This window comes from Mycobacterium sp. RTGN4, assembly GCF_033804635.1.
GTDB lineage: Bacteria > Actinomycetota > Actinomycetes > Mycobacteriales > Mycobacteriaceae > Mycobacterium.
In genome coordinates this window covers 1-55,382 of record NZ_JAPZLB010000021.1, presented here as the reverse complement: position 1 = coordinate 55,382, position 55,382 = coordinate 1, and the positions used below count along the sequence as shown (strand labels likewise).

The 55,382-nt window shown below is 66.9% G+C and carries 65 protein-coding genes and 1 pseudogene (1 of these 66 running past the window's edge); 45 read left to right on the top strand and 21 right to left on the bottom strand.

Annotated elements, in window-relative coordinates:
- The 8 genes from SLQ30_RS30795 to SLQ30_RS30760 all read right to left on the bottom strand — a co-directional run.
- On the bottom strand, positions 1-100 hold the 5' end (the start) of the coding sequence (locus SLQ30_RS30795) for a DUF2993 domain-containing protein (RefSeq protein WP_319450856.1). Its footprint begins 869 nt before the window's first position; only the first 100 of its 969 coding nucleotides appear in the window; it begins with the start codon at positions 98-100; the stop codon falls past the left edge of the window.
- Positions 97-924, bottom strand: a complete 828-nt coding sequence (locus tag SLQ30_RS30790) for a carbon-nitrogen hydrolase family protein (RefSeq protein WP_319450857.1) — start codon at positions 922-924, stop codon at positions 97-99. The genes SLQ30_RS30795 and SLQ30_RS30790 overlap by 4 nt, the downstream gene beginning before the upstream one ends.
- Before the next feature lie 9 nt (positions 925-933).
- Positions 934-1,719, bottom strand: a complete 786-nt coding sequence (locus SLQ30_RS30785) for a class I SAM-dependent methyltransferase (protein ID WP_319450858.1) — start codon at positions 1,717-1,719, stop codon at positions 934-936.
- A gap of 85 nt (positions 1,720-1,804) precedes the next feature.
- Positions 1,805-2,998 (bottom strand): cytochrome P450, encoded by a 1,194-nt coding sequence (locus SLQ30_RS30780; protein WP_319450859.1) that lies wholly within the window; start codon positions 2,996-2,998, stop codon positions 1,805-1,807.
- Positions 2,988-3,854 (bottom strand): TIGR03619 family F420-dependent LLM class oxidoreductase, encoded by an 867-nt coding sequence (locus tag SLQ30_RS30775; protein WP_319450860.1) that lies wholly within the window; start codon positions 3,852-3,854, stop codon positions 2,988-2,990. Before SLQ30_RS30775 ends, SLQ30_RS30780 begins: the two co-directional genes overlap by 11 nt.
- A complete protein-coding gene (locus SLQ30_RS30770) occupies positions 3,851-4,681 on the bottom strand; it encodes a TauD/TfdA family dioxygenase (protein WP_319450861.1) in 831 nt (276 codons plus the stop codon). The genes SLQ30_RS30775 and SLQ30_RS30770 overlap by 4 nt, the downstream gene beginning before the upstream one ends.
- A gap of 3 nt (positions 4,682-4,684) precedes the next feature.
- Positions 4,685-5,008 carry a hypothetical protein gene (locus SLQ30_RS30765; RefSeq protein ID WP_319450862.1) on the bottom strand — a complete coding sequence of 108 codons (324 nt, stop codon included), beginning with the start codon at positions 5,006-5,008 and terminating at the stop codon, positions 4,685-4,687.
- Positions 5,005-6,306, bottom strand: coding sequence for an aromatic ring-hydroxylating dioxygenase subunit alpha (locus SLQ30_RS30760; RefSeq protein WP_319450863.1), 1,302 nt, complete (start codon positions 6,304-6,306; stop codon positions 5,005-5,007). The genes SLQ30_RS30765 and SLQ30_RS30760 overlap by 4 nt, the downstream gene beginning before the upstream one ends.
- Before the next feature lie 108 nt (positions 6,307-6,414).
- Here SLQ30_RS30760 and SLQ30_RS30755 point away from each other — a divergent pair, with 108 nt between their 5' ends.
- The gene (locus SLQ30_RS30755) at positions 6,415-7,413 is read left to right on the top strand and encodes a LysR family transcriptional regulator (protein ID WP_319450864.1); all 999 of its coding nucleotides are present in this window, start codon (positions 6,415-6,417) and stop codon (positions 7,411-7,413) included.
- Here SLQ30_RS30755 and SLQ30_RS30750 read toward each other — a convergent pair.
- Positions 7,382-7,888, bottom strand: a complete 507-nt coding sequence (locus SLQ30_RS30750) for a DUF2505 domain-containing protein (protein ID WP_319450865.1) — start codon at positions 7,886-7,888, stop codon at positions 7,382-7,384. The two genes, SLQ30_RS30755 and SLQ30_RS30750, sit on opposite strands and share 32 nt — an antisense overlap.
- Positions 7,889-7,914: 26 nt before the next feature.
- Here SLQ30_RS30750 and SLQ30_RS30745 point away from each other — a divergent pair, with 26 nt between their 5' ends.
- Positions 7,915-8,967 carry a UDP-N-acetylmuramate dehydrogenase gene (locus tag SLQ30_RS30745; RefSeq protein WP_319450866.1) on the top strand — a complete coding sequence of 351 codons (1,053 nt, stop codon included), beginning with the start codon at positions 7,915-7,917 and terminating at the stop codon, positions 8,965-8,967.
- A gap of 21 nt (positions 8,968-8,988) precedes the next feature.
- Positions 8,989-10,290: a L,D-transpeptidase gene (locus SLQ30_RS30740; protein WP_319450914.1), complete on the top strand. Its 1,302-nt coding sequence runs from the start codon at positions 8,989-8,991 to the stop codon at positions 10,288-10,290.
- Here the strand turns inward: SLQ30_RS30740 and SLQ30_RS30735 are convergent.
- Entirely contained in the window at positions 10,271-11,026 is a 756-nt protein-coding gene (locus tag SLQ30_RS30735) for an SDR family oxidoreductase (RefSeq protein ID WP_319450867.1), read from the bottom strand. The two genes, SLQ30_RS30740 and SLQ30_RS30735, sit on opposite strands and share 20 nt — an antisense overlap.
- A 185-nt stretch (positions 11,027-11,211) precedes the next feature.
- On the opposite strand from SLQ30_RS30735, the gene SLQ30_RS30730 reads away from it, so the two are divergent.
- From SLQ30_RS30730 to SLQ30_RS30700, 7 genes are all read left to right on the top strand, one after another.
- Positions 11,212-12,522 (top strand): ROK family protein, encoded by a 1,311-nt coding sequence (locus SLQ30_RS30730; RefSeq protein WP_413468225.1) that lies wholly within the window; start codon positions 11,212-11,214, stop codon positions 12,520-12,522.
- 80 nt (positions 12,523-12,602) lie between these two features.
- A complete protein-coding gene (gene mshA / locus SLQ30_RS30725) occupies positions 12,603-13,883 on the top strand; it encodes a D-inositol-3-phosphate glycosyltransferase (protein WP_413468224.1) in 1,281 nt (426 codons plus the stop codon).
- 44 nt (positions 13,884-13,927) lie between these two features.
- The gene (locus SLQ30_RS30720) at positions 13,928-14,431 is read left to right on the top strand and encodes a YbjN domain-containing protein (RefSeq protein ID WP_413468229.1); all 504 of its coding nucleotides are present in this window, start codon (positions 13,928-13,930) and stop codon (positions 14,429-14,431) included.
- A 25-nt stretch (positions 14,432-14,456) separates the two neighbouring features.
- Entirely contained in the window at positions 14,457-15,197 is a 741-nt protein-coding gene (locus SLQ30_RS30715; protein ID WP_319450869.1) for a phosphoglyceromutase, read from the top strand.
- A gap of 153 nt (positions 15,198-15,350) precedes the next feature.
- A complete protein-coding gene (locus tag SLQ30_RS30710; RefSeq protein WP_319450870.1) occupies positions 15,351-16,535 on the top strand; it encodes a sensor histidine kinase in 1,185 nt (394 codons plus the stop codon).
- A 73-nt stretch (positions 16,536-16,608) separates the two neighbouring features.
- Positions 16,609-17,295, top strand: a complete 687-nt coding sequence (gene regX / locus SLQ30_RS30705; protein ID WP_319450871.1) for a two-component sensory transduction protein RegX — start codon at positions 16,609-16,611, stop codon at positions 17,293-17,295.
- A 244-nt stretch (positions 17,296-17,539) separates the two neighbouring features.
- Positions 17,540-18,616 carry a transferase gene (locus SLQ30_RS30700; RefSeq protein ID WP_319450872.1) on the top strand — a complete coding sequence of 359 codons (1,077 nt, stop codon included), beginning with the start codon at positions 17,540-17,542 and terminating at the stop codon, positions 18,614-18,616.
- A gap of 468 nt (positions 18,617-19,084) precedes the next feature.
- On the opposite strand, the gene SLQ30_RS30695 is transcribed toward SLQ30_RS30700, so the two are convergent.
- Complete coding sequence (locus SLQ30_RS30695) at positions 19,085-19,870, bottom strand: hypothetical protein (RefSeq protein WP_319450873.1); 786 nt, start codon at positions 19,868-19,870, stop codon at positions 19,085-19,087.
- 37 nt (positions 19,871-19,907) lie between these two features.
- Between SLQ30_RS30695 and SLQ30_RS30690 the strand changes: the two genes are divergently transcribed.
- The 9 genes from SLQ30_RS30690 to SLQ30_RS30650 all read left to right on the top strand — a co-directional run bounded on the left by SLQ30_RS30690 (position 19,908) and on the right by SLQ30_RS30650 (position 27,536).
- Positions 19,908-20,909, top strand: coding sequence for a Ppx/GppA phosphatase family protein (locus tag SLQ30_RS30690; protein WP_319450917.1), 1,002 nt, complete (start codon positions 19,908-19,910; stop codon positions 20,907-20,909).
- Positions 20,906-22,009 (top strand): hypothetical protein, encoded by a 1,104-nt coding sequence (locus tag SLQ30_RS30685; protein ID WP_319450874.1) that lies wholly within the window; start codon positions 20,906-20,908, stop codon positions 22,007-22,009. Before SLQ30_RS30690 ends, SLQ30_RS30685 begins: the two co-directional genes overlap by 4 nt.
- Positions 22,010-22,029: 20 nt before the next feature.
- The gene (locus SLQ30_RS30680) at positions 22,030-22,875 is read left to right on the top strand and encodes a sugar phosphate isomerase/epimerase (protein WP_319450875.1); all 846 of its coding nucleotides are present in this window, start codon (positions 22,030-22,032) and stop codon (positions 22,873-22,875) included.
- A gap of 28 nt (positions 22,876-22,903) precedes the next feature.
- Complete coding sequence (locus SLQ30_RS30675; RefSeq protein WP_319450876.1) at positions 22,904-23,731, top strand: thioesterase family protein; 828 nt, start codon at positions 22,904-22,906, stop codon at positions 23,729-23,731.
- Positions 23,732-23,751: 20 nt separating this feature from the next.
- A complete protein-coding gene (gene proC / locus SLQ30_RS30670) occupies positions 23,752-24,624 on the top strand; it encodes a pyrroline-5-carboxylate reductase (RefSeq protein ID WP_319450877.1) in 873 nt (290 codons plus the stop codon).
- A gap of 139 nt (positions 24,625-24,763) precedes the next feature.
- Entirely contained in the window at positions 24,764-25,021 is a 258-nt protein-coding gene (locus SLQ30_RS30665; protein WP_319450878.1) for a helix-turn-helix domain-containing protein, read from the top strand.
- A 170-nt stretch (positions 25,022-25,191) separates the two neighbouring features.
- Positions 25,192-25,293, top strand: a complete 102-nt coding sequence (locus tag SLQ30_RS30660; RefSeq protein WP_003402602.1) for a 30S ribosomal protein bS22 — start codon at positions 25,192-25,194, stop codon at positions 25,291-25,293.
- Positions 25,294-25,322: 29 nt separating this feature from the next.
- Positions 25,323-26,432: an SDR family oxidoreductase gene (locus tag SLQ30_RS30655; RefSeq protein ID WP_319450879.1), complete on the top strand. Its 1,110-nt coding sequence runs from the start codon at positions 25,323-25,325 to the stop codon at positions 26,430-26,432.
- Positions 26,433-26,468: 36 nt separating this feature from the next.
- Positions 26,469-27,536, top strand: coding sequence for a lysophospholipid acyltransferase family protein (locus tag SLQ30_RS30650; RefSeq protein WP_319450880.1), 1,068 nt, complete (start codon positions 26,469-26,471; stop codon positions 27,534-27,536).
- 13 nt (positions 27,537-27,549) lie between these two features.
- Here SLQ30_RS30650 and SLQ30_RS30645 read toward each other — a convergent pair whose 3' ends face one another.
- Together SLQ30_RS30645 and SLQ30_RS30640 are read right to left on the bottom strand one after the other, a co-directional pair.
- The gene (locus tag SLQ30_RS30645; RefSeq protein ID WP_319450881.1) at positions 27,550-28,074 is read right to left on the bottom strand and encodes a MaoC family dehydratase N-terminal domain-containing protein; all 525 of its coding nucleotides are present in this window, start codon (positions 28,072-28,074) and stop codon (positions 27,550-27,552) included.
- A gap of 93 nt (positions 28,075-28,167) precedes the next feature.
- Positions 28,168-29,010, bottom strand: a complete 843-nt coding sequence (locus SLQ30_RS30640; RefSeq protein ID WP_319450882.1) for an HAD-IB family hydrolase — start codon at positions 29,008-29,010, stop codon at positions 28,168-28,170.
- A gap of 40 nt (positions 29,011-29,050) precedes the next feature.
- Between SLQ30_RS30640 and SLQ30_RS30635 the strand changes: the two genes are divergently transcribed.
- The 13 genes from SLQ30_RS30635 to SLQ30_RS30575 all read left to right on the top strand — a co-directional run bounded on the left by SLQ30_RS30635 (position 29,051) and on the right by SLQ30_RS30575 (position 38,354).
- Positions 29,051-29,356: a glutaredoxin family protein gene (locus tag SLQ30_RS30635; RefSeq protein ID WP_319450883.1), complete on the top strand. Its 306-nt coding sequence runs from the start codon at positions 29,051-29,053 to the stop codon at positions 29,354-29,356.
- 113 nt (positions 29,357-29,469) lie between these two features.
- A complete protein-coding gene (locus SLQ30_RS30630; protein WP_319450884.1) occupies positions 29,470-30,828 on the top strand; it encodes a glutamyl-tRNA reductase in 1,359 nt (452 codons plus the stop codon).
- A 4-nt stretch (positions 30,829-30,832) separates the two neighbouring features.
- Entirely contained in the window at positions 30,833-31,801 is a 969-nt protein-coding gene (gene hemC / locus SLQ30_RS30625) for a hydroxymethylbilane synthase (RefSeq protein ID WP_319450885.1), read from the top strand.
- The gene (locus SLQ30_RS30620) at positions 31,798-33,450 is read left to right on the top strand and encodes a bifunctional uroporphyrinogen-III C-methyltransferase/uroporphyrinogen-III synthase (RefSeq protein WP_319450886.1); all 1,653 of its coding nucleotides are present in this window, start codon (positions 31,798-31,800) and stop codon (positions 33,448-33,450) included. Before hemC ends, SLQ30_RS30620 begins: the two co-directional genes overlap by 4 nt.
- A gap of 15 nt (positions 33,451-33,465) precedes the next feature.
- Entirely contained in the window at positions 33,466-34,446 is a 981-nt protein-coding gene (gene hemB, locus SLQ30_RS30615) for a porphobilinogen synthase (RefSeq protein WP_319450887.1), read from the top strand.
- Positions 34,447-34,492: 46 nt separating this feature from the next.
- Positions 34,493-34,915, top strand: a complete 423-nt coding sequence (locus SLQ30_RS30610; protein ID WP_319450888.1) for a hypothetical protein — start codon at positions 34,493-34,495, stop codon at positions 34,913-34,915.
- 20 nt (positions 34,916-34,935) lie between these two features.
- Positions 34,936-35,322, top strand: a complete 387-nt coding sequence (locus tag SLQ30_RS30605) for a hypothetical protein (RefSeq protein ID WP_319450889.1) — start codon at positions 34,936-34,938, stop codon at positions 35,320-35,322.
- Entirely contained in the window at positions 35,295-35,798 is a 504-nt protein-coding gene (locus tag SLQ30_RS30600) for a DUF3093 domain-containing protein (RefSeq protein ID WP_319450890.1), read from the top strand. The genes SLQ30_RS30605 and SLQ30_RS30600 overlap by 28 nt, the downstream gene beginning before the upstream one ends.
- On the top strand, positions 35,795-36,034 hold the full coding sequence (locus SLQ30_RS30595; RefSeq protein ID WP_319450891.1) for a hypothetical protein: 240 nt from the start codon (positions 35,795-35,797) through the stop codon (positions 36,032-36,034). Before SLQ30_RS30600 ends, SLQ30_RS30595 begins: the two co-directional genes overlap by 4 nt.
- A 52-nt stretch (positions 36,035-36,086) precedes the next feature.
- Positions 36,087-36,941 (top strand): oxygenase MpaB family protein, encoded by an 855-nt coding sequence (locus SLQ30_RS30590; protein ID WP_319450892.1) that lies wholly within the window; start codon positions 36,087-36,089, stop codon positions 36,939-36,941.
- Positions 36,928-37,518, top strand: a complete 591-nt coding sequence (locus SLQ30_RS30585) for a helix-turn-helix domain-containing protein (RefSeq protein ID WP_319450893.1) — start codon at positions 36,928-36,930, stop codon at positions 37,516-37,518. The genes SLQ30_RS30590 and SLQ30_RS30585 overlap by 14 nt, the downstream gene beginning before the upstream one ends.
- Before the next feature lie 56 nt (positions 37,519-37,574).
- Positions 37,575-37,841, top strand: a complete 267-nt coding sequence (locus SLQ30_RS30580; RefSeq protein ID WP_319450894.1) for a hypothetical protein — start codon at positions 37,575-37,577, stop codon at positions 37,839-37,841.
- A gap of 18 nt (positions 37,842-37,859) precedes the next feature.
- Entirely contained in the window at positions 37,860-38,354 is a 495-nt protein-coding gene (locus SLQ30_RS30575; RefSeq protein WP_319450895.1) for a pyridoxamine 5'-phosphate oxidase family protein, read from the top strand.
- On the opposite strand, the gene SLQ30_RS30570 is transcribed toward SLQ30_RS30575, so the two are convergent.
- The 4 genes from SLQ30_RS30570 to SLQ30_RS30555 are packed head-to-tail and all read right to left on the bottom strand — an operon-like array spanning position 38,351 to position 41,183.
- Positions 38,351-38,731, bottom strand: a complete 381-nt coding sequence (locus SLQ30_RS30570; RefSeq protein WP_319450896.1) for a nitroreductase family deazaflavin-dependent oxidoreductase — start codon at positions 38,729-38,731, stop codon at positions 38,351-38,353. The two genes, SLQ30_RS30575 and SLQ30_RS30570, sit on opposite strands and share 4 nt — an antisense overlap.
- A complete protein-coding gene (locus tag SLQ30_RS30565) occupies positions 38,731-39,111 on the bottom strand; it encodes a nitroreductase family deazaflavin-dependent oxidoreductase (protein ID WP_319450897.1) in 381 nt (126 codons plus the stop codon). Before SLQ30_RS30565 ends, SLQ30_RS30570 begins: the two co-directional genes overlap by 1 nt.
- A gap of 3 nt (positions 39,112-39,114) precedes the next feature.
- On the bottom strand, positions 39,115-40,131 hold the full coding sequence (locus SLQ30_RS30560; RefSeq protein ID WP_319450918.1) for an ATP-binding cassette domain-containing protein: 1,017 nt from the start codon (positions 40,129-40,131) through the stop codon (positions 39,115-39,117).
- Positions 40,132-40,133: 2 nt separating this feature from the next.
- On the bottom strand, positions 40,134-41,183 hold the full coding sequence (locus SLQ30_RS30555) for an ABC transporter permease (RefSeq protein WP_319450919.1): 1,050 nt from the start codon (positions 41,181-41,183) through the stop codon (positions 40,134-40,136).
- Between the two features lie 96 nt (positions 41,184-41,279).
- Here SLQ30_RS30555 and SLQ30_RS30550 point away from each other — a divergent pair, with 96 nt between their 5' ends.
- From SLQ30_RS30550 to SLQ30_RS30510, 9 genes are all read left to right on the top strand, one after another.
- Positions 41,280-41,666 (top strand): nitroreductase/quinone reductase family protein, encoded by a 387-nt coding sequence (locus SLQ30_RS30550; RefSeq protein WP_319450898.1) that lies wholly within the window; start codon positions 41,280-41,282, stop codon positions 41,664-41,666.
- Positions 41,663-43,021, top strand: a complete 1,359-nt coding sequence (locus SLQ30_RS30545; RefSeq protein ID WP_319450899.1) for a cytochrome P450 — start codon at positions 41,663-41,665, stop codon at positions 43,019-43,021. The genes SLQ30_RS30550 and SLQ30_RS30545 overlap by 4 nt, the downstream gene beginning before the upstream one ends.
- A gap of 73 nt (positions 43,022-43,094) precedes the next feature.
- A complete protein-coding gene (hemL, locus tag SLQ30_RS30540; RefSeq protein WP_319450900.1) occupies positions 43,095-44,399 on the top strand; it encodes a glutamate-1-semialdehyde 2,1-aminomutase in 1,305 nt (434 codons plus the stop codon).
- Positions 44,399-45,028, top strand: coding sequence for a histidine phosphatase family protein (locus SLQ30_RS30535; RefSeq protein WP_319450901.1), 630 nt, complete (start codon positions 44,399-44,401; stop codon positions 45,026-45,028). The genes hemL and SLQ30_RS30535 overlap by 1 nt, the downstream gene beginning before the upstream one ends.
- Entirely contained in the window at positions 45,025-45,609 is a 585-nt protein-coding gene (locus SLQ30_RS30530) for a TlpA disulfide reductase family protein (RefSeq protein WP_319450902.1), read from the top strand. Before SLQ30_RS30535 ends, SLQ30_RS30530 begins: the two co-directional genes overlap by 4 nt.
- 17 nt (positions 45,610-45,626) lie before the next feature.
- On the top strand, positions 45,627-46,424 hold the full coding sequence (locus tag SLQ30_RS30525; protein ID WP_319450920.1) for a cytochrome c biogenesis CcdA family protein: 798 nt from the start codon (positions 45,627-45,629) through the stop codon (positions 46,422-46,424).
- Between the two features lie 44 nt (positions 46,425-46,468).
- Positions 46,469-47,968 (top strand): cytochrome c biogenesis protein ResB, encoded by a 1,500-nt coding sequence (locus tag SLQ30_RS30520; RefSeq protein WP_319450921.1) that lies wholly within the window; start codon positions 46,469-46,471, stop codon positions 47,966-47,968.
- The gene (ccsB, locus tag SLQ30_RS30515; protein WP_319450903.1) at positions 47,968-48,942 is read left to right on the top strand and encodes a c-type cytochrome biogenesis protein CcsB; all 975 of its coding nucleotides are present in this window, start codon (positions 47,968-47,970) and stop codon (positions 48,940-48,942) included. Before SLQ30_RS30520 ends, ccsB begins: the two co-directional genes overlap by 1 nt.
- Positions 48,943-48,944: 2 nt before the next feature.
- Positions 48,945-50,126: a MinD/ParA family protein gene (locus SLQ30_RS30510; RefSeq protein ID WP_319450904.1), complete on the top strand. Its 1,182-nt coding sequence runs from the start codon at positions 48,945-48,947 to the stop codon at positions 50,124-50,126.
- Here SLQ30_RS30510 and SLQ30_RS30505 read toward each other — a convergent pair.
- Complete coding sequence (locus SLQ30_RS30505; RefSeq protein ID WP_319450905.1) at positions 50,123-50,284, bottom strand: hypothetical protein; 162 nt, start codon at positions 50,282-50,284, stop codon at positions 50,123-50,125. The genes SLQ30_RS30510 and SLQ30_RS30505 overlap by 4 nt on opposite strands.
- Before the next feature lie 102 nt (positions 50,285-50,386).
- Between SLQ30_RS30505 and SLQ30_RS30500 the strand changes: the two genes are divergently transcribed.
- Entirely contained in the window at positions 50,387-50,671 is a 285-nt protein-coding gene (locus SLQ30_RS30500) for a DUF4229 domain-containing protein (RefSeq protein ID WP_319450922.1), read from the top strand.
- The gene (locus tag SLQ30_RS30495; protein WP_319450906.1) at positions 50,668-51,705 is read left to right on the top strand and encodes an aminotransferase class V-fold PLP-dependent enzyme; all 1,038 of its coding nucleotides are present in this window, start codon (positions 50,668-50,670) and stop codon (positions 51,703-51,705) included. The genes SLQ30_RS30500 and SLQ30_RS30495 overlap by 4 nt, the downstream gene beginning before the upstream one ends.
- 46 nt (positions 51,706-51,751) lie before the next feature.
- Here the strand turns inward: SLQ30_RS30495 and SLQ30_RS30490 are convergent, their stop codons facing one another.
- On the bottom strand, positions 51,752-52,231 hold the full coding sequence (locus SLQ30_RS30490; RefSeq protein ID WP_319450907.1) for a hypothetical protein: 480 nt from the start codon (positions 52,229-52,231) through the stop codon (positions 51,752-51,754).
- 145 nt (positions 52,232-52,376) lie between these two features.
- Positions 52,377-53,246 (bottom strand): 1,4-dihydroxy-2-naphthoate polyprenyltransferase, encoded by an 870-nt coding sequence (locus SLQ30_RS30485; protein WP_319450908.1) that lies wholly within the window; start codon positions 53,244-53,246, stop codon positions 52,377-52,379.
- 34 nt (positions 53,247-53,280) lie between these two features.
- On the opposite strand from SLQ30_RS30485, the gene SLQ30_RS30480 reads away from it, so the two are divergent.
- The gene (locus tag SLQ30_RS30480) at positions 53,281-54,057 is read left to right on the top strand and encodes an S-methyl-5'-thioadenosine phosphorylase (RefSeq protein WP_319450909.1); all 777 of its coding nucleotides are present in this window, start codon (positions 53,281-53,283) and stop codon (positions 54,055-54,057) included.
- Entirely contained in the window at positions 54,054-55,085 is a 1,032-nt protein-coding gene (locus SLQ30_RS30475) for an NAD-dependent epimerase/dehydratase family protein (protein WP_319450910.1), read from the top strand. The genes SLQ30_RS30480 and SLQ30_RS30475 overlap by 4 nt, the downstream gene beginning before the upstream one ends.
- A 41-nt stretch (positions 55,086-55,126) precedes the next feature.
- Here SLQ30_RS30475 and SLQ30_RS30470 read toward each other — a convergent pair.
- A pseudogene (locus SLQ30_RS30470) lies at positions 55,127-55,382 on the bottom strand (hypothetical protein); the annotation flags it as partial.

Genomic DNA, 55,382 nt, shown 5'->3' with positions numbered 1-55,382 from the left:
GCGCCTCGCCACGCTGGGGAATCTGCTGGGTCGGCGGTTCACCGGCCGAGGGCTCTGGCCTGTTCGGCTGATTCGGAGGCGGAGCCCAGGGATCGGTCACCCCAGCGATTGTGCCTTACTGGACGGTGTGGACGTCCGAGGGAAGTCGGTGCGGTTGCGCAGCACCGCGATGGAATCCCTGGCCGCGGCGACGGCCGGGAGGTCGAGGTCGGCCACCAACAATTGGGGATCGGAGCCTGCCGATGCCCACACCTCACCCGTCGGACCCGTCACCAGGCTGCCGCCGACGCCCGTCGGGCCGACGGCCGCGAGCTCGTCACCGGGATAGGCCTGATCGACGGCCGCGACGATGCCGGTGGTGTCTATGGCCCTGGCCCGGGCCAGCAGCGTCCACTGTTCGAGCTTGCCCGGTCCGGTACCCCACGACGCGTGCACGGTGATCAGTTGGGCTCCGCGGCGGGCCAGTTCGACGTAGAGCTCGGGGAAGCGCACGTCGTAGCACGTGGTCAGCCCGACTTCGACGCCGTCGACGGTGATCATCACGGGCTCGAAACCTGGTGCCACCGAACGTGATTCGGTGAAGCCGAACGCATCGTACATATGGATCTTGTGGTAGTGCGCGTCCACTCCTGGCCCCGTCGCGATCAGGGTGTTCGTCACGCGTCCGTCGTCGCTCGGGCAGAACATGCCCGCCACCACCACGATCCCGAAGCGGGCGGCGATGTCGCGTACCCCGGATGCCCACGGCCCATCCAAGGGTTCAGCCACGGGTGCCAGCGGCACGCCGAAGCGGCACATGGTCGCCTCGGGGAACAGCACCAGGGCCGCGCCTGCCTCAGCGGCGCGGCGCGTGAAGTCCTCGACCAGCGCGAGATTGGCTGACGGGTCGGCGCTGGATTGAAGCTGCGCGAGGGCGATACGCATGGTCCGAGCCTACGTCGGTGCCACGAATGCCCACGGGACAGACAGCACGCCGTCGCGCAGACGCCGGCGCGGCGGCTCCACGGGAATGCCCTCGGCGGCAAGTAGCTCCAGCATCGCCCGCCAACGCACCCTGGCCCCGAACACCCCGTGGCCTGCGGCGCTGGCCCACGCACGGTCGGCCGCCGTGAACAGCGTGTGGATGGGCTGGCCGGGCACGTTGTGGTGGATGAGCACCTTGGGCAGTCGCTCGGCGAGGTCAGAAGGGGATTCGATGGCGAACGGGTCGCATGCCAGGGTCAAGCTGAGCGGACCGCGCTGATCCAGCAGCACCCAGCAGCAGTGCCGACCCAGTTCGTCGCAGGTGCCGTCGACGATCAGCCCGCCGGGCGCCAGCCCCGCCTGCATCTGCGCCCACGCGCTCGCCACGTCGTCGACGTGGTACTGACGAAGCACGTTGAACGCACGCACCAGAATGGGCCGCAGCCCGGCCAATTCGAAACCGCCAAGCCCGAATTCGACGTCAGTCGCGCTCGCGACGGCGCGCGCGGTGGCGACCCGGTCCGGATGGATCTCCAGTCCCATCACGCGTACGTCCCGCCGCACCGCGCGCAGCCGTTCCGCCAACTCCAAGGTGGTGACGGGCAGCGCGCCGTAGCCGAGATCGACGACCAATGGGTCGGAAGCGGTGAGCAGGGCGGTCCGCACGCGGGCGGCGTGCACCAGCCAACGGTCGCTGCGACGCAATCGGTTGTAGCCCGTGGTGCCCCGCGTCAGCTGACCGACGGGACCGAACATCCCCCGGGTCGCTACGCTCCTGCCCGCCGGCGCCATGGGCTGCGAGTTTAGTGCCGGACCGGGCTATGTTCGCGATCCACGCCGCTCAGATCCGGGCGGGCATGCTGTCCCACCCGCGGACGGCAGACGACGACGAGAAGACGGCGTTGTCGAGGTCGACCTCCCAGTCGGGGAAACGGTTCAGGATCTCGTCGAGTGCGATGCGCCCTTCGAGCCGGGCCAGCGCGTTGCCGAGGCAGTAATGCGCGCCGACGCCGAACGTCACGTGTTGACGCGGCGCTCGGGTGACGTCGAAGTCTTCCGCGTTGGGGCCGAACCGTTGGTCGTCGCGGTTGGCCGCGCCGATCAACGTGAGCATGGCGCTGCCCTTGGGAACGGTCTGTCCGTAGTACTCGACATCGCCGGTGACGTACCGCGCGGCCTGCAGCGCAGGCGGCTCGTATCTCAGGATCTCTTCGATGGCACCGGGTAGCAGCGTTCGATCGGCAGCCAGTTGGCGGCGTTGATCGGGATGGTCGGACAGCAGCTTGCCCGACCAGCCGATGAGGCGGGTGGTCGTCTCGGCACCGGCGACGGAGACGACGTTCATCAGCATCAGGAGTTCGTCTCGATGCAGTCGCCGAGTGGTGCCGGTTTCGTCTTCGAACTCGACCGCGAGGAGTTCTGAGGTCAGGTCGTCGGACGGATTGTCCACTCGCCAGTCGATGAACTCGGCGAACACCTGTCCGTCAGTCATCCCTTCGGAGTGATCCAGCTTTTCGCCGGGCTCCGTGCGGATGTTGTCGGCTTGGTCCAGGACAAGGTTCTGGAAGTGCTCGGGGATGCCGAACAGCATGCCGACCACACGTAGCGGCATGACCGAACCGAGATGCTTGACGAAGTCGAGCTGAGCTCCGCCGACAAGCGGGTCGAGGCAGCGCGCGGTGAACTCGCGGATCAAGGGTTCGATGGCATTCATCTTGCGTGGCGTGAACGCACGGGAGAGCAGATTACGGCGAATGTCGTGGATCGGGGGATCCTCGAAGATCAGGGTGCCGGGCGGAATCTCGATGTCGGCCTTCAAGATCTCGAGCACCACACCCCTTGCGGAGCTGAAGGTTTGGTGATCGACCAGCGCGCGATTGACGTCGTCGAACCGGCTCAGCGCGTAGAAGTCGTGCTCGGAGTTGTAGTAGAGCGGGGCGGTGTCGCGCAGCCGCTTGAACATCGGATACGGGTCGGCGTTGAGGTCGACGTCCCACGGATCGTAGTAAACCTCGTTCGCGGTGCTAGTCGTCATTGCTGGTTCCTTTGTGAAGTTCAATCAATGCATGAAGTTGGTCCAGGTAGTGCTCGAGCGAGTGATGGACGAACCGGGCAGACAGAATGGTGGTCCCGCCCGCGGCGAGCGATTCCAGTGTTTCCCTCGTTCTTTCCGGTTCCCCGACCGGGTCGAGCGCGTGATCGGCAGGCATGACCACCTCGAAACCCGTTGGCAGTTCGAAGGATTGCAGCCACTCGGCCGCAGTCTCGATCGAGACGTAGTACGGGCACCAGCCGTCGGCGAGCGTAACCGCCCGCCGCAACGAGCGTTTGGTACGGCCACCGATCCAGATCGGCAGGTGCGGTTGCAGTGCACAGGGGTCGACGGTCAAGCCGCCGAACGAATAGAACTCACCGTCATAGGTCGGCTCGTTGCTCGGCAGCGCGGCTCGCAGCGCCCGCAGCGCGTCGTCGCCGCGGGCACCACGATCGTCGAACGGCGCGCCGAGCAGGTCGAATTCGTCCTTGAGCGAGCCGACGCCCACCCCGAGGATCACCCGCCCGTTGCTGACGTGATCGAGTGTTCCGTAACGCTTTACGATCGCGAGCGGATGGTGATATCCAAGTACGAGAGTCATCGTGGCGAACCGGATCTGCTTCGTGCGGGCCGCGGCATAGCCGAAGGTGGCCAGCGGATCCCAGTACCTGGCGCCGCGCCGCGCGGTTTCGGTCGAGGGCAGCCCGATGTGCTCGCTGCACGTCATGTGGTGGTAGCCAAGGCGATCCGCCGTTTCGGCGACGCGGCCGATGTCTTCGATTCCAGCGTCCGCTTCCCACGCCAAGGGGGCGCCGGCGACGTTGGTGACCACCGGCGTGGCGATACCGAGTTTCACAGCAGGGGCTCTTCGCCCGCCAGGATGGTGCGGTGCATGAGCCGGCCGCTGTCGACGGCGTAGGGCAAGGCTCGATGCATGGTGCCGGTGTTGTCCCAGATGATCAGGTCGCCCGGCTGCCACTGATGCCGGTAGACGTACTGCGGCTGCGTGGCCCAATCCCGAAGGTGCGCAAGCAGTGCGCGGCTATCCTCGATCGACATCCCGACCACGTAGTCCGCGGTGGCTCCCAGCAGCAGCGACTTGCGGCCGGACTGGTGAGTCCACACGATGGGACAGGCCTTCGTCGGGGACTTCTGCCAGAACGTGATCTCCTCGTGGCTCATCTCCGGGGTCACGTAGTACTGCGAGCGCTCGGCGCTGTGGACCACCCGAAGGTCCGCGATCAGTTCTTTGTCTCCGAGCGGCAGGTCGTCGTATGCCGCATAGGTATTGCAGAACTCGGTGTCCCCGCCGGTCTCGGAGAGCGTGATCGCCCGCAGCAGGGTCGCCAGGTTCGGGAACGGCTGCAGTGATCCGTCGAAGTGCCAGAACAGCGAGCCCCGAAGGTACTTGGCGCGTTGGTTCACCGAGTCGTCGAGCGAGATCTTGTAGATGCCCTCCTCGCCTTCGTTCTGCACGAGGTTGCCGAGGGTCTTGGCAATGGCGACTTGGTCGTGATCGCTGATGTCCAGCCCACGGAAGAAGACCACTCCGCGCTGCTCGAGGGTCTCGCGAATGTGCTGAGCTTCGCGCCCGCTGAGCAACGTGTCGAGGTCGGTCTTGATCTCGCTGCCGATCCTCGGGGTGAGGTCGACGACGTCCATTTTTGCAGAAGTGATACCCATGGTTTAGCTCACCCTCGTGAGAATGGTTTTGGCAGAGTGCTTTACGCGCGGTTGCTTCCACAGTTCAACCGCCAGTGAGACGGTGATGAGCGAGTAGAGCAGATTGCGGAGGTTCGCGACGTCATCGGGCAGCGGTTCGGCGTAGTCGAACTTGTCGACGTAGGCAACGGCTTCCTCGGCCAGCGGAAAGACCGCGTCGTAGAACGCCTGGATCTGCTCCATCGAACTGTTCACGCGCTTCACGTAGCGCTGGTGACCGTCCTCGATGGCCCATTCGTCGACGAGGTGCTCGAGTGCCGAGAATTCAGGTGGCAGAGTCGCGTTCATCGCGCGCCAGTCTTCTGCTCTTCGCGCAAGCGCTCATCGCCAGCCTCGACGTAGTCGGCCACCACTTTGTGTAGGTGACGCAACAGGATCTCCTCGTCATTCATCGTGAAGTGGGTGAGCGCACCGCTGTTCAGCATGGCCTGCAAGCCTTCGGACGGACTGGCGTCCTCCAGGATGATGTCGTTGAGGAATGTCACCGTCAGTTCCTGACCGAGCCGTTCCCTGTGTGTCTTGGGCGGCTGGTAGTACATCTCAGTTTCGAAGATGTGCGAGTGCGGCCCGGTGGGCCAATGGGTGTGGATGGTGTAGCCGGAGGCGCCGAAGATCAGGATGAAATTGGGGAAGAACTGGTACGAGTCGAAGCCGTACTTCTCGGAGCGGGTGGGATTGAGCCCGGATGGCATCGGTTTGCGGTCGGAGCGTTTGTTCCATGGCCCGGCGGCGCTGGCTTCCATGACGCATTCGATGGGCTTGGAGTACGGGGTCTTCTGTGACGGCTCGCCGGCGAAGGAGTAGGTGCGGTGCGGACCGCTGAGCCGGTATGACAACGCATCGGTAAACGGGTTCGGCTGGTCGAACGCTTCCCTAGCTTCTGCTGTGACCGCGCCGAACGAGGAGGCGTGTAGATATGGTCCGTGGTAGCTCTCGGCGAAGCCGTCGAGGAAGATCTTCCAGTTGCACTGGAGCTCGGCGGTGAACCGATACACCTGGTGCGGCCCGTCGAAGTGATAGCCCTCGATGCCATGCGCCAGTTCGCCGAGGTAGTCACGAACCGATTCGGTGTTGTCGGGGTTGAGGTTGACGAAGATGAAGCCTTCCCAGACCTCGCATTGAATCGCCGGAACCCGGCAACTGTCGGCATCAAAGTCGAGCAACAGATCTTTACGGGTGGCCGAGTGCAGCGAGCCATCGAGCTTGTAGCGCCAGCCATGAAAACGGCAGTACAGCAACGGAGCCCGGCCCTGCACCTCCTGGAAGGGGTCGTCCTCCCATAACATCTTGTTGCCGCGATGGGGGCAGATGTTGTGCATGGCGCGGATCACGTCGTCCTTGCCGCGCACGATGATGATCGAGGTGTTCAGGAACCTCAGCTCGCGCGTGAAGTAACTACCGGAGCGCGGTACCCGCTCGACGCGTCCCATGTAGAGCCACGTCTTCTTGAAGACGTGCTCGCGTTCCTTGTCGTAGAAGTCTTCCGACACGCAGTCCTCGAGCGAGACGGGCCCGCGGCCCAGCTCCGGATAGGCGTCGCTCCAGTGTCCGCTTGCCGGCTTTTGCACCAAAGCTTCTTGAGCCACGTGGCTGTCCTTTGTCGGGCTGATGACGATAGGGCCGAACGTACAGCCGTCGAATTCGACGAAACAGTCGCAAATCCGCAACACCCTGTTGCATATTTGGAACAGCCCATGGAACAGAACCTGCCCTTCGATCTCGACGCCCTGGTCGTGTTCGGCAAGGTCGTGGAGAGTCGCAGCCTGTCGAAGGCGGCCGCATTGCTCGGAATGCCGAAGTCCACGGTCAGCCGCAAGCTGACGAAGCTGGAAGCGGACCTCGGCATCAAGCTGCTGCGGAAGAACACCCATCAACTCACCGTCACGGACCTGGGTGAGCAGGTCTACCACCACGCCGTCAAGATTCTGACGGAGGCCAACGGCGTGCGTGCGTTGGTCGAGGGCAGCAAGCAGGAGCCACATGGCGAATTACGCGTTGCAATACCCGTCTTCGTCGGAGTCGACTACGCCTCCAGGGTCGGCGCGAAGTTCCTTGCGCGGCATCCTCACTCGCGACTCGACATTCATTTGGTGGACAGCATGGTCGATCCGATCAAGGACGGTTTCGATGTCGTATTCAGCACCGGACCGCTGCAGGATTCGACGTTGATTGCTCGGCATGTGTTCGACCTCGAGCTGTTCTTATGTGCGTCACCGGATTTCGTGCGGCGACTCCCGCGACCACTCACCGATCCGGCGGACTTGAATGGGTTGCCGTTCGTCGACTTCGGCTTCTGTGGCCCGCACAAACTCGTGGTGGCCAGGCACGGCGAAGAGTTCGAGCCGATGCCGCAGGTGCGTGCGCGCGCCAACAACTTTCAGGTATGCAAGCAGTACATCCTGCAGGGCCTTGGTGTGGGTGCCATGCCGACTCGGCTCATCTGTACCGACGAACTGCGTGACGGCAGCATCGTGCCGGTGCTGCCAGGCTGGAAGCCAGCCCCGCTCGCCGTGCACATGATCTATCCCTTCGAGCTGTCCTTCTCGACGCTCATCAGCGCGTTCTACGACACTGCGTGCGAGATCATCGTGGAGAACATTGCGCGCAGCGATGGCGCGGGTTTCGGCCGCGCGTTAGGCGCGGCAGCGTCACACCCCGACGTCAGGGATTCTCCCTCAGCCACTCCGACGTGAAGCGCTGCTCGGCGATCAGCAGATCCACCAACTGGTTGCCGATGAAGTTCTCGACCTTCCCACCGACCAGCGGGATTCGGACCTCAACGGTGGCATTGAACTCCAACCGGGAACCTGTGCCGGCGGGCGCGAGCACCGCGTTACCGCTCAGCTCCGCGGGCGCACCGGGGATCGAACCCTTCACGATCGCGGTCGCCTGCCCGTCGACGATGGGGCCCCACGTCTCCTCGCGTACGAAACTTAGGTCGCCGTGGTGGAACTGGGTGACCACCCCTGGTAGCCGGTCGGCCCGCAACGTCTGCGTCGTGACGATGTCCACGCCCCGGTCGGCGGTGAGCTCCATGGCGTCCAGCGTCGTCTTGTCCGCACCTGAGCCGGCCAGCCGGGCCAACCAGTACCGCTCGTCGCTGAACGCCCGGTAGACCTGCTCGACGCTGCCGTCGTACTCGGCTGCCATGTCGAAGGAACGCGGCATAGGCGCCCACGCTACCGTTACCGCCCGTGGCCGGTTCGGATTTCGCGGGTGCGGCGGTGACCGAGTCGGTTCCGCTCGCGCCGTTCACCACGCTGCGCATCGGGCCCATCGCACGGCGGTTGATCACGTGCGACACCACCGAGAAAGTCGTTGCCGTGCTGCGCGCGTTGCCGCCGGGTGACGACGTCCTGGTGCTCGCCGGCGGGTCCAACGTCGTGCTCGCCGACGACCTGACCGATCTGACCGTCGTGCTCCTTGCCAATACCGAACTCACCGTCGAGGGAAACCTCGTCCGCGCGGAAGCCGGGGCCATGTGGGACGACGTCGTCGTCACCTCGTTGGCGTACGGGCTCGGCGGACTGGAATGCCTGTCGGGCATCCCCGGCTCTGCGGGCGCGACGCCCGTGCAGAACGTCGGTGCATACGGTGCCGAGGTGGCCGACACCCTGAGCAGGGTCAGGCTGTTCGACCGGCGCTCCGGCGAGGACCGCTGGGTGGATCCCGTCGAACTGGGCTTCGGGTACCGGCACAGCGTGCTGAAGAACTCCGACCGGGCCGTCGTGCTCGAGGTCGAGTTCGCCCTCGAGCCAGCCGGGCTCAGTGCCCCACTGCGCTACGGCGAGTTGAGCCGGGCGGTTGGGGTCGAACCCGGTGCGCGGACCGATCCCACGCGGGTGCGCGAGGCCGTGCTGGCGCTGCGGGCAGGCAAGGGCATGGTGCTCGACGAAGCCGACCACGACACGTGGAGCGTCGGCTCGTTCTTCACCAATCCGGTGGTGGCGCCTGCGGAGTTGGCGCGGTTGCAGGCCGACCACGGCGACGTGCCCAATTATCCGGCCCCCGACGGGGTCAAACTGGCCGCGGGCTGGCTCGTCGAGCGGGCGGGCTACGGCAAGGGCTTCCCCGGCGACGGGGCGCCAGCAACGCTGTCGACCAAGCATGCGCTGGCTGTGACCAATCGGGGTGAAGCCACCACCGAAGACGTATTATGCCTGGCCAGGACGGTGCGGGACGGCGTACAAACCCGCTTCGGGATAGAGCTCACACCCGAGCCATGCCTGGTTGGGTGCGCACTCTAGGTATCCTTTCTCCACGTGAGCATGAACCGGCGGCAGGCTATGACCGCGCTTGCGGTGGGCGCCTCCGGCGTGCTGGCCGCCTGCGCGGGCAAAGGTCTGCCTCAATCCGGTTCCAAAACGCAGGCGCCGACTGCCCCGGTGGCCACCTTCACCCCTGAAAACGCGGCCGCCGACGTGGACCCGACGGCGCCCATCGGCATCGACGTCGACAACGGGTGGTTCCAGCGCGTCTCGCTCACCAACCCTGATGGCAAGCCCGTCGCGGGCGTCATGAACCCCGAACGCACGTCGTTCTCGACCACCGAGCCGCTGGGCTTCGGCACCGTCTACACCTGGGCCGGGTCGATCGTCGGTCGCGACGGTAAGGCCGTCCCGGTTTCGGCGAGCTTCACCACGGTCAACCCGCAGACCCAGGTCAACGGTCAGTTCCAGCTGGGCGACGGTCAGGTGGTCGGCGTGGCGGCGCCCATCATCCTGCAGTTCGACGCCTCCATCCCGGACGACGCAAGGGCAACCGTCGAGAAGGCCCTGGTCGTCACCACCACCCCGCCCGTCGAGGGCAGCTGGGCGTGGCTGCCCGACGAGGTCGGCGGCTCCCGCGTGCACTGGCGCACCCGCGACTACTACCCGGCAGGCACCAAGGTGCACGTCGCCGCCAACACCTACGGCGTCAAGTTCGGTGACAGTGCGTACGGCGCCCAGGACTCGACACTCGACTTCGAGATCGGTCGCCGGCAGGTGGTCAAGGCCGAGGCCTCGTCGCACCGCATCCAGGTGATCACCGATGCCGGCGTCATCCTCGACCTGCCGTGCAGCTACGGCGAGGCCGACCTGCCGCGAAACATCACCCGCAGCGGTGTTCACGTCGTGAGCGAGAAGTACGAAGACTTCTACATGTCCAACCCGGCCGCCGGCTACAACAACGTGCACGAGCGGTTCGCGGTCCGGATCTCCAACAACGGCGAGTTCATCCACGCCAACCCGAACACCGTCGGGGTGCAGGGCAGCAGCAATGTCACCAACGGCTGCATCAACCTGTCGCTCGACAACGCGCAGCAGTACTTCGAAACCGCGATCTACGGCGATCCCGTCGAGGTGACCGGCACGTCGATCGAACTGTCGTATGCGGACGGCGACATCTGGGACTGGGCCGTCAGCTGGGACGACTGGACGGCGATGTCGGCCATCAGCTCTTCGGCCAAGCCGACGAACATCCCCAGCAGCGCACCCGCGACGCCCACCGACGCGCCAACGCTCTCGGGCACGCCGACGACGACCCCGCCGAGCCAGGCCAATTCGGTACCTACTGCTCCGGGCGGGTGAACTTTCTCGTCGCCGAAGCCTGATCCCGCGGTCGGATGACGATCTGGTCCAGGTTGACGTGCGGCGGACGCGACGCGACGAAACCGATGAGCTCCGCGACGTCCTCGGCGACCAGCGGCGTCATGCCCCGATACACCGCGTCGGCGCGGGACTCGTCACCGCCGAAGCGAACCAGCGAGAACTCCGTTTCGACCATGCCGGGGGCAATCTCGGTGAGCCGCACCGGCTTTCCCAACAGTTCGCCACGCAGGGTTTGGTGCAGCGCGGCCTGTGCGTGCTTGGCCGAGGTGTAGCCGGCACCGCCGTCGTAGATCTCGAACGCGGCAATCGAGGTGACGGTGACGATCAACCCGTCGCCCGAAGCGATGAGCTTGGGGAGCAACGCCCTGGTCACGCGCAGCGTGCCCATCACGTTGGTCTCCCACATCCACCGCCAGTCCTCGAGGTCGGCGTCGGCGACCGATTGCACGCCCTTGGCCCCGCCTGCGTTGTTGACCAGCACGTCGACGCTGTCGAGCCGCGCTGCCAGCGCGTCGACCGCGGAAGCGTCAGTGACGTCCGCCACAATTGCGGTCCCGCCCAGCTCGTCGGCCAGGGCCTTGATCCGGTCGGCGCGCCGTGCCACGCAGAACACGTGAAAGCCAAGTCCAGCAAGGGTTCTCGCGGTCGCCTCACCGATGCCAGAGCTGGCGCCGGTGACGACCGCTATGCGCTGATGCGCTTCTGGTGCCGTCATTCCACAGACTTTAGTTGGCGTGCTAAGTTCTCCTGGTGTCCACAGGTCAGGCTTCCCGTATCGCCACTCGGCGTTCGTGTTGTCGTTGCGCAATTCGTCGCGCCTGACTGATCACGGACGTTCTGTCCTAGAGAGTCGCCAGGCGTGGCCCGGATCCCCGCCGACCACTCTGACAAGGACATCCCGTGAGCACACCAACCACTCTTCGCAAGACCCCCACCGGACTCCTCGGCAAGCGTGCCGCCGCGTCCGAACCTCGCACTGAATCATCCCAGGCCAAGCGGCTGCTACTCGCTCGCCACCACGTGGTGGCGCCGTCGTTGCGCGTCGCCGAGGCCGCCGCCGGATCCGTCTTCGGCGCCGCCCGTCTGCGCGGGCCGATCGCCCGCGACACCATCGCGTCGGTCACCGGCCTTTCCATTGCCACGGTCAATCGCCAGGTCACCGCATTGCTCGATTCGGGCGTGCTGCGTGAGCGGGCCGATCTGGCCGTATCTGGCGCCATCGGCCGACCACGCGTCCCCGTCGAGGTCAACCACGAGCCGTTCCTGACCCTTGGCATCCACCTCGGGGCGCGTACCACCAGCATCGTCGCCACCGACCTGCTTGGCCGCACGCTCGACGTGGTGGAGACCCCCACCCCGCAGGGCCCGCAGAACGCCGCGCTGGCGTCCTTGGCCGAGAGTGCGCGCCGGTACCTGAGTCGCTGGCACCGCCGCAAGGCGTTGTGGGTTGGGGTCGCCGCCGGTGGAGTCATCGACACCGCCACCGGGTACTTCGACCACGCCAGGCTCGGATGGTCGGACGCCCCGGTCGGGCCGGTGCTCGCCGAGGCGCTCGGGCTGCCCGTGTCGGTGGCCTCCCACGTTGACGCGATGGCCGGCGCCGAACTGTTGCTCGGCGTGCGCCGCTCCAACACCCCGACGGCCACCAGCTTGTACGTCTACGCCCGCGAGACCGTCGGATACGCACTGTCGATCGGTGGTCGGGTGCACTCGCCGACCAGCGGGCCGGGAACCATAGCGGCGCTGCCCGCGCAGTCCGAATTGTTGGGCAACACAGGACAATTGGAGTCGACGGTCAGCGACGAGGCGGTGTTGAGCGCGGCCCGCAAGCTGCGCATTGTCCCGACCGACGGCCCGGCGTCGACCATCGGAGCCGTGCTGCGCGCGGCGCGTCAGGGCAACGCGAAGGCACAGGAACTGCTTGCCGAACGGGCGCAGGTGCTCGGGCACGCCGTTGCGATGCTGCGCGACATGCTCAACCCAGACGACCTCGTCGTCGGCGGGCAGGCGTTCACCGAATACCCCGAGGGCATGGAACTGGTCGAGGCCGCGTTCGCCGAGCGGTCCGTGCTCGCGCCGCGCGACATCCGGGTGACGGCCTTCGGAAACCGCGTTCAGGAGGCCGGTGCCGGGGTGGTGTCGCTCGGTGGGCTGTACGCCGACCCGGTCGGGGCCATGCGGCGCGCGCAGCGCTCCGAATCGACCGCCTGATCTGTTGGCTGCACTCGGCTGCCGACGTGGCTGACGTGGCTGTTCGCTGACCACTGTCACCGCAGTGCAAGGATGGTTGTGTGCGCGTCGCCGTGTTGTCGGTTCATACCTCGCCATTGGCTCAACCGGGTACCGGCGATGCGGGCGGGATGAACGTCTACGTGCTGCAGAGTGCGCTTGAGCTTGCCCGCAGGGGCGTCGAGGTCGAGATCTTCACGCGGGCGACGTCGTCGGCCGATCCACCGCTGGTCCACGTGGCGCCAGGCGTCCTGGTACGCAACGTCGTAGCGGGACCGTTCGAGGGGCTCGACAAGAACGATCTGCCGACACAGCTGTGTGCGTTCACCGCAGGCGTGCTGCGCGCCGAGGCCAATCACGAGCCGGGCTACTACGACATCGTCCATTCGCACTATTGGCTGTCGGGGCAGGTGGGCTGGCTCGCCAGGGACCGCTGGGCCGTACCGCTGGTGCACACGGCGCACACGCTCGCCGCGGTGAAGAACGCCACGCTGGCCATCGGCGACTCACCGGAGCCTCCGTTGCGGGCAGTCGGCGAGCAGCAGGTGGTCGACGAAGCCGACCGGCTGATCGTCAACACCGAAGATGAAGCGCGACAGCTGGTTTCGCTTCATCACGCGGATCCGACCCGCATCGACGTCGTCCACCCCGGCGTCGATCTCGCGACGTTCACCCCCGGCGACAAGCGCGCCGCGCGGGCCGCGCTCGGCATTGCACCAGACGATCAGCTGGTCGCCTTCGTCGGCCGCATCCAGCCGCTCAAGGCGCCGGACGTGCTGCTCCGGGCCGCGGCGAAGTTGCCCGATGTGCGCGTGCTCGTCGTCGGCGGCCCGTCGGGCTCAGGCCTGGCGACGCCCGACGGGCTGGTTCAGCTGGCATCGGAGCTGGGTATCACCGATCGGGTGACGTTCTTGCCGCCTCAGCCGCGGGCTCAACTTGCCAACGTGTACCGCGCCGCCGACCTGGTCGCCGTACCGAGTTACTCCGAGTCGTTCGGGCTCGTCGCGGTCGAGGCGCAGGCCTGCGGTACGCCGGTCGTGGCCGCCGCGGTGGGCGGACTGCCGGTCGCGGTGCGCGACGGCGTCAGCGGGGTGCTGGTGGACGGCCACGGCGTCGACGACTGGGCGGCCGCCATCGACGGGTTGTTGCAGCGCGGTCCGGACTCGATGCGCGCCGCTGCCATCGACCATGCGGCCACCTTCTCCTGGGCCCACACCGTCGACGCGCTGCTGGCGAGCTACGGGCGGGCGATCACCGACTACGGCGCCCGCCATCCGCGGCGGGGCGTTGGCGCGCGCCGCAACGGCCGCAGGTTCTCCCTGCGTCGCGGGGTCCGCGCGTGAGCGCATCCGTCCGCGAGGAGGCTTCCAACGACGCCCACCGCGTCATCGAGCACGCCGTCGAGGAGCAGGGACTCGACTACGCGTTGCACGACAGCGATTCCGGCGGATTGCCGGGCATCGTGGTGGCGCTGCCGGGGGAGCGCCGCCTGATCACCAACACGATCCTGTCGGTGGGCATGCACGGCGTGCGCATCGAAGCCTTCCTGTGTCGCAAGCCCGAAGAGAACTACGAGGGCGTCTACCGCTTCATGTTGAGGCGCAACCGCAAGCTGTACGGCCTCGCGTACACCTTGGACAACCTTGGCGACATCTACCTGACCGGCCGGATGTCGCTGCACGCAGTGACCCCCGACGAGCTCGACCGGCTGTTCGGCCAGGTGGTCGACGTCGTCGATCGGGACTTCAACACCTTGCTGGAATTGGGTTTTCGCACGTCCATCCAGAAGGAATGGGATTGGCGGGTCAAGCGCGGCGAGTCGTTGAAGAACCTCAAGGCCTTCGAACACCTCATCGAAGACGACGGCGGCTCGGACGACCAGGACGCCTGACGGTTGCCGGGATAGCATCGTCGGTATGGCGACTCTGGTGCTGCTCCGTCACGGCGAGAGCGAATGGAACGCGCTGAACCTGTTCACGGGTTGGGTCGACGTCGACCTCACCGACAAGGGCAGGGCCGAGGCCGTCCGCGGCGGCGAGTTGATGAAGGCCGAGGGCCTGCTGCCCGACGTGCTCTACACCTCGCTGATGCGCCGAGCCATCACCACCGCCAACCTGGCGTTGGACGCGGCCGACCGGCACTGGATCCCGGTGCACAGGGACTGGCGGCTCAACGAGCGGCACTACGGCGCGCTCCAGGGGCTGGACAAGGCCGAGACCAAGGCCAAGTACGGCGAAGAGCAGTTCATGCAGTGGCGCCGCAGCTACGACACGCCGCCGCCGCCCATCGAAAAGGGCAGTACCTATAGCCAGGACGCCGACCCGCGCTATGCCGACATCGATGGCGGCCCGCTGACCGAGTGTCTGGCCGACGTGGTCGCCCGGTTCGTGCCGTACTACGAAGCGACCATCGTGCCGGACCTGCAGGCGGGCAAGACGGTGCTGATCGCGGCGCACGGCAACTCGCTGCGTGCGCTGGTCAAGTACCTGGACGGGATGACTGACGCCGACGTGGTCGGGCTCAATATCCCGACCGGCATTCCGCTGCGCTACGACCTGGACGCCGACCTGAAACCGACCGTTACGGGCGGCGAGTACCTCGATCCGGACGCCGCGGCGGCCGGTGCGGCGGCGGTTGCGGCCCAAGGCGCGAAATAGCCAGGCGGGGGAGGCCGCCATCGGCCCCTCGCAGGCGAACACTGAGTGAACTCACGTGAACAGGGGCCAAACTCCTGTATTTGTGTATGTGACTTGTACCGAAATGGCCGCACGCTGCTGGGATGACGTTCACCGGAAACGTACGATTTGCCCGTGAGTGTGGTAACCGCACTGCTGCTAACCGCAGTCGTGGCAATTCTCGCGCTGGCGCTGGGCGCCGCGCTTGGGATCGCGCTTACCCCACGGTTGGCCGAGCGCAAGCTGCGCAAGGCCGTGGAGCAGGACGGCATCACGATTTCGCAGATGCTTCAGCGCATCGTGTCCCTTTCGCCTGTGGGCATCGTCGTGGTCGACACCTACCGTGACGTCGTCTACACCAATGACCAGGCCCGCGAGTTCGGCCTGGTGCGCGACCGCTTGCTCGACGACCGCGCCTGGGCGGCGGCGAAGCACACACTGGCCACCGGCGAGGGCGTCGAGGTCGAGCTTTCTCCCGTCAAGCGCGCGAACCCAGGGCGCTCCGGAATCTCGGTGCGTGGCCACGTACGCCTGCTGACCGAGGACGACCGCCGGTTTGCCGTGGTCTACGTCGACGACCAGTCCGAGTACGCCCGCATGGAGGCAAGCAGACGCGACTTCGTGGCCAACGTGAGCCACGAGCTCAAGACGCCGGTCGGTGCGATGGGCGTGCTGGCCGAGGCGCTGATGGCGTCGACCGACGACCCGGACACCGTCTACCGGTTCGCCGAGAAGATGGTCGCCGAATCCAAACGGCTCGCGAACATGGTCGGCGAGCTCATCGAACTGTCGCGGCTGCAAGGCGCCGAACCGCTGCCCGATCTGGAGGCCGTCGAGGTCGACACGGTGGTCGCAGAGGCGCTGTCGCGCTACAAGGTAGCCGCCGACAACGCCGACATCGCGATCACGACGGATGCGCCGACGGGCTTCTGCGTGATGGGCGATCAGCCGCTGTTGGTCACCGCACTCGCCAACCTGGTCTCCAACGCCATTGCCTACTCACCCAACGGGTCGCCCGTTTCGATCAGCAGGCGCCGCCGCGGCGACAACATCGAGATCGCAGTGACCGACCGCGGGATCGGCATTGCGCGGGCGGATCAGGAGCGAGTGTTCGAACGCTTCTTCCGCGCCGACAAGGCCCGCTCCCGGGCCACCGGCGGTACCGGATTAGGGCTGGCCATCGTCAAGCACGTTGCGGCCAATCACAACGGATCCATCCGGCTGTGGAGTCAGCCCGGCACCGGATCGACGTTCACCCTGTCGATTCCGGCCTACCCCGGCGACGACGACCTAGACAATGAAGACGAACGAGAGGACTAGCCAGACCAATGACCAGTGTGCTGATCGTGGAGGCCGCCTCGGAAGGCGCGATGACGGAAGGCACGGCGCTCTGATGACGAGTGTGTTGATCGTGGAGGATGAAGAGTCCCTGGCTGATCCCCTGGCATTTCTGCTGCGCAAGGAGGGCTTCGAGGCGACGGTAGTCGCCGACGGCCCATCGGCTCTTGCCGAGTTCGAGCGAGCCGGTGCCGACATCGTGCTGCTTGACCTGATGTTGCCGGGAATGAGCGGGACCGACGTCTGCAAGCAACTACGTTCCCGCTCGAGCGTCCCGGTCATCATGGTGACCGCGCGGGACAGTGAGATCGACAAGGTCGTGGGGCTGGAGCTCGGCGCGGACGACTACGTCACCAAGCCGTACTCGGCGCGTGAGTTGATCGCGCGCATCCGGGCGGTCTTGCGCCGCGGCGCTGACACCGATGACTCGGGTGTCGGCGACGGAGTGCTGGAGGCCGGGCCGGTGCGGATGGACGTCGAACGTCACATCGTGTCCGTCAACAGTGAACCGATTACGTTGCCGCTCAAGGAATTCGACCTGCTCGAATATTTGATGCGCAACAGCGGGCGGGTGTTGACGCGCGGTCAGCTCATCGACCGGGTGTGGGGCGCCGACTACGTGGGTGACACGAAGACGTTGGACGTTCACGTGAAGCGGCTACGGTCGAAGATCGAATCGGACCCGGCCAACCCCGTTCACCTCGTCACGGTGCGGGGATTGGGCTACAAGCTCGAAGGGTGAGCTCGGGAACCCTTCTCCCGCGGATGCGAGTTCAGCAACTTTAGCGACCTTAGCCATACCTGCTATGGTGGCTCCTCTGACGCTTGCGTAAAGGCTCCGCTGGGGCATGTGGGGCCTGCGAGTACATCGGGGGAGAGCAGCGAATATTGTGCCGAAAATGTGAGTCGGACCGCCTTGATCTGGTGGATGACTCGTTTGTCGTTGCTATCGTCAGCAACGTCGATCCGAGCGCGGTCGTGGGTTCATGACCCCGCGCCGAACCGGTTGCCGCGCATGCGGACACCGCGTACTGAGTCGGGTGCTCGACCTCGGGGCCGTGCCCGCCGGACTGCCTGGGGAGCCCGGCTTCCCACTGGCGATGCACCTGTGTGGCGATTGCGGTTTGGCGCAGCTGGCCGACGACGACACCGTCACCTCAGAACCCCGTGGCGTCGAATCTCGGGCGCTGCGGGAGCAGGCCCGCGACGCCGTAGCCAGGGTGACCGCGGCCGGGTGGCTCACCGGAGCGACGGTGCGGGAGTTCGGAAGTCCGCACGGGGGCAGCTGGCTGGAACTGTTGGAGCAGTGCGACATCGCGCCTGCGCCTGGTGCCGCGGACATCGTGCTGGACTGCTTTGGCCTCACGCACGAGCCCGACCAGCGGGCCGCGTTCGCGGAACGTGCCGCTGCGACTCTGCCGGGTGGAGTACTGCTGCTCCAATATCACGCGCTTGCCTCCATTGTGGAACACGGGCAATGGAATGCGTTGCAGCAGGGGCACTTCGCCTACTACTCCATACCGGCTCTGGTGCGCTTGCTCGCTGATGTCGGCATGCGACTGGTCTCCGCTTGGGACTTCGCGCTCCACGGTGGCACCACCTTGGTGGCCGCCGTTCACGAACACGAGGCGCACCATGCTGATTCAGTCATCCAGCACATGCAATCAGCGGAGCGACACCTCATCGATCCGGCCACGTTGAGCACCTTGCAGTCCGTCGCCGACGGCCATGCCGTGGCATTGCGGCGCTATCTTGAGCACCAACGCCTCGCGGGGCGCCGGGTGTTCGCATACGGCGCGACCCCGCAGGCCGTCGCGCTGTTCACGCGGGCAGGGTTGGACAGCGGACTCGTCGCAGCCGTTGCGGACGCCTCGCCCGCCAAGCAGGGCCGGCGAATGCCCGGCACGGACATCGCCATCATCTCGCCGGACGCCCTGGTGTCGGCGGCGGCGGACGAGGTCGTGCTCATGGATCCCGACCTGTCGCAGGAGTTGGCGACGCAGCTTCCCGAACTCGAGGGTCGATGGGTGACCGACGACTGGATCGTCACGCACGCCGGTTGATCGCGAGGCCCTCGAGTCGACGACGGCAGCACCGGTGCCGCGGTGCTGCCGTCGTCGACGTTCGGGAGCTCAATGCGGCATCAATACCGTTGAGCAAGCTTTGTCGAGGTTTGCCAAATCATGCTCTGCAAAGATATTCGTAGGTAGTGACGTCACTGCTACAGCAGGCAGGTTTGGCGTGTTCAGCGGGCTCGAGTGACCCGTGCTGAGGGGCCTCGCCGCGCACCATCGCAAGATCGTATATCACCCTCTACTGGATATTCGGTCGAGCTGGACTTCGGAATCGGGCGGCTCCGAAATCATTGGAGTCGGCTGTTGGTTCGCTGCCTACCATCGGGACAGTTCTCGAACTTTCGCATACAAATGGAGTTCTAGCAAATCATTCAAATGATGCGACATCGGGGCAACGGCCCTGCTGCAGATCTCGGCGAGCGCCCGCATGTTGGCGCTTGGGGTGAAAGGCTTAGGTCACTCGGCGGCGCGCGTCGCCGGGTGCACGGCGATGAGCCCCAACGACTTGCGCCGCGCGCACATGGCGGCCAACTCGGCGTAGGCCTTCTCGCCGAGCAGTGCGGTCAACTCCGGCCCGTAGGACTGCCACACCTGACGCGCACCGACGTGAGCATTCGGGTCGCCGGTGCAGTACCAGTGCAGATCGGACCCACCCTCGCCCCATCCGCGCCGGTCGTACTCGGTGATGGTGGTCCGCAGGATTTCCGTCCCGTCCGGCCTGGCCACCCACTCCTGGCTGCGGCGGATGGGCAGTTGCCAGCAGACGTCGGGCTTCATGGTCAGCGGCTCGACGCCCAACTTGAGCGCCTTGCTGTGCAACGCGCACCCGATGCCACCCGGGAAGCCGGGTCGGTTGAGGAAGATGCAGGCGCCCTTGTACTTTCGCGTCCGGTAGTTGGGCTTGCCGTCGTACTCGTCCATCTCGAGGTAGCCCTTGCGGCCCAGCCCCTTCTCCCGAAACTGCCAGTCCTCGTCCGTCAGGAGCTTGGCCGATTCTTCGAGCTGCGCGATGTCGTCGTCGTCGGACAGGAACGCGCCGTGGCTGCAGCATCCGTCGTCGGGCCGTCCCTCGACGGTGCCTTGACAGGCCGGCGTGCCGAAGACGCACGTCCACCGCGACAGCAGCCACGTCATGTCGGCGGCGATCAGATGTTCTGGGTTGTCGGGGTCGTAGAACTCAACCCATTCGCGGGCGAAGTCGAGTTCCACCTCTCGGGTGTTCTTCGGCGGAGGCGATCCCATCACGGAATACAACGGTAGACCCGATAACGTGGGTCTCGTGCGATTGGGCGTGCTCGACGTGGGCAGCAACACGGTTCATCTGCTGGTTGTGGATGCGCGGCGTGGCGGTCACCCCACCCCGATGAGCTCCACCAAGGCCTCGTTGAGGTTGGCGGAGTCGATCGACAACTCGGGAAAGCTGACGCGCAAGGGCGCTGACAAGCTGGTCGGCACCATCGACGAGTTCGCGAAGATCGCCGCCAGCTCGGGATGCGCCGAGTTGATGGCGTTCGCCACGTCTGCCGTGCGGGACGCGAAGAACTCCGAAGACGTGCTCGCCAGGGTCAACTCCGAAACGGGCGTGGCGCTACGGGTGCTGTCCGGGGTCGACGAGTCCCGGCTGACTTTCCTGGCGGTGCGGCGCTGGTACGGGTGGAGTGCCGGGCGCATCATCAACATCGACATCGGTGGCGGTTCGCTGGAATTGTCCAGCGGCGTCGACGAGGAGCCTGAGGTGGCGCTGTCGCTGCCGCTCGGCGCTGGCAGGTTGACGCGGGAGTGGCTGCAGGACGATCCGCCGGGTCGGCGCCGGGTGGCCATGTTGAGAGACTGGCTGGCGACGGAGCTCGCCGACGCGGGCGCCAAGGTGCTCGACGCGGGTGCGCCGGACCTGACCGTGGCGACATCGAAGACCTTCCGGTCGCTTGCGCGACTCACCGGAGCGGCGCCTTCCGGCGCAGGACCCCGAGTCAAGAGGACACTTACAGCGGCGGGACTGCGGCAACTCATAAATTTCATCTCTAGGATGACCACGGCTGACCGAGCTGAACTGGAAGGGGTGAGCGCCGAGCGGGCGCCACAGATCGTGGCGGGCGCTCTGGTTGCTGAGGCGAGTATGAAGGCCCTTGCGATCGACACAGTGGACATTTGCCCATGGGCGTTGCGGGAAGGGCTGATTTTGCGGAAACTCGACAGCGAGGCCGACGGAACCGCTTTGGTGCAGGCTTCCGCAGACTTGGCTCACGTGACAAAAGCGATGGCCAGAGGCAACACACGATGACAGAACCAGAAGACAGCCACAGCAGCACGAGGCCGATATCGGTCGCCGAGTTGCTCGCCAAGAACGGAAGCATCGGCTCGCCGCCGGTCGGAGGCCGCCGTCGCCGTCGACGCGGCAATACCGACTCGGTCACCGTCGCCGAGCTGACGGGTGAGATCCCGATCATCACCGACACCTCGCACGCCGAGGAGTTGGACCACGACGACCTGGACCACGCCGACCTGGACCACGAGCCGCCCCCGCTCCCGCCGGCGGCCAACGGTGGCTACGCCCACGCCAGGCCCCACGGCACCAGGCGCCCCGCAGAGCCCGAAGCGCGGGTCGAGGCCGCCGAGAACATCGACGACGCTTCCAACACCACGCCCAATGTCACCGAAGCTCCGGCGGTTTCAAAGGCGGAAGCCGACTACGAAGCTCACCTCGAGCAGCGCAGCGTCGAGGCAGGCCCCATCGAGTTCACCGCGCCGCCGCGCCGTCCACCGGTGGCCAGCCCGCCGGGATTCTCCGTGCCCGCGGGCGGGGCCGAGCAGATGAGCCCGGATCCGGTTGCCGACGACGATGACGACGACCTGGGCCACGAAGCCGACCTGATCGAGGCGCTCGAGTACGAGCCGCCTCTCGAGGACGCCCGCAACGGATCAGACGATCAGGCCACGCAGGTCGCGTTCGAGGTTCCGTCGTACCTGCGTTCGACCAGCGACACGTTGTTCGGCGGCGGTCAGTCCGTCGCCGACGACATCGCTCGTCGCGGCCTGCAGCCCGGACCAGAGGACATCGACCTCGGCGAGGACGCCCACCTCGAACACGACGAGGACGTCGAGGTCGACCAGCCGCACGGCGGGGTCTTCCTGCGGGGTGTGTGGGTGGTCGCGCAGTGCATCCTTGCGGTCGCATTCGGCGCCGGCCTGTTCATCGCCTTCGACCTGTTGTGGAAGTGGAACAACATCGTCGCGCTGGTGCTGTCGGTGCTCGTCATCCTCGGCCTCGTCATCGGCGTGCGGGTGGTGCGCAAGACCGAGGACATCGGCAGCACACTGATTGCAGTGGCTGTCGGCGCGTTGGTCACATTGGGCCCCCTGGCACTGCTGCAGTCGCACTAACGCGCCAAAATAAGTCCCCAGTGCGCCCTGCGATAAAGGTCGGTCTTTCGACTGCTTCGGTTTACCCATTGAGGACCGAGGCGGCCTTCGAGTACGCCGCCCGACTCGGGTACGACGGCGTCGAGCTCATGGTGTGGGCAGAAAGCGTCAGCCAGGACGTCGCAGCGATCGCCGAGTTGTCGAAGCGGTACGACGTGCCGGTGCTCAGCGTGCACGCGCCGTGCCTGCTGATCTCACAGCGGGTGTGGGGCGCCAACCCGATTCCGAAGCTGGAGCGCAGTGTGCGGGCCGCTGAAGAGCTCGGCGCCCAGACCGTCGTGGTGCATCCGCCATTCCGGTGGCAGCGTCGTTACGCGGAAGGCTTCTCGGAGCAGGTCGCCGAACTCGAGGCGTCCAGCGACGTCCTGGTCGCGGTCGAGAACATGTTTCCGTTCCGCGCCGACCGCATCTGGGGGACCGGCCAGCCGTCGATCGAGCGGATGCGCAAGCGCGGCGGAGCTCCAGGACCGGCCATCTCGGCGTTCGCACCGTCCTACGACCCGCTCGACGGCAATCACGCCCACTACACGCTGGATCTTTCGCACTCGGCCACCGCAGGCACCGACGCCATCGACATGGCCCGCAGGATGGGCGACGGACTCGTGCACCTGCATCTGTGCGACGGCAGTGGGGCATCCACCGACGAGCATCTGGTGCCCGGTCGGGGCAGTCAGCCCACCAGGGAGGTCTGCCAGGCGCTGGCGGCCAGCGACTTCTCGGGCCACGTCATCCTCGAGGTGACGACGTCACGCGCACGCAACGCCGCCGAACGCGAGGAGTTGTTGGTGGAGTCGCTCGAGTTCGCACGGGAACACTTGTTGAGGTGATGAGCGCTTGCGCGAAGAACGGACTGGCATGACGGATTCCACGCGGTTCTCCGACGCGATGACGCTCACCGCGGTGTCGGTTCAAGGCGACGTATCCGTCTTCGACGGCATGCTCAACCAGCACTGGACCATCGGCGAGAAGGTGCATGGCGGCGCGATGTTGGCGTTGTGTGCGAAGGCAGCAAGGGAGGCGCTCGAGGTACCCGGCGTTGAGCCGATCGCGGTGTCGGGCAGCTTCCTGTGGGCGCCGGACCCTGGCCCGCTGCAGTTGGTCTGCACGACGCGCAAGCGGGGCCGCCGCGTCAACCTGGTCGACGTCGAGCTCAAGCAAGGGGACAGAACAGCCGTGCGGGCCGTCATGACGTTGGCCGAGCCGGAACACCATGTCGCACCGCTGCTCTCGGTCAATCCCGTCGTCGCGCTGATGACGCCGGACCCGCCGCCCGGGCTGGAGCCGATCGGCCCTGGCCATCCGATGGCCGACATCGTGCACCTTGCGCACGGCTGCGACATCCGGCCGTCGCTGACCACGATGGCCCCACGCGCCGACGGCGGGCCACCCGTCATCGAGTACTGGGTGCGGCCGCGGGAAGGGTCGCCCGACGTGCTGTTCGCGCTGCTGTGTGGCGACGTGTCGGCGCCGGTGACCTTCGGCGTCAACCGGTTCGGTTGGGCGCCCACGGTGCAGCTGACGGCGTACCTACGTGGCAGGCCTGCGGACGGCTGGTTGCGGGTGATGTGCACCACCATGCAGATCGGCCAGGACTGGTTCGACGAGGACCACCTCGTCGTCGATTGCGAGGGCCGAATCATCGTGCAGTCCCGCCAACTCGCCTTGGTCCCGGCTGAGCAGTAACCCTGTGCAATGCTTGCCACGTGGCCAGAATTGCGATCATCGGCGGCGGAAGTATCGGCGAGGCACTGCTTTCCGGACTCTTGCGCGCAGGGCGTCAGACCAAGGACTTGGTCGTCGCCGAGAAGTTCCCGGAGCGGGCGAAATACCTTGCGGACACCTACTCGGTCTTGTTGACGTCGGTAGCCGACGCTGCCGAGAACGCCACCTTCGTTATCGTCGCGGTCAAGCCGTCTGACGTCGAGGCGGCGCTCGTCGACATCGCCGCGGCCGCCGCGCGTGCCGAGAACAACAGTGCCGAGCAGGTTTTCGTCACGGTGGTGGCGGGCGTCAGCACGGCCTTCTACGAGTCGAAGCTGCCTGCGGGCGCACCCGTCATTCGGGTCATGCCCAACGCTCCGGTGGTCGTGGGCGGCGGAGTCAGCGCCTTGGCGCGTGGTCGCTTCGCGACGGACGACCAGCTCAAGGAGGTGTCGGCGATCTTCGACGCCGTCGGCGGCGTGTTGACGGTGCCCGAAAACCAGCTCGACGCGGTCACTGCGGTGTCCGGGTCGGGGCCCGCATATTTCTTCTTGATGGTCGAGGCGCTCGTCGACGCCGGCGTTGCGGCGGGGCTGCCGCGCCCGGTGGCGACCGATCTGGTGACCCAGACGATGGCCGGATCGGCCGCGATGCTGTTGGAGCGGCTCGACGAGCAGCAGGCGGCCGGTGACGCGGCGATGGGCACGGCGATGGACACCAGCGCCGCTCAGCTGCGCGCGACCGTGACGTCTCCTGGCGGCACCACCGCCGCTGGGCTGCGCGAACTCGAGCGTGGAGGCCTGCGGGCGGCCGTCGCGGACGCCGTTGCGGCCGCAAAAACACGCTCTGAGCAGCTAGGAATTACATCAGAGTAGTTTACCAATTTCGAACTTATTACCCCACACCCGTCGCAATAACCCCATTGGCCACGCTATTGTCCTCGTTGTAAGCACGCGTTCGTGCCTGCGGTGGGGAAGCCGCGGGGCCTGGCCGTGCCTGATGGATTGGGTTGCGATGACGTCTATGAACGGGCCATCGGCCTCTGCCAACGGTAAGGCGTCGCGTGACGCCTCTGCTGGCGATGGTCAACCGCCACGAGCTCAATTTCTCACGGTCGCCGAAGTGGCGAGCCTCATGCGGGTCAGCAAGATGACGGTGTACCGATTGGTCCACAACGGTGAACTACCCGCCGTGCGCGTGGGCCGATCGTTCCGTGTGCATGCCAAGGCGGTGCACGACCTACTGGAGACGTCGTACTTCGACGCGGGTTAAGCACTGCCGCGGGACGGGCCATTTAGGTTCGGACTCCCGACTTCGGTAAGGTAGCCAGGTTCAGTCGTGTCGGAAACACGCCGAGACTGCGGTGAGATCGCGTATCTCTCTGAGATTCCGATCTCTTCGCAGTTTCAGGCAGTGCATCGGTGAAGTAGGTAGCGGAGTACATGGGTTCAGTCATCAAGAAGCGTCGCAAGCGCATGTCGAAGAAGAAGCACCGCAAGCTGCTTCGTCGCACGCGGGTGCAGCGTAGAAAACTCGGCAAGTAGCTCTTCGCTTGTGCCGTTAGGCTGACCGGATGGATGCAGAAGGCCGTTCCGGGAAGCCCCAGCAGGGCTCCGGAGGGTCTGACTCCCAAGACACCGTGCACTACCCCAAGGTGGTGCTCGTCACTGGCGCATGCCGGTTCCTGGGTGGCTACCTGACTGCCAGGCTGGCGCAGGATCCGCTCATCAATCACGTCATCGCCGTCGACGCGATCGCTCCGAGCAAGGACTTGTTGCGACGGATGGGACGCGCCGAGTTCGTTCGGGCCGACATCCGCAATCCGTTCATCGCGAAGGTCATCCGCAACGGCGACGTCGACACCGTCGTGCACGCCGCGGCGGCGTCGTATGCGCCACGTGGCGGCGGTGGGGCGGCGCTCAAGGAGCTCAACGTGATGGGCGCGATGCAGCTGTTCGCGGCCTGTCAGAAGGCGCCGTCGGTGCGTCGGGTGGTGCTCAAGTCCACCTCGGAGGTGTACGGCTCGAGTCCTCGCGACCCGGTGCTGTTCACTGAGGACGGGCTTTCCCGGCGGTCCCCTGGCGAAGGCTTCGCGCGCGACAGCATCGATATCGAGGGCTATGCCCGCGGGCTGGCCCGGCGTCGTCCCGACATCGCCGTCACCATCCTTCGGCTGGCCAACATGATCGGGCCAGCGATGGACACCGCGCTGTCTCGCTATCTCGCAGGCCCGGTTGTGCCGTCGGTGCTCGGCCACGATGCGCGACTGCAGCTGTTGCACGAGCAGGACGCGCTCGGTGCCCTCGAGCGGGCGACGGTAGCCGGCCGGGCGGGCACCTTCAACGTCGGCGCCTCTGGCATCATCATGATGTCGCAGGCGATCCGCCGGTCGGGCCGGATCCCGTTTCCGGTGCCGCGTTCTGCGCTCGCTGCTGTGGATTCGCTGAGGCGCGCAACTCGGTACACTGAGCTTGATCGTGAGCAGCTGAACTATTTGAGTTACGGCCGGGTCATGGACACCGCAAGGATGCGGAAAGACCTTGGTTATAACCCGAAGTGGACCACCGCGGATGCTTTCGACGATTACGTGCGGGGTCGAAGTTTGACGCCGATCATCGACCCGCGCTGGGTACGCTCAATGGAGAGTCGTGCGGTGTTAGCGGCACAGCGTTGGGGACGATAGTAGCTAGATTCAATCGGGTGGGGAGAAGGTAAAGACGTGGCTGGCGAGTCAAAAGCCAAAGTTATTCCGCTGCACTCGAATTCGGGACGGGGGTCGGCCCAGCGCCGCGCGGCGGCTCGGGCCGAAAGTTCGCGCCGCCATCCGTCGCTGCTGGCTGATTCGGGAGCAAGGGCGTCGGCCGATCAAATGGCTGCGGTGGTTCGTGAAATCGACCAACGGCGCTTCTCGGCGGACGGTGGCCAACAGGTCGACGAGGGGCCCAACGAGCTGTCCCAGCGGATCGCCGCGGTGGCCGAGTTCGTCCGCAAGCGGATGGCCGGCGACTACACCGTCGACGAGTTCGGCTTCGATGAGCACCTCAACGAAGCTATTCTTCTGCCTTTGCTGAGGGGCCTGTTCCGGCACTGGTTCCGGGTCGAGGTCAGCGGCATCGAGAACCTGCCCGCCGAGGGCGCTGGGCTCGTGGTCGCCAACCATGCCGGCGTGCTTCCCTTCGACGGATTGATGGCGTCGGTGGCCGTGCACGACCATCACCCCGCGCAACGCGACCTGCGACTGCTCGCGGCCGACATGGTCTTCGACATGCCCGTGATGGGGCAGCTGGCCCGCAAGGCCGGCCACACCATGGCATGCACCGCCGACGCCCACCGACTGCTTGGTGCCGGACACCTCACCGCGGTGTTCCCCGAGGGTTACAAGGGTCTGGGCAAGCACTTCCGGGACCGCTACAAGCTGCAGCGATTCGGCCGCGGCGGCTTCGTTGCGGCTGCGCTGCGCGCTAAGGCGCCCATCATTCCGTGCTCGATCGTCGGGTCGGAGGAGATCTACCCCATGATCGCCGACGTGAAGCTGTTGGCCAGGCTGCTCGGCCTGCCCTACTTCCCGGTGACACCGTTGTTCCCACTGGCCGGGCCCGCGGGACTCATCCCGCTGCCTTCGAAGTGGCACATCCAGTTCGGCGAGCCGATCCCCACCGACGGCTATGACGAGCACGACGCCGAGGACCCGATGGTCACCTTCGAACTGACCGACCAGGTCCGCGAGACCATCCAGCAGACGCTGTACCAGCTGCTGGCCAACCGCAGGAACATGTTCCTGGGATAGTCGCCAAGTGTGGCTACTTGCTTTGCCCAGCAATCATTCGCTGCATCGCGGCGTCCCGCCCGGCCGCGATCTGGGCCGTCACTTCGGCGTCGTTGCTGGTGGACTCGCCGAACATCGTCACGATGCTGGTCAACACCGGGTTGCCGTCGCCGTCGGTGACCTCACCGCGGATCTCGGTGATGACGGCGCCGTGTGACTCGATGACCGAATCCAGATAAGAGTCGAACCACAGCTTGTCGCCGACGACGATCGGGCGGTGGAAGATCAGCTTTTGGTCGCGATGCAGCACGCGTTCCATGTTGATCGGCACGTCGAACTGCTCGAAGATCTCCAGCTGCACCTTGCGGCCTGCCACGGCGACGAAGGTCAACGACGCGATCAGTGCGGCCTGACCGCACTCCGCGGCCGCTTCCTCGCTGAAGTGGGCGGGGTGGTCGTCCTTGACCGCCCGCGCGAACTCACGAACCTTCTCTCGGTTGACCTCGAAATAGTCCGGGTACCGATAGTGGGTTCCGATGATGTCTTCGGCGATGCTCACTGAATGCTCCCCGTTTTGTGCGCTCTGGCCGGTGCTGCGTTCGGCGGCGCTGAGCCTATCAGCGCGCAGTCACCGTGCTGATCGCATGCGGCCTCAACCGCCGCCCTGACGCCTGGATACGACCGCAGCCAGGGCCCCACCCACGGCACCGAGCGCAAGGGCCGACGGCACCCCGATGCGCGCAGCCTTGCGCGCGGTGCGGAAGTCGCGGATCTCCCACCCTCGCTCGCGGGCCACGTCGCGCAGCGCAGCGTCGGGGTTGATCGCGACGGCCGTGCCGACCAACGACAGCATTGGCACGTCGTTGAAGCTGTCCGAATAGGCGGTGCAGCGCTTCAGGTTCAGGCCCTCCCGGATGGCCAGCTGCCGCACCGCATGCGCCTTCCCGGCACCGTGCAGGATCTCGCCGACCAGTCGACCCGTGAACACGCCGTCCACGGACTCGGCGATGGTGCCCAGCGCCCCGGTGAGGCCGAGTCTGCGGGCGATCGTGGCCGCGAGTTCGTAGGGCGTGGCAGTGACCAACCAGACCTGCTGGCCGGCGTCCAGGTGCATCTGCGCCAGCGCACGCGTGCCGGGCCAGATCTTGTCGGCGATGATCTCGTCGTAGATCTCCTCGCCGACCTCTTCGAGTTCGGAGGTCTTGCGGCCCTCGATGAACGCCAGCGCCTTGCGGCGACCGGCCGCGACGTCGTCACTGTTCTCCTTACCGGTGAGCTGAAACTTGGCCTGCGCGTATCCGAACCGCGCGAGGTCGCCGTAGGTAAAGAACTTGCGGGCGGCCAGCCCACGGGCGAAGTGCACTAGCGACGAACCCTGAACCAACGTGTTGTCGACGTCGAAGAATGCCGCAGCGGTCAGATCGGGAGGGGGTGGCAGCGGAGTGCTGGGCGCATCCTCACCGAACTCGGCTGTGATGTCACCGGACTCCGACACAGTTCAACAGTAGGACACCGAAGACTGGATACTGGACACCATGGTTCACATCGGAGGGCAGGAGCGGAGCGACCGGGGAATGCACGAGGTGATGTTGCTTACTCGTGCGGGTTGTTGTTTGTGTGACCGCGCCAAGGACCAGTTGGCGGCGATGTCGCAGGAATTGGGATTCACGCTCGGCGCAACCGACGTCGATGCCGCCGCGGCGGCGGGAGACCCCGCGCTACGCACCGAGTACGGCGACCGGTTGCCCGTCGTGCTGCTGGACGGTCGCGAGCACAGCTATTGGGAGGTCGACGAGCAGCGGTTGCGTGCGGACCTTTCGGTGCCCGCCGGTGCGGAATGAGCCACCAGGTTCGCCACGACAGCAAATTTGGTTCCGAGGCTGGTAAACGGATACCTTTGACGGCGTTCCTGGGGCGAGTTGAAGCGACGGGGTAGAGGTGTGGTGACGAGGCCATGAGCGTTCTGCTTTTCGGAGTTTCGCACCGCAGCGCGCCGGTATCCGTCCTGGAACAGTTGAGCACCGACGAGTCCGATCAAGCCAAGATCGTCGAACAGGTACTCCAGTCCTCCCTGGTCACCGAAGCAATGGTGCTTTCAACATGCAACCGGGTCGAGGTCTACGCCGTCGTCGAGGCCTTCCACGGTGGCCTCTCCGTGATCGGGTCGGTGCTCTCGGAGCACTCCGGAATGTCGCTGGGCGACCTGACCAAGTACGCCTACGTGCGTTATGCCGAGGCCGCCGTCGAGCATCTGTTCGCCGTGACCAGCGGATTGGACTCCGCCGTCATCGGCGAGCAGCAGGTGCTCGGGCAGGTCCGCCGCGCCTACGCCAGCGCCGAGACCCACCACACCGTCGGACGCACGCTGCACGAACTCGCGCAGCGTGCGCTTTCGGTGGGCAAGCGGGTGCATTCGGAGACCGGGATCGACGCCGCGGGTGCCTCGGTGGTGTCGGTCGCGCTCGAGATGGCAGCCACCAAGTTGAACGGCTTGGCCGGACGGACGGCCGTCGTGATCGGTGCCGGTTCCATGGGCGCGCTGTCGGCCGCGCATCTGGTGCGCGCGGGCATCGGGCGGGTCCACGTGGTCAACCGCACCCTGCCGCGTGCCGAACGGCTCGTCGAGAACCTCCGCCAACAGGGCGTCGACGCGCACGCCTTCCCGTTCGACCACATCCAGCCCGTGCTCACCGACGCCGACATCGTGGTCTCGTGTACCGGCGCGGTGCGGGCGGTGGTCTCGCTGGCCGACGTGCACCGCGGGCTGGCACACGGGCAGGAGCCCAAGCAGCTGGTCATCTGCGACCTCGGAATGCCTCGCGACGTCGATCCCGCCGTGGCTGGGCTGCCTGGCGTCTACATGGTCGACATGGACCGCATTCAGCGTGAACCCGCCGCCAGGGCGGCCGCTTCGGACGCCGAGGCGGCCCGCGGAATCGTCGCCGAGGAGGTGGCCAACTACCTCGCCGGACAGCGCATGGCCGAGGTCACTCCCACCGTGACGGCGTTGCGGCAGCGCGCCGCCGACGTCGTCGAAGCCGAGCTGTTGCGCCTCGACAACCGGCTACCCGGTCTTGAGGCCACCTACCGCGACGAGGTCGCCCGCACGGTGCGCCGCGTCGTCGACAAGCTTCTGCACGCGCCGACCGTGCGCGTCAAACAACTGGCCAGTGCGCCGGGCGGGGACAGCTACGCCGAGGCGCTGCGCGAGCTGTTCGAGCTCGACCCACAGGCCGTCGACGCCGTGGCAGGCGGCGAATTGCCGCTGCTTGAAACCGGCGTGATGACAACCGATCTCGATGGGACCGAGTAGCCGCTTGCGCAATTCTTCGCACGATGAGGTCATCCGGATCGGCACCCGTGGCAGCCTGCTGGCGACAACCCAGGCCGGAACCATCAAAGCTGCCCTCGAGGCCAGCGGCCACGCCGTCGAACTGGTCATCATCTCCACGGCGGGCGACCGGTCGAGTGATCCCGTCGCTGAGATCGGGGTCGGCGTGTTCACCGCGGCCCTGCGGGAGGCCATCGCCGAAGGCAGTGTCGACGTGGCCGTGCACTCGTACAAGGATTTGCCCACCGCACCCGACGACCGGTTCGTGATCGCGGCCATCCCCCGGCGCGAAGACGCCAGGGACGCGTTGGTGGCCCGCGACGGCATGGTCCTGGGGGAGTTGCCCGTTGGATCGGTCATCGGCACGTCGAGCCCACGCAGGACGGCGCAGCTTAGAGCACTGGGTCTCGGTTTGGAAATTCGCCCCCTACGAGGCAACCTAGACACCAGGTTGAACAGGGTAAGCAGTGGTGAACTCGACGGCGTCGTCGTCGCCCGGGCGGGCTTGGTCCGCATCGGACGGCAAGGCGATGTCACCGAGACTCTGGAGCCGGTGCAGATGTTGCCAGCACCGGCACAGGGAGCCCTCGCGGTCGAGTGCCGCGCGGGTGACACGGAGCTCGTAGCGCTGTTGTCGGAGTTGGACGACGCCGACACGCGCGCCGCGGTCACTGCGGAGCGCACCCTGCTCGCCGAACTCGAGGCGGGATGTTCGGCGCCGGTGGGCGCGATCGCGGAAGTGGTCGAGTCCATCGACGAAGAAGGGAACCTCTTCGAGGAGCTGTCGCTACGCGGCTGTGTGGCGACGCTGGACGGATCCGACGTGATCCGTGCGTCCGGAATCGGGACCCCCGATCGGGCACGGGAGCTAGGGCTCTCGGTGGCCGCGGAGTTGTTCGAACTCGGAGCGCGGGAATTGTTGGATCAGCGGACTGAAAGCGGGAGTGACGCATGACCACCCGAGGGCGCAAGCACAAGCCCGGCCGCATCACCTTCGTCGGTGCTGGGCCGGGTGACCCCGGACTGCTGACGACGCGGGCGCGGACGGTGCTCGCACACGCGACGCTGGTATTCACCGACCCAGACGTACCGGAGGCGGTGCTGGCGCTTGTCGGTTCCGAACTGCCGCCACCGTCGGGCCCGGCTGAACCGGCCAAGACCACCGATGACGGCACCGACGCCGACGCCGATGCACTGACACCGTCGCTGCCAAGCGGTGTCGACGTTCGCCCGGCACTCGGTGATCCGGCCGAGGTGGCCAAGTTGCTGGCCAATGAGGCCAGGGCGGGAGCCGACGTCGTTCGGCTGGTCGCGGGCGATCCACTTTCGGATGACGCCGTGATCACCGAGGTGACTGCGCTTGCCCGTGCCCACGGGCAGTTCGAGGTCGTGCCAGGACTGCCCTCGACGACGGCCGTGCCGACGTACGCCGGGCTGCCGCTCGGCTCGTCGCACACCGTGGCCGACGTGCGCGGGGACGTCGATTGGGCCGCGCTGGCCGCGGCGCCGGGACCGCTGATCCTCCATGCCACCGCGACGCATCTTCCCGAGGCCGCGCGCACGCTGATCGAGTACGGGCTGACGGACTCGACGCCGTGCGTGGTGACGGCGAACGGCACCACCGTCCAGCAGCGTTCGGTGGAGGCCACGCTGGCCGGGTTGCTCGACAAGTCGGTGCTCGCCAGCAACGACCCTGCGGGTCCGCTGGCCGGCCAGTTGGTCGTGACGATCGGCAAGACCGTCAGCAATCGCGCGAAGCTGAACTGGTGGGAGAGCCGCGCGCTGTACGGCTGGACCGTGCTGGTGCCGCGCACCAAGGACCAGGCCGGCGAGATGAGCGACCGGTTGGTTTCCCACGGCGCGTTGCCGGTCGAGGTGCCCACCATCGCCGTCGAGCCGCCGCGCAGCCCCGCCCAGATGGAAAGGGCCGTCAAGGGTTTGGTGGACGGCCGCTTCCAGTGGGTGGTGTTCACCTCCACCAACGCGGTGCGTGCAGTGTGGGAGAAGTTCAACGAGTTCGGGCTCGACGCGCGGGCGTTCTCCGGCGTGAAGATCGCGTGCGTCGGACAGGCCACCGCGGATGCAGTGCGTGCGTTCGGGATCAACCCCGAGCTGGTTCCGACGGGTGAGCAGAGTTCGCTCGGCTTGCTTGATGAGTTCCCGCCGTACGACGACATCTTCGATCCGGTCAACCGAGTGTTGTTGCCGCGGGCCGACATTGCCACCGAGACGCTGGCCGAAGGGCTTCGCGAGCGCGGTTGGGAGATCGAGGACGTCACGGCCTACCGCACGGTGCGTGCCGCGCCGCCTGCGGCGCAGACCCGCGAGATGATCAAGACCGGCGGGTTCGACGCGGTCTGCTTCACCTCGAGCTCGACGGTGCGCAACCTGGTCGGCATCGCAGGCAAGCCACACGCTCGGACCATCGTCGCGTGCATCGGCCCGAAGACCGCCGAAACCGCAGCGGAATTCGGGTTGCGCGTGGACGTTCAGCCGGAGACGGCGGCCGTCGGTCCGCTGGTCGAGGCACTCGCCGAGCATGCCGCCCGACTGCGTGCCGAGGGGGCCTTGCCGCCTCCGCGCAAGAAGAGCCGACGCCGCTAAGAGGTCGGTGGGCTCATGAGCTTTCCTAGGCACCGACCCCGCCGGCTGCGTTCCAGCCCGGCGATGCGTCGGCTGGTCGCGCAAACCTCCTTGGAGCCAAGACATTTGGTGCTGCCGATGTTCGTCGCGGCCGGAATCGACGAGCCGCAGCCCATCGCGTCGATGCCCGGTGTCGTCCAGCACACGCGTGACTCGTTGCGAAGTGCCGCAGTCGCGGCCGTCGCGGCCGGTGTTGGTGGCCTCATGGTCTTCGGGGTGCCACGCGAGCAGGACAAGGACGCCACCGGCTCGGTGGGGATCGCCCACGATGGCATCCTCAACGTCGCGCTGCGCGACCTCGCCAAGGACCTTGGCGATGCCACCGTCTTGATGGCCGACACGTGTCTCGACGAGTTCACCGACCATGGACACTGTGGCGTTCTGGATGCGCGGGGTCGGGTCGACAACGACGCCACCAACGCCCGCTACGTGGAACTGGCAGTGGCCCAGGCTGATTCGGGAGTACACGTGGTCGGACCCAGCGGCATGATGGACGGTCAGGTGGCCGCCATTCGCGACGGGCTCGACGCGGCAGGCCACGGTGACGTCGCGATCCTCGCCTACGCGGCGAAGTTCGCCTCGGGTTTCTACGGCCCGTTCCGGGAGGCCGTCGCATCCAGTCTTGATGGCGACCGTCGTACGTACCAACAGGATCCGGGCAATGCCAGGGAAGCGTTGCACGAGATCGAGATGGACATCGCCGAGGGCGCCGACATGGTGATGGTCAAGCCGGCGATGGCCTATCTCGACATCGTCCGGGCTGCCGCCGACGTATCGCCGGTGCCAGTGGCCGCGTATCAGGTGTCCGGCGAGTACTCGATGATCTGCGCGGCCGCCGCCAATGGGTGGGTCGACGAGCGCACCCTCGCGCTCGAAACGCTGACCAGTATCCGGCGGGCGGGTGCCGACATCGTGCTCACTTATTGGGCAGCCGATGTCGCGGGCTGGCTGGCATGAGGGTCCATTGGGCCCACTGGGCGGCCGACGTCGCCGGTTGGCTGGCATGAGCGCACCGACAGGCAAAGCGCCCGTGGACATCCCGGAAGAGGTGGCCACGGGCTTCTGGATGTGGGTGATCGCGTTGCCCCTGATGCTGATCGGCTACGTCGTCGGAACGGTGACCAATTCGGGCCCGACCCCGACGTGGCTGGTGTACGCGACGACGGCATTGTTCGTAGCGATCGTCGGACCCATCGTGTTGACGTTCATCATCCTGATGCGGCACGGCTATCGGTGGGCGCGCTCGGTGCTCACCGGCGGCGGGGCCGCGTCGGTGGTCTACGTGCTCTCGCATCTGTTTCAGCTCGAGGGGCCGCCGGTCGTCGCGTTCGTGTACGCGGCGGCGACGATCGTCGGGACCGTGCTGATCGTCGGCGGCGCGGTTCTGCTGCACCGCAAAGACGCCCACGCTTACCTGGTGCGCTGAGACGTTAGGCTGACCCGACCATGACCGCTTCGCCCACCGACCGTCCCCGAAGCGTCAATGCCGCGTTCTTGTGCTGGGTGGTCGCCGCGGTTCTGACCGCGGCGCTCGGCATGTTCGTCATTTCGCTGGCCCACGTGCTGTACGTGCAGGTCGGCGCCGCCATTCTGGTGATCGTGGGGCTGGCGCAGGGTTATCTGGCTGGGCGGATGCGCAACGGACGGCTCCGGTTCGCCTACGCCGGGGTGGGCTTGGCGCTGGCGTCGGTGTTGTATCTCGCGGTGTTGATCCTGACGGTTGGAGTCGGCGTGATTCCCGCGGCTGTGATCATGATCCTGTTGATTGCCGGGGCAGTACTGGTCCGGCGGGAGGAGGCCCTGACATGGCTGGAGAGCGGGACTTCGGAGTGAGCGAGCTTCCTACGCTCGAACAAGAGGTGCTCTTCGCCGAGCCGGGGGCCAGCTGGTGGTGGCTGCTGGTCGGGCCCGGGTCCGCCGGGATGATGGTGTTCATCCAGATGTCGTCGGGTTTGGGCTTTCAGCCGACCGTGCCGGGCATCTTCTTCGTGTTGGTGACGGGATTCCTCACCATCCAGGTCAAGGCGGCCCGCATCCACACGTCCGTCGAGTTGACCTCGACGTACCTCCGCCAAGGCGCCGAGACCCTGCTCATCAGGGAGATTCTGAAGGTCTATCCGCCTGCGTCGGGTTCGGAGGCGCCCAAGTGGCAGTCGGCGCGCGCGCTGGGCGAGCTGACCGGGGTGCCGCGCAGGCGGACCGGCATCGGGCTCAAGCTCAGCAACGACCGCAGTGCGCAGGCCTGGGCACGCAAGCACAAGCAGTTGCGCACGGCGTTGACCGAACTGGTCGAGGGTCCTGCGGCGTGAAGACCAGGACGCTCGCGATCCTTCAGTTGGTGCTGGCGGGCGCGGCAACTGCGGGCGCGGTGTTGACGTGGTTGGCCGCGGGCTCCGTGGAACTGGTCGCGCCGATCCTCGCTGGTGAGCCGTCGAAGTCGACCGTCGTGTACTCCCCGGGCCTGATAGCGCTGGCGCTGATCCTGGCGACGCTGGGGGGCGTGCTGGCCGTCGCGGGAGTGGCCCGGCTGCGTAGCGTTCGGTGAGCCCGGTCACAAGCACTTGGTACAAAGTGCGAAATTTGTAACACTGTTGCACATGACCGAACTGCACGAGCGTCCTCAGCAGGTTGACGCGCTCCCGCTTGGTCCGGAGTCGCTAGTCTGGCGGTACTTCGGCGACAACCGCATGTACCTGATCGGCCCGCGGCCCGCGGTGCTGCAGAACATGCTCGCCGAGCTCGGCCAGGGCGTGCTCGACCACTCGGTGTTCTTCGCCGACACCGCGGCCCGCGTCAAGCGCTCGCTGCCACCGATCTTCATGACCGTCTACGGCGCCGACGACGACAATCGCGGCACCCAGGTGCGTGACTTCCACAAGGACATCAAGGGCGACATGCCGGACGGCCAGCGCTATCACGCGCTCGACCCCGACACGTACTTCTGGGCACACGCCACCTTCGTCGAACAGGTGCTGTACTTCGCCGACACGTTCGTCAAGCGGTTGACAGAGGCGGAGAAGGAGCAGATCTACCTCGAGTCCAAGACCTGGTACCGGCGCTACGGGGTCAGCGATCGTCCAATGCCTGCTGATTACGCTGCTTTCCACCGCTATTGGGACCACATGATCGACGAGATCGTCGTCGCCCATCCGACCGCCAAGTACGGCGTCGGTTACGTGACCAAGGGCTTTCCCCGCCCCAAGGGCGTTTCGCCGCTGGCCTGGAAGGTGGTCGCACCGGTGTTCAACCCGGTCGCGGCCTTCCTGACCACCGGGGGCATGCCGCCGCGGACCCGCGAGCTGCTGGAGCTACCGTGGAGTGCCCGCAAGGAGCGGGGCTACCAGCTGTTCGCCGCGTGTTGGCGGTCGCGGGCGGTGAACTGGGCCTGGGATCGGTTGCCAATGCGGTTGCGGTACAACACGTTCGCGCAGGCGGGATATGGCAGGGGCTGACGCAGGGGAGGCGATCCTGGACGCCGCGCTCATAGAATTCGAGCGGCACGGCTTCCGTCGGGTCGCCCTCGACGACGTGGCCAAACGGGCCGGCGTCAGCCGAACCACGATCTACCGCCGCTTCGCAAATCGCGACGAACTGGTGGCGGCCGTCATCGAACGCGAGAACGTCGCGCTCTTCGCCGACATTGCCGCGGAATTGAAAAACGCGGGCCCGCAGTCGAATTACTACGTCGAGGCGTTCACGCTGTCGATCATGCGCTTCCGTAGGCATCGTGTGCTGAACCAGATGATCATCGACGAGCCCGCGCTAGTGCTCGCGCAGGCCAAGCTTCACTACGGCACCGCGATCGATCGGATGGCCGAGGCCTTGCGGGTGATCTTCCCTGCCGGGTTCGCCGACCGGATCGGAGAACAGGCCGTCATCGACCTGGCTGACACCATCCTGCGGTACGCCGCGATGGTGTTGATCCTGCCGAGCGTGCAGGCACTGGACACCGCGGACGACATTCGGGCGTTCGCCACCGAGCACTTCCTGCCCAGCCTGCCCGCCGCGCTGCGGGCGCTGCCGGTCTAGCACCGCTCCCAGCAGGCAACTGTTTCGTACGTCACACTCCTGGGCAGCCCTTGAGCATGAGAAACGACGAGCAGAAGACCGTTCCGAAGCCTGAAGTCACCGACGAGCACCGCGAGAAGGCCAAGGAGATCGCCAAGTCCTACCAAGACGATCGCCCCACGATCGGGCTACCTGGCACCAGCAACACCGTGTCGGGACAGGCCGTGTCCGACTGGGTCGACGACGACGGCGACCCGAAGTTCGGAGACGTGAAACCCGGCGAGGGCGTGAAGCGCGAGGACGTCATGGGTGTCCGCGAAAAGGGCATGGCTGACGAGGACTAGTTGCCTAGGCTGGTCGACGTGACCCCGTTGGACCGCATTGCACCCGCCTTCGTCGACATGGCCCACTCGATCGTCTGGGCCTCGGTCGCGACGGTCGACGGCGACGGCAGACCGCGCAGCCGCATCCTGCATCCGATCTGGGAGTGGGACGGGACCGATCTGATCGGATGGGTCGCGACGGTCCCCACGCCGATCAAGCGGGCGCACCTGCACGTCCATCCCGAGGTATCCGTGAACTACTGGACCACCACCCACGACACCTGCAGCGCCGAGTGCGCGGCTCAGCTGTACACCGACGACGAGACCCGAAAGTCGGTGTGGGACAAGTTCGCCAACGGGCCAGCGCCAGTCGGGTACGACCCGTTCATCATCCCGATGTGGACTGACGGTCCGACGTCGGAACAGTTCGCGGCGTTGCGGCTGACTCCCTACCGGCTACGGGTTATGTCGGGAACCGTGATGACCAAGGGCGAGGGCGAGCCGCTCACCTGGCACCACTTTCCGGAAGACTAGCTGCGCCGAAGCAGCAACGTCGAAGGCGTGCTCATCGCTCCGAACACCTGACGCCACGGTGAGCGCAACATGTTTGCCGCCTCCGCCGTCGGCACGATCCGTGGATCAGACACGTCAAATGCCTTGCCGCTCATGACAGCCCGCCCGCCGCCCGCAGCCAGTACGTTGCGCACCCAGTCGCGGTCGTCACCGTAGGCGAGCAGGATCGCCACTCCGTCGGCGGTGGGGAACATCGACACCGGCGTGCGATACAACGCACCGCTGCGCCGCCCGCGGTGCTCGATGATCGACCACATCGACACCTTGCCCGACAGGGGGAGTGCGACATGGTTGAAGAAGCGGCGGTTGAATCGTGCCCGCTGTTCGGCGAATCGCATCACGAACTCCTAAGCAAAACGGCCTGATCGAACGGCAGGCGCGGGAAGATTGGCCGGAAGAACCCCGTCACGTGTCGCGCCGCCTCGGCCTTCGGCACGATCCTGGGTTCGCTCACGGTGATCGTCTTGCCGTACCGGCGCATCTGCGCGCTGCCCGCGGCGGTGACGTTCTTCAGCCAGTCCCGGTCGGGTCCGTACGTGAGCAGGATGGCCACGCCCTCTTCGGTGGTGAACACGTTCAAGGGGGTGCGGTACGGCTTGCCCGACTTGCGGCCGACGTGCTCGAGCACTGCAAAGCCGGGCAGATAGCCGGCCCAGATCCGCTGCACGGGATTGGTCACGTACTTGTTGAACCGGGCTACCCATTGAGGTATCTGCACGGCCTACTCCTCCTCTTCGACGACTTCCTCATCGACCTTCAGCGGTCGATGCTCGATGAGGTCGCGTATCCCGCCTGCGCCAAGGCGCTCGCGGAACTCCGTCACCGTGTGGCCGACGACCGTCGCGTCCGTGCGCGCCCGTACCGTCGCAGAACGCGGCAGGTGGAACAGTGGACCGATCTCGCCGAAGTAGTCACCCGCAGTGACGACCTTCAGCAATTTCTCTCCGCCGCCTGCCAATTGGCGCACGATCTCGAGTTCACCTTCGGCCACGACATAGATGAGGTCGCCCATCGTGCACTGCTCGAAGAGCACGGCGTCGGCCTCCAAGTGCACCGCTTCCGGGGGCCGGTCCGTCGTCGCGAGTTCCGGGACGAGCTCGACGATGCGGTCGGCCAGCGGCAGAATGCGGCTGTCGTGTGTGGCGACCACGACCATCCGGTCTCCGGATGCGAGCTCGCGGATCAGTCGCAGTATCTCTTCGACCTGGATGAAGTCCAGGTGCGCCGTGGGCTCGTCGGCCAAGATGAGCGGCGGATCGAGGGCGATCGCCCGCGCGACGGCGACCCGCTGCTGCTGGCCGCCGCTCAGATCGGCGGGCCGGTGTGTCATCCGGTCCTGCAGGTTGACCCGTGTGAGCAGTTCCTCGGCACGAGCGCGCGCCGCGCGGCGCGGCATGCCTGCCCCGTGCAACGGCACCAGCACGTTCTCCAGCGCGGTGAGGCTCGGCACCAGGTTGAACGCCTGGAACACGATGCCCACCTTGTCGCGCCGGTAAGCGGACAGCCCGCGCGCATCGAGCGTCGTCACGTCGACGTCGCCGAACTTGATAGCGCCCGAAGTGGGCCGCAGGATGCCACCGAGGCATGACAGCAACGTCGTCTTCCCGCAGCCACTGGGGCCGAGCAGGATCGCCAATGAGCCTGCGGCGACGTCGAGGTCGAGGCCGTCGATCGGCCGAACGGCGTATCCGCCGCTCGAGTACTCGACCACCAAGTTTTGGATGGACAGATCACCCACGGTCATGGACCTCCGAACGCTATCGCAGGATCGACGGCCACCGCGCGGCGCAATCCGGTTGCGCTGGCGAGCAAACCGATGACGACGGCGATGACGGGCAGCGCGACGAAGGCCTCCGTCGGCACGATCACCTGCATCGGGAACAACGGTCCCAGCGCCAGCGATAGCACGGCTCCGACGAGCGCGGCGAGCAGTGCCACGACGGTCGCCTGCAGCGCCAGCCCGGCGGCGATGTTGCGGGTCGGGACGCCAATCGCCTTGAACACTGCGAAGTCTCGCAGGCGCTCCAGGGCGGAGAGATAGATCACCGATCCGACGACCAGGGCGGCAACGATCCAGAGCATGACCGCCACGATCGTGATCGAGTTCACCGCCACCTTGAGCGGTCGCAGCAGATCGGCGATCGCGCCGTCCCTGTCGACGGCCTGATAGCCGGGCGGCACGCGATCGAGCTTGCCCTTGATACCGATGGACGCGACCAGCGGTTGGCCGCCGTACACCAGTTGCTGGGCGCCCTCGGTGGTGAGGAAGATGTTGGGCAGGTTGGCCAGCGCCGTCGAGTTCTCCACGATGCCGACGATGTGCAGTGTGCGCGAAGCGATTTCGATGTCGTCGCCCACGTTGCGCCCGATCGTGCTCGACACCGCGACCTCGTCGGGGGTTGACGGTGGCCTGCCTTCGGACACCGCGGGCATACCTGGGCCGCGCTCCGGTGCGCCGAACAAGTCGGCGTTGCGCGTCGCATCACCCACTGTGACGGTGCCACCGGCGTACACGATCGGAGCCGCCGCGGCCACACCGGACGTAGCGGCGATTCGCCGGAGATCGACCGGGGCGAACGGCGTCGCCCCGACGAACGGACCGGACGCGCCCTGCTTCACCAGGAATGTATCCACGCCAAGCGCATCGACGGTCTTGGCGGCCTCCACCCGGAAGCCGTTCGCAAGCCCGGTGAGCACCAGCGTCATCGCGAAGATGATCGCAGTGCTCAGGACTGCGATGACGAAGCGCCGTTTCCGCCACTGCATGTCGCGCAGTGCGGCGATGAGCATGTCGACGACGTTACCGAACGCAAGCACACCTGCGGGTCCGGTTTCGGCTTAGCGAACCTTTGCGATTTGCCGCGATGGCGACGAAGATCGTGGGTCATGGCCTATCTCAAGCCCCCGTGGTTCACCACCAGGGTCTTCAACCGAATTGCGATGGCCTTCGGCATGGGCGGCATCACCACGCTGATCGTCACCAAGCGCGGCAGCAAGCAGCCACAGCGGATCCCGGTCGTGGTGCCCGAGGTGGACGGCATCAAGTACCTGGTGTCGACGCGTGGCGAGTCGGAGTGGGTGCGCAATGTCCGCGCCGATCCGAACGTCGCGCTGGGCAAGGCCAGATTCGTCGCGGCCGAGGTGCCCGTCGAGCAAAGGGCCGCGATCATCGCCGCGTACCGTCCGCTCGCGGGCAAGGTGGTCGACGGCTACTGGAAGCAACTCCCGGATGACGCCGATCATCCGGTGTTCGCGTTGACGCCGGTGCCGTGACCACCGCGACCGACGTCCGCTCGCTACCTCTGGCGCCACGGAACCCATTGCGGCTACTCCAAGTGGTGAAGGCAGTCCGCGCCCTGGACACGGGTCAGGAAGTCATGCGTGCGGCGGGCGGACCGATCACCCGCGTGAGCTTTGGGCCGAAGTGGCTGGTACCTCCCATCGTTGCGGTCTTCTCGCCCGCTGCGATCCGCGACGTGCTCGGCCGCAACGACGCGAGCTCTGAGCGCTGCGTGGTCCACGACGAAGTCCGGCACTTGGGGGGCGACAGCCTGTTCGTGCTGCCCAACGAGCCCTGGCGCCCGCGCAAGCGTGCGCTGCAGCCGGTGTTCACCAAGATCAGCGTGCGGACGTTCGGCGGCCACATGGCCAGGGCGGCGCAGACCTTCGTCGACGGCTGGCGCCACGGCGGTGAGGTCGACCTCGACGTCGCCTGCCGGACGCTGACCATGCAGTCACTGGGCCGTTCGGTGCTCGGCATCGACCTCAACGACCGGGCCGACGTGATCGCCGAGCACATGCACACGGCGTCGGGGTATACCGCCGATCGCGCGCTGCGACCCGTCCGCGCCCCGCGCTGGCTGCCAACGCCGGCCCGGCGCCGCGCTCGGGCGGCGGTGGCCGCGATGCGCCAGGTCACCAGCGACATCCTGGCTGCCTGCCGGGCCGATCCGACGCGTGACGCCCCGCTGGTCCACGCCTTGCTCAATGCGACCGACCCCGAGACCGGCCTGCCGCTGTCCGACGCCGACATAGGCAACGACCTGCTGATCTTCATGCTGGCGGGCCACGACACCACCGCGACCGCGCTCACCTACGCGCTGTGGGCGCTCGGGCACCATCCGGACGTCCAGGACCGCGTTGCCGCCGAGGCCGCCGAGCTCGGGGATCGGCAGCTCACCGCGGACGACGTCAGCCGGCTCGGCTACACCACTCAGGTGCTCCGTGAGGCGCTGAGGCTGTGCCCACCCGCGGCCGGGGTCGGCAGGCTGGCCGTCCGCGACATCGACGTCGACGGCCACCGCGTGGAGGCGGGCACGCTCATCGCAGTGGGCATCTACGCGCTGCACCGCGACCCGGAACTGTGGCCCAACCCGACCGTCTTCGACCCGGACCGGTTCAGCGCCGAGCAGTCCAGGGGCCGCGACCGCTGGCACTTCATCCCGTTCGCGGGTGGCGCACGGTCGTGCATCGGTGAGCACTTCGCCATGCTGGAGACCACGCTTGCGCTGGCCACGATCGTGCGCGCCACCCGGCTGCGGTCGCGGGCTTCCGACTTCCCGGTCGACGTGCCGTTCACCACGGTGGCCAAGGGCCCGATCTGGGCCCGCATCGACGCGCGGACCTGACGCGCGAAGTGTGAGGACGCTGCCACTACACCCTGTAGTTGACGCCGCAGGCGCTGCTGGGACACTGGTGGCCATGCGTGCTGACAGATCGGCGCGGCTGTTCGCCGACGCCGCCGGAGTGATCCCTGGCGGGGTCAACTCACCGGTCCGGGCCTTCAGCGCCGTGGGTGGCACGCCGCGCTTCATCACCAAGGCCAACGGCTGCTGGCTCACCGACGCCGACGACAACCGATACGTCGACCTGGTCTGTTCGTGGGGTCCGATGCTGCTCGGCCACGCGCACCCGGCCATCGTGGAAGCCGTGCAACGGGTGGCCGCCGACGGCTTGAGCTTCGGGGCGCCGACCCCCGCCGAGACCGAACTGGCGCGCGAGCTCATCGACCGGGTGGGCCCCGTTGAACGGGTCCGGTTCGTGAACTCGGGCACCGAGGCCACCATGAGCGCGATCCGGCTGGCTAGAGGTTTCACCGGCCGCGCCAAGATCGTCAAGTTCTCCGGCTGCTACCACGGGCACAGCGACGCGCTGCTCGCTGACGCGGGCTCGGGCGTCGCCACGCTGGGGTTGCCGTCCTCGCCGGGTGTCACCGGCGCCGCGGCCGCCGACACGATCGTGTTGCCGTACAACGACGTCGCCGCCGTCGAAGCGCTCTTCAATGAGCACGGCGACGAAATCGCTTGTGTCATCACCGAAGCCGCGGCCGGAAACATGGGCACGGTGGCGCCGCTGCCCGGCTACAACGCCGCGCTGCGACGCATCACCGCCGAGCACGGTGCGCTGCTGATTCTCGACGAGGTGATGACGGGCTTCCGGGTGAGCCGGGCCGGCTGGCACGGCGTCGACCCGGTGGACGCCGACCTGTTCGCGTTCGGCAAGGTCATGAGTGGTGGCCTGCCCGCCGCGGCGTTCGGAGGCCGGGCCGAGGTCATGGAACGGTTGGCTCCACTTGGGCCCGTGTACCAGGCCGGGACGCTGTCCGGAAACCCCGTCGCGATGGCGGCCGGGTTGGCGACGCTGCGGGCCGCTGACGCCGCGGCCTACGCCACCGTGGACGCCAACGCCGACAAGCTCGCCGGACTGCTCACCACCGCGCTGGCCGAAGCTAGTGTTGCGCACCGGATTTCGCGGGCCGGCAACATGCTCAGCGTGTTCTTCTCCGACGAGCCCGTCGTGGACTTCGCCACCGCGCGGGCCACCGAAACATGGCGCTTCCCGGCGTTCTTCCATGCGCTGCTCGATGCCGGCGTCTACCCGCCGTGCAGTGCGTTCGAGACGTGGTTCGTGTCCACCGCCCTGAATGACGACGCGTTCGGGCGCATTGCCGAAGCCTTGCCTGCCGCCGCGCGCGCGGCCGCGCAGGCTGCGAAACCGGAAGCGTGATGACCGAAAAGACCTCCATGCAAAAAACGAAAGTGCACGTGATGCGGCACGGCGAGGTGTACAACCCGGACAAGATTCTCTACGGGCGACTGCCGGACTTTCACCTGTCGGACAAGGGCCGTGCCCAGGCAGCGGCGGTGGCGGACTGGTTGGCCACTCACGACATCGTGTACGTCGTCGCCTCGCCGCTGGAACGCGCGCAGGAGACCGCCGGACCGATCGCCGCCACGCACGGCCTTTCCATCGACACCGACGACGAACTCATCGAGTCATCGAACGTCTTTGAGGGCGAACGAGTTTCGCCGGGCGATGGTGCGCTGCGCAATCCTCGCAATTGGTGGCACCTGCGTAACCCACGCCAGCCGTCGTGGGGTGAGCCGTACCCGCACATCGCGGCGCGCATGCAGGGCGCGCTGTACCGGGCCAGGGACAAAGCCATGGGGCATGAGGCCGTCTGCGTCAGCCACCAACTGCCGGTCGCGACCCTGCGTCGCTCGTTGACGGGACTGCCCCTTCACCACCTGCCGACCGCTGCGAACCGGATGTGCAACCACGCATCGTTGACCTCGTTCTACTTTCACGACGAAGAGCTTGTCGGGTGGAGTTATGCGGAGCTCGCGGGGCAGTGAGGTGGCTGGTCGTTGTCTCGGCGTCACTACTCTTGGTGCTCACTGGCTGCGCGACGGGTGACGACGCCGTCGCCCAGGGCGGCACGTTCGAGTTCGTCGCACCAGGCGGCAAGACCGACATCACCTACGATCCGCCCGACAGTCGCCACCAACCCGGCCCGATCTCTGGGCCGGAGCTGACCGATCCGACGAAGACGGTGTCGCTTGCCGATTTCACGGGCAAGGTGGTCGTCATCAATGTATGGGGGCAGTGGTGCGGCCCGTGCCGGTCGGAGATCACCGAGTTGCAGAAGGTCTACGAGGCGACGCGCGACCGGGGCGTAGCGTTCCTGGGCATCGACGTGCGTGACAACAACCGCGACGCCGCAGTCGATTTCGTGGTCGACCGCAAGGTCACCTTCCCGTCGATCTACGACCCCGCGATGCGCACGATGATCGCGTTCGGCGGCAGGTACCCGACCACCGTCATCCCGTCGACCGTCGTGCTCGATCGCAGGCATCGCGTCGCGGCGGTGTTCCTACGTGAACTGCTCGCCCCGGATCTGCAGCCGCTGGTCGAACGGCTGGCGGCCGAGAAGTGACAGTGCTTGCGGCGACCCTGGATCAGGTGGACCAGCTGATATCGGCTGGGCCGCTGGTGCTGGCCGTCGCCGTGAGCGCGCTCGCCGGACTGGTCTCGTTCGCATCGCCCTGTGTGGTGCCGCTGGTGCCCGGCTACCTGTCGTATCTCGCCGCCGTCGTCGGCGTCGAGGAGGACGTCACAGACGGCGCCGAGCCGGGCCAGCCCGGCCGCACGACGGTCCGGGCTGCCCGGCTGCGTGTCGTCGGCGCCGCCGCACTGTTCGTGGCCGGCTTCACCGTCGTGTTCGTGATCGGCACCGTGGCCGTACTCGGGCTGACCACCACGCTGTTGACCAATGAGCTTCTGCTGCAACGCATCGGCGGTGTCGTCACCATCGTGATGGGGCTGGTGTTCGTCGGGTTCATCCCCGCGCTGCAGCGCGAGGCCCGGTTCACCCCGCGGCTGCTGTCCACCATCGGCGGCGCGCCACTGCTGGGTGCGGTTTTCGCGCTCGGCTGGACACCGTGCCTCGGGCCGACGCTGACCGCCGTCATCGCGGTGGCGTCTGCGACCGAAGGCACTGGCGTGGCGCGGGGTGTCGTGCTCGTCGTCGCGTATTGCCTTGGGTTGGGAATTCCGTTCCTGCTGTTGGCCTTTGGCTCCGCGCGCGCCGTCGCTGGGCTGGGCTGGCTGCGGCGCAACACGCGGGCGATTCAAGTCTTCGGTGGTGTGCTGCTGATCCTCGTCGGCGTCGCGTTGGTGACCGGGCTGTGGGCGGACTTCATCTCATGGGTGCGCGACGCATTCGTCAGCAACGTCAGGTTGCCGCTGTGAAGCTCATCGCCTACGCCCGCAACACCTGGCGCACGCTGACCTCGATGGGCACCGCACTGGTGCTGCTGTTCCTGCTCGCCCTCGGTGCGATACCCGGCGCGCTGGTGCCGCAGCGCAGCCTGAACGCAGCCAAGGTCGACCAGTACCTCGTCGATCATCCGACCATTGGCCCGTGGCTCGATCGGCTGCAGGTCTTCAACGTGTTCTCCAGCTTCTGGTTCACCGCGATCTACGTGCTGTTGTTCGTGTCGCTGGTGGGGTGCCTGACGCCTCGGCTCGGTGAGCACATCCGGAGCCTGCGCGCCGAACCCGTTGCCGCCCCAAGGAATCTCGCCCGGCTGCCACGGCACGCCAGCGTCGAGGTCGAAGGCGACGTCGACGAGGTGGCCACCGAGGTGGCGCACCGGCTCAAGGGTTGGCGCCGGGTCACGCGGCGCGTTGGCGACGTGACGGAGATATCCGCCGAGAAGGGCTACCTGCGCGAGTTCGGCAACATCGTGTTCCACTTCTCGCTGCTCGGCCTCCTGATCGCGGTGGCCGCGGGAAAGCTGTTCGGCTACGAGGGCAACGTCATCGTCGTCGCGAACGGCGGCCCTGGATTCTGCTCGGCCTCACCCGCTGCCTTCGACTCATTCCGCGCGGGCAACACCGTCGACGGCACCTCGCTGCTCCCGATCTGCCTGCGCGTCAACGACTTCGATGCGCAGTACCTGCCAAGCGGGCAAGCGCATTCGTTCGCCGCCAACATCGACTACCAAGCGGGTGCGGACCTCAACACCGACTCGTGGCGCCACTATCGACTTGAGGTCAACCATCCGTTGCGGTTGGGCGGCGACAGGATCTATCTGCAAGGGCACGGATACGCGCCGACGTTCACTGTGACGTTCCCCGACGGGCAGACCCGTACGCAGACGGTGCAGTGGCGCCCGGACGATCCGCTGACCCTGCTGTCCTCCGGGGTGATCCGCGTCGACCCGCCCGGCGGCACCTATCCCGACGCCGACGAACGGCGCAAGCATCAGATTGCGGTGCAGGGGCTGTTCGCCCCGACGGAGCAACTCGACGGCAAACTGCTGTCGTCGAGCTTCCCCGCGCTCAACGACCCGGCCGTGGCTATTGACATCTATCGCGGTGACACCGGGCTGGACACGGGCAGGCCGCAGTCGCTGTTCTCGCTCGATCCCCGGCTCATCGACCAGAAGCGGTTGAACAAGCAGGCCCGCGTGAACCTGAAGGCCGGCGAGTCGACCCGGCTGAACGACGGCACCGTCGTCCGGTTCGACGGCGCGGTGCCGTTCATCAACGTGCAGGTCTCCCACGATCCCGCACAGGTGTGGGTGCTGGTGTCGGCGTTGTCGATGATGGCCGGCTTGCTGGTGTCGTTGGTGGTGCCGCGACGGCGGGTTTGGGTTCGGCTCGCACCAGGTGGGCCGGGTACGGTAAGCGTTGAACTGGGCGGCCTCGCTCGCACCGACAACTCGGGGTGGGGTGACGAGTTCGAGCGATTGACCGCGCGGCTGGTGAGTACGGAGACTAAGGGCTAATGAATCCAGTTCAGATCGACTTGGGGCTGGCCCGCTATTCGGACTGGGCGTTCACGTCCTCCCTAGTGGTGCTCGTACTCGCCCTGCTGCTGCTGGCCGTCGAACTCGCCTACACCGGTAGCCGCCGCGTCGAACAGCGCGAGACCGTCAGCGCCGGAATCGCGGCGGGCGACGACGGGCCAGGTCGGGTGACCGAGGCGCCGCGGCGCCCGCTCGACGAACGCATCGGCGGCGCCGGGCTGGCATTGGTGTACCTCGGCATCGCGATGTTGTTCGCGTGCATCGTGTTGCGCGGCTTCGCGACGACGCGTGTGCCGTGGGGCAACATGTACGAGTTCATCAACCTGACCTGCTTCTGCGGGCTGGTCGCCGCCGCGGTGATGCTCCGTCGTCCGCAGTACCGGGCGCTGTGGGCGTTCGTGTTGTTGCCGGTGCTGATCCTGCTGGCGGTGTCGGGTCGGTGGCTCTACTCCAACGCCGCGCCGGTGATGCCCGCGTTGCAGTCGTACTGGCTGCCCATTCACGTCTCGGTGGTCAGCCTCGGCTCAGGAGTGTTCCTGGTGGCGGGGGTGGCGAGCATGCTGTTCCTGCTGAAGATGTCACCGCTCGGCGCGCCCGGTCGCGAGGGCAAGCTCGCCCGCATCGTGGCGCGCCTGCCCGATGCGCAGACGCTGGACCGCATCGCCTACCGCTCGACGATCTTCGGGTTCCCGGTGTTCGGCTTCGGCGTGATCTTCGGGGCCATCTGGGCCGAGGAGGCGTGGGGCCGGTACTGGGGCTGGGATCCCAAGGAGACGGTCGCATTCATCGCCTGGGTGATCTACGCCGCCTATCTGCACGCCCGCTCGACCGCGGGCTGGCGGGACCGCAAGGCCGCGTGGATCAACGTCGTCGGCTTCGTCGCGATGGTGTTCAACCTGTTCTTCATCAATCTGGTCATCACCGGGTTGCACTCCTACGCCGGGGTGGGCTGAGGTTGTCCTTCGAGCCCGCACATCCACCCGCGTCGGACCAGCCGGCGGGTTTTCGCGCTCAACAGCGCTTCAGCGACCCCGGCGAGTCGGTGCCTCCGGAGTGGACGGCTCCGACGCCGCCACAGGGGATGCCCGTCGTGCAACTGCCGCCGGCACCGGTGCCTCCAACTCCAGCCCAGGCACCAACTCCGCCCCATGCGCCACCGCCCATCCAGGCGCCACCGCCTGTCGCGCACGTGTTGCCGCCCGCCGACTTCCAGCCGCCGTACCTCGACCTGTCGACCGTCGCCCTGCTCGGCCAGCCGAAGGCCAAGCCGACCAAGGGCTGGCGCCGGTGGATCTATGCGTCGACGTTCGGCTTGGTCAATGTTGGCGAGGGGGCCAAGGCGACGCGGCGCAAGACCTTGAACGCGCAGGTGAGCCGGCCGCTGCGCGACTGCTACCGGATCGCGGTGCTGTCGTTGAAGGGCGGGGTGGGGAAGACGACGATCACCGCCACGCTTGGCGCGACGTTCGCCACGGTCCGCGGCGATCGCGTGATCGCGGTCGACGCGAACCCGGACCGCGGCACGCTGAGCCAGAAGGTGCCACTGGAGACCCCAGCAACCGTCCGCCACCTCTTGCGTGACGCGGAGGGGATCAGCAGCTACAGCGATGTGCGGGGATACACCTCGCAGGGTCCTAGTCGGCTGGAAGTACTTGCCTCCGAAAGCGATCCGGCAGTGTCGGAGGCGTTCAGCTCCGACGATTACTCGCGGACGCTTCAGGTGCTGGAGCGGTTCTACAGTCTGGTGCTGACCGACTGCGGAACGGGCCTGCTGCACTCCGCGATGTCGGCGGTGCTCAGCAAGGCCGACCTGCTGATCGTCGTCAGTTCGGGCTCGGTGGACGGGGCACGCAGTGCGTCAGCCACCTTGGATTGGCTTGACGCACATGGCCATCAGCAGTTGGTCAGCAATTCGGTGGCCGTCATCAACGCCGTGCGGCCCAGGTCGGGGAAGGTCGACATCAGCAAGGTCGACGACCACTTCTCGCGTAGGTGCCGTGCGGTGCTCCACGTGCCGTTCGATCCCCACCTCGAAGAAGGTGCCGAGATCGAGTTGGACCGGCTCAAGCCCGCGACACGCGACTCCTTGGTCGAACTGGCCGCGGTGGTGGCAGGCGGATTTCCCGCGACTCGCTAACGCGGATCGTGATCCTGGCCAAGCCGACGCAGGAATTCGGGGTCGTCGTCCGGCCCGATCATCCTGGTCTTGGGCCGGCTCGCGGCAACACCGCGGGACAACCTCCAGGCCGTGAAGGCCAGGCCCGCCAAGATGAGCACGAGGAGTACATACGGCACGCAGAAAACCTCCTGTGAATGAATATACGCGCCCTCGGTAGGCTCTGGCTCGTGGCTGATGGACTGGGTGAGAGCGAAGCGACCGGGCGGCCGGTTTCGCGGATGTTGGTCGACGTGCTCGCCTACTTGGGCGCGCGCTTGCTCCTGGCAGCCGTGCTCGGGGTGGTGATCTTCCTGGTGGGCCACGTGATCGGCCTCCGAGACTTCCCGATTGCCGTCGCGGCGCTGATGGCCATCGTGATTGCGTTCCCGGTGGGCATCTGGGTGTTCGCGCCGTTGCGCAAGCGCGCCACGGCCAGCATCGCCGCCTACGACGAGGGCAGGCGCCGTGACCGCGACCAGCTGCGCGCGCGGCTTCGTGGTGACGAAGCACCGCCCGAGCGATGACGCGGGCCCGCACGGCGTTCGGCGCGGAGTTCACCGGCGCGGAAGGATTTCTCAACTCGTCGACGTATGGGTTGCCGCCCACGTTCCTCGTCGACGCGCTTCGCGAGTGCATCAGCGGGTGGCAGGCCGGAACCATGGACGCGCAGTCGTTCGACGAGCCGGTGCGACGGGGTCGCGCGGGGTACGCCGCGCTGGCCGGGGTGCCCGTCGAATCGGTGGTCATGGGAGGCAGCGTCTCGGCGTTGCTCGGCTTGGTTGCGGCGGCGATACCCGACGGCAGCCGGTTGGCCACGCTGGGCGGGGAGTTCACCAGCACCACCTTCCCGTTCGCCGCGCAGGTGGGCCGTGGCGTGACGGTCACCGAGTTCGGCGCCGACGAGTTGGTTGCGGCGGCCCCCGGCTTCGACGCCGTGGTCGCGAGCGTGGTGCAGTCCGCCAACGGCCACGTGGTCGACGTCGATGCGTTGCGTGATGCGGTGGCAGGCACCGATGTGCTCGTCGTGCTCGACGTCACCCAAGCGATGGGCTGGAAGCAGCTGGACCTCGGATGGGCCGACGTAACGACCGCCGCGGTCTACAAGTGGCTACTGGCGCCGCGCGGCACCGCCTGGATGTCGTTGAGCGCCCGCGTGTCTGGGCTGATGACCCCACACGCAGCGAACTGGTATGCGAACACGGACCCGTGGTCGAACATCTACGGGCTGCCGCTGCGGCTGGCTGAGAGCGCGCGTCGGTTCGACACGTCGCCGGCCTGGTTCGGTGCGCTGGGCTCGGGGCTGACGCTGCCGTGGCTGGCGGGGCTCGACGGGGCGGTCGTGGAGGCGCACTGTGTCGGGCTCGCCAATCAGCTGTGTGACGAACTCGAACTGCCGCAACGGGATTCGGCGATCGTATCGCTGCCCGTTGTCGACGCTGCCGACAAGTTGCGCGCGGCGGGCATCAGGGCATCGGTGCGCGCGGGCGCGGTCCGGGTCGGCTTTCACGTGTACAACACCGACGAGGACCTGGAGTGGTTGCTAGCCGCGTTGCACTAGCACCGAAAGTGGTTGAGACGAACCGGCGGCTGGCCGGCGCCCTCGGTCAGTTGCAGAACACTCCGGCTGGAATCAGCCCAGGCGCCGGGTTGGGCCCAAGACATGCCGGCGGGGTTGCCGCGGGTGCGGGAGCTGGTGCGTTGGCCGCCTTCCGCGATGCGGCGGCCGCGTTGTCACTGGCTGCCTGGGAGCGGGTGGCCGGTGTCACGCACACGACGTCGCCGCCGTAGGCCTCACGCCAGACGAACCCCTGCTTGCACGAGTTGGGTCCGTAGGCGCCGTTGGGGTCGACCCGCTGGCTCGCCTGCTGGTTGTCTTGCGCCGCCGTACTCCGAACGGCTGGGGTGACGCAGACGACGTCACCGGGCCCAGCTTCGCGCCACACGAATCCCTGGTTGCACGTGTCGGGCCCGTACGGAAGTGGATCAGCGGCCGCGGTGACTTGTGAGCTGATCCCGCCGAGTACCGCGAGCATTGCCGCCGGAAGAACGGCGAGCCGGGACCGCCTCAATCGGTTGATTTTCATGTTTGCTCCTTGGAGACGAGGCAACGCCCACCAACTGCTAGCGGGCCGTTAAACCCATGGCTTCGACGCTATAGCGATGCAGTTGGCAACTAAATAGGGTGTTTCCCTACATTTCGCCGGATTGGCGGCTCGGGTTGGAGGGGAGCTAGCCGAAGGTCAAGGCCAACGCCACGGCGACCGACCACACCAACATCGTCAACCCGGTGTCGCGCAGCACGGGAATGAGCTCCTTGCCGCCGAGCCCACGTCGCACCGGAAGCGCGGCCCGCACACCGAGCGGGGCCGCTACCAAGCCGACCAGACACCACGGCGTCGCGAGCGTCAGCACCAGCGTCAGCACGAAGGCCAGCGCTACCAGGGCCTGAAACAGCACGCGGGTGCGGGCGTCGCCGAGGCGCACGGCGAGGGTGATCTTGCCCGACTCCGTGTCGGTCGGGATGTCGCGAAGGTTGTTGGCTACCAACACCGCCGACGACAGGGCACCCGTCGCGACGGCCAGCGCTGCCCCCACCCAGTCGACCCGCAGGGCTTGCGTGTACTGCGTCCCGAGCACCGCGACGAGTCCGAAGAACACGAACACCGCGACCTCGCCCAGACCCTGATAGCCGTACGGCTTGGACCCGCCGGTGTACAGCCAGGCGCCGGCGATGCACGCCGCGCCGACCGCGATCAGCCACGGTTGGCTGAGGAGTGCCAGCGTCAGCCCCGCGGCCGCCCCGATGCCGAGGCTGACCACTGCGGCCGTCAACACCGAACGTGGCGTGGCGAGCTTCGACCCGACGAGGCGCAGGGGTCCGGCACGCACGTCGTCGGTGCCGCGGATGCCGTCCGAGTAGTCGTTCGCGTAGTTCACGCCGACGATTAGGGCCAGCGCCACCACCAATGCCAACAACGCCTTCCACCACACCGCGTCGCCCAGCCAGGCGGCCGCGCCGGTGCCGGCGATCACGGGCGCCACCGCGTTGGGCAAGGTGCGTGGGCGGGCGCCTTCGATCCACTGCGCAACGGTTGCCACGGGCGTCATCGTCCCATGCGCCACAATGGGGCTCATGCTTGGAGTCATCGGTGGCAGCGGCTTCTACTCGTTCTTCGGGGACGACGCGCGCAGCGTCAACCTGGACACCCCGTACGGCGCGCCGAGCGCACCCATCACCGTCGGTACGGTCGGGCCGCACGAGGTGGCCTTCCTGCCGCGCCACGGCGTCAACCACGAGTTCGCTCCGCACACCGTGCCGTACCGCGCGAACATGTGGGCGCTGCGCGCGCTCGGCGTCCGGCGCGTCTTCGGACCGTGCGCCGTCGGCAGTTTGACGACGGAGCTGGGGCCGGGAGCGTTGGTCGTGCCGGATCAGTTGGTCGACCGCACCAGCGGACGGGCGGCCACGTACTTCGACTCCGGCGGCATCCACGTCAGCTTCGCCGACCCGTACTGCCCTGACCTGCGGGCCGCAGCGGCCGACCTGCCCGGCGTCGTCGACGGCGGCACCATGGTGGTCATCGAAGGGCCCAGGTTCTCCACTCGCGCGGAGAGTCAGCTGTATGCGCGGCAGGGTTTCACGTTGATCAACATGACCGGCTACCCCGAGTCGGTGCTGGCTCGCGAACTGGAGATATGTTACGCCGCAATTGCTTTGGTGACCGACCTGGACGCCGGTGTGGAGGCGGGCGCAGGGGTCAAGGCCGTCGACGTGTTCGCCGAGTTCCAGAGGAATCTGGTGCCGTTCAAGAAGCTGGTGCGCGAGGCCATCGATGGCGTGGACGTCGAACGCACCTGCACGCACTGCCTTCCGCACGAAGGCGTCACCCTGCCGATCGAACTTCCGTGAGGGTGCTGCTGACTGGCGCCGCCGGCTTCATCGGCGCGCGGGTCGCCGCTAAGTTGCGCGACGCGGGCCACGAGGTCGTCGGCCTCGACGCCATGCTGTCCGCCGCACACGGGAAGACGGCGCAACCACCGGACGGCGTGTACGAGGTCGACGTCAGGGACGCGGCCGGGGTGGCGGCCCTGCTGGACGGCGTCGACGTGGTGTGCCATCAGGCGGCCGTGGTGGGGGCGGGAGTCGATGCGGCCGATGCGCCGTCGTATGGCAGTCACAACGACTACGGCACGGCGGTGCTGCTCGCCGAGATGTTCGCCGCAGGGTGCCGGAAGCTTGTGCTCGCCTCGTCGATGGTGGTGTACGGGCAGGGGCGTTACGACTGCCCCGAGCACGGTCCGGTGGATCCGCTGCCGCGCACTCGCGAGGATCTCGACGGCGGGGTGTTCGAGCACCGGTGCCCCGTGGGGGGCGAGCAACTGCAGTGGCGGCTGGTCGGCGAGGACGCGCCGCTGCGCCCGCGGAGCCTCTACGCGGCCAGCAAGACCGCGCAGGAGCACTACGCCCTGGCCTGGGCCGAGTCGACCGGCGGCTCCGTCGTCGCGCTGCGCTATCACAACGTCTACGGTCCGCACATGCCGCGGGACACGCCGTATTCAGGCGTCGCGGCGATCTTCCGTTCGGAGCTCGAATCGGGTGACGTACCAAGGGTTTACGAGGACGGCGGTCAGATGCGTGACTTCATCCACGTCGACGACATCGCCGCCGCGAACGTGACAGCAACCGAATCCGACCGCGGCGGCTTCGAGGCGTTCAACGTCTGCTCGGGTCGGCCGATCTCGATCCTGGAGGTTGCCGCGGAGTTGTGCGAGGCGCGTGGGGCGGCGCCCCCCGCCGTCACCGGCGAGTACCGCAGCGGCGACGTCCGCCACATCGTCGCCGACCCCGCGTCGGCCGCGGAGGTGCTGGGCTTCCGGGCCGCGGTGGACCCGCACGACGGGCTTCGAGAGTTCGCCTTCGCGCCGCTGCGGGACTAGGCGAATCGGGGCGCGCGACGGGTAGGTGTGAGGTCGGGGCATTAGCCCCATGGGTCTTCTAGTGGTGGTGGTGCGGGTCCGCCGGGTGTTGCGGGGTGTCCGGGGTTGTCGGGTGCCCAGGGGTCTTCTAGTGGTGTGGGGTTGCCGATGGTGTTGTCGGGCTTGGGCTCTGGGTCTGGTGGTGGCTCGTCGGGTGGTTGGAGCAGTTTTTCGGGTTGGTGGTAGAAGTTGGTGCGGGCTTGGCCGGTGTCCAGATGGGGTGGGCGGATCCATTCGACGTCGTGCTGGTCGTTGACG

Coding starts and splice junctions, on each gene's coding strand:
- SLQ30_RS30790 (WP_319450857.1), bottom strand. CDS start 924: ATGCGTATCGCCCTCGCGCAGCTTCAATCCAGCGCCGACCCGTCAGCC.
- SLQ30_RS30785 (WP_319450858.1), bottom strand. CDS start 1,719: ATGTTCGGTCCCGTCGGTCAGCTGACGCGGGGCACCACGGGCTACAAC.
- SLQ30_RS30780 (WP_319450859.1), bottom strand. CDS start 2,998: ATGACGACTAGCACCGCGAACGAGGTTTACTACGATCCGTGGGACGTC.
- SLQ30_RS30770 (WP_319450861.1), bottom strand. CDS start 4,681: ATGGGTATCACTTCTGCAAAAATGGACGTCGTCGACCTCACCCCGAGG.
- SLQ30_RS30765 (WP_319450862.1), bottom strand. CDS start 5,008: ATGAACGCGACTCTGCCACCTGAATTCTCGGCACTCGAGCACCTCGTC.
- SLQ30_RS30755 (WP_319450864.1), top strand. CDS start 6,415: ATGGAACAGAACCTGCCCTTCGATCTCGACGCCCTGGTCGTGTTCGGC.
- SLQ30_RS30750 (WP_319450865.1), bottom strand. CDS start 7,888: ATGCCGCGTTCCTTCGACATGGCAGCCGAGTACGACGGCAGCGTCGAG.
- SLQ30_RS30740 (WP_319450914.1), top strand. CDS start 8,989: ATGAACCGGCGGCAGGCTATGACCGCGCTTGCGGTGGGCGCCTCCGGC.
- SLQ30_RS30735 (WP_319450867.1), bottom strand. CDS start 11,026: ATGACGGCACCAGAAGCGCATCAGCGCATAGCGGTCGTCACCGGCGCC.
- SLQ30_RS30715 (WP_319450869.1), top strand. CDS start 14,457: ATGGCGACTCTGGTGCTGCTCCGTCACGGCGAGAGCGAATGGAACGCG.
- regX (WP_319450871.1), top strand. CDS start 16,609: ATGACGAGTGTGTTGATCGTGGAGGATGAAGAGTCCCTGGCTGATCCC.
- SLQ30_RS30700 (WP_319450872.1), top strand. CDS start 17,540: ATGACCCCGCGCCGAACCGGTTGCCGCGCATGCGGACACCGCGTACTG.
- SLQ30_RS30695 (WP_319450873.1), bottom strand. CDS start 19,870: ATGGGATCGCCTCCGCCGAAGAACACCCGAGAGGTGGAACTCGACTTC.
- SLQ30_RS30685 (WP_319450874.1), top strand. CDS start 20,906: ATGACAGAACCAGAAGACAGCCACAGCAGCACGAGGCCGATATCGGTC.
- SLQ30_RS30675 (WP_319450876.1), top strand. CDS start 22,904: ATGACGGATTCCACGCGGTTCTCCGACGCGATGACGCTCACCGCGGTG.
- SLQ30_RS30665 (WP_319450878.1), top strand. CDS start 24,764: ATGACGTCTATGAACGGGCCATCGGCCTCTGCCAACGGTAAGGCGTCG.
- SLQ30_RS30660 (WP_003402602.1), top strand. CDS start 25,192: ATGGGTTCAGTCATCAAGAAGCGTCGCAAGCGCATGTCGAAGAAGAAG.
- SLQ30_RS30655 (WP_319450879.1), top strand. CDS start 25,323: ATGGATGCAGAAGGCCGTTCCGGGAAGCCCCAGCAGGGCTCCGGAGGG.
- SLQ30_RS30635 (WP_319450883.1), top strand. CDS start 29,051: ATGGTTCACATCGGAGGGCAGGAGCGGAGCGACCGGGGAATGCACGAG.
- SLQ30_RS30630 (WP_319450884.1), top strand. CDS start 29,470: ATGAGCGTTCTGCTTTTCGGAGTTTCGCACCGCAGCGCGCCGGTATCC.
- SLQ30_RS30620 (WP_319450886.1), top strand. CDS start 31,798: ATGACCACCCGAGGGCGCAAGCACAAGCCCGGCCGCATCACCTTCGTC.
- hemB (WP_319450887.1), top strand. CDS start 33,466: ATGAGCTTTCCTAGGCACCGACCCCGCCGGCTGCGTTCCAGCCCGGCG.
- SLQ30_RS30610 (WP_319450888.1), top strand. CDS start 34,493: ATGAGCGCACCGACAGGCAAAGCGCCCGTGGACATCCCGGAAGAGGTG.
- SLQ30_RS30605 (WP_319450889.1), top strand. CDS start 34,936: ATGACCGCTTCGCCCACCGACCGTCCCCGAAGCGTCAATGCCGCGTTC.
- SLQ30_RS30600 (WP_319450890.1), top strand. CDS start 35,295: ATGGCTGGAGAGCGGGACTTCGGAGTGAGCGAGCTTCCTACGCTCGAA.
- SLQ30_RS30590 (WP_319450892.1), top strand. CDS start 36,087: ATGACCGAACTGCACGAGCGTCCTCAGCAGGTTGACGCGCTCCCGCTT.
- SLQ30_RS30585 (WP_319450893.1), top strand. CDS start 36,928: ATGGCAGGGGCTGACGCAGGGGAGGCGATCCTGGACGCCGCGCTCATA.
- SLQ30_RS30580 (WP_319450894.1), top strand. CDS start 37,575: ATGAGAAACGACGAGCAGAAGACCGTTCCGAAGCCTGAAGTCACCGAC.
- SLQ30_RS30570 (WP_319450896.1), bottom strand. CDS start 38,731: ATGCGATTCGCCGAACAGCGGGCACGATTCAACCGCCGCTTCTTCAAC.
- SLQ30_RS30555 (WP_319450919.1), bottom strand. CDS start 41,183: ATGCTCATCGCCGCACTGCGCGACATGCAGTGGCGGAAACGGCGCTTC.
- SLQ30_RS30550 (WP_319450898.1), top strand. CDS start 41,280: ATGGCCTATCTCAAGCCCCCGTGGTTCACCACCAGGGTCTTCAACCGA.
- hemL (WP_319450900.1), top strand. CDS start 43,095: ATGCGTGCTGACAGATCGGCGCGGCTGTTCGCCGACGCCGCCGGAGTG.
- SLQ30_RS30535 (WP_319450901.1), top strand. CDS start 44,399: ATGACCGAAAAGACCTCCATGCAAAAAACGAAAGTGCACGTGATGCGG.
- SLQ30_RS30520 (WP_319450921.1), top strand. CDS start 46,469: ATGGGCACCGCACTGGTGCTGCTGTTCCTGCTCGCCCTCGGTGCGATA.
- ccsB (WP_319450903.1), top strand. CDS start 47,968: ATGAATCCAGTTCAGATCGACTTGGGGCTGGCCCGCTATTCGGACTGG.
- SLQ30_RS30500 (WP_319450922.1), top strand. CDS start 50,387: ATGTTGGTCGACGTGCTCGCCTACTTGGGCGCGCGCTTGCTCCTGGCA.
- SLQ30_RS30495 (WP_319450906.1), top strand. CDS start 50,668: ATGACGCGGGCCCGCACGGCGTTCGGCGCGGAGTTCACCGGCGCGGAA.
- SLQ30_RS30490 (WP_319450907.1), bottom strand. CDS start 52,231: ATGAAAATCAACCGATTGAGGCGGTCCCGGCTCGCCGTTCTTCCGGCG.
- SLQ30_RS30480 (WP_319450909.1), top strand. CDS start 53,281: ATGCTTGGAGTCATCGGTGGCAGCGGCTTCTACTCGTTCTTCGGGGAC.